Origin of the sequence: Bacillus sp. JJ1122, from assembly GCF_036964885.1 — a bacterium.
Taxonomy (GTDB): Bacteria; Bacillota; Bacilli; order Bacillales; family Cytobacillaceae; genus Mesobacillus.
The window spans coordinates 1-56,961 of record NZ_JBALQL010000043.1; the positions used below are offsets into that span (position 1 = coordinate 1).

Annotated in this window: 63 protein-coding genes and 2 riboswitches; of the genes, 20 read left to right on the forward strand and 43 right to left on the reverse strand. The window is 40.1% G+C overall.

Going from position 1 to position 56,961, the window contains the following annotated elements; all coding sequences use genetic code 11:
* Positions 1-23: 23 nt before the first annotated feature.
* Positions 24-1,139, reverse strand: a complete 1,116-nt coding sequence (locus V7201_RS21120; RefSeq protein WP_335378725.1) for a DUF4179 domain-containing protein — start codon at positions 1,137-1,139, stop codon at positions 24-26.
* Positions 1,129-1,707: an RNA polymerase sigma factor gene (locus V7201_RS21125; protein ID WP_335378726.1), complete on the reverse strand. Its 579-nt coding sequence runs from the start codon at positions 1,705-1,707 to the stop codon at positions 1,129-1,131. Before V7201_RS21125 ends, V7201_RS21120 begins: the two co-directional genes overlap by 11 nt.
* A 318-nt stretch (positions 1,708-2,025) precedes the next feature.
* Between V7201_RS21125 and V7201_RS21130 the strand changes: the two genes are divergently transcribed.
* Positions 2,026-2,301: a hypothetical protein gene (locus V7201_RS21130; RefSeq protein WP_335378727.1), complete on the forward strand. Its 276-nt coding sequence runs from the start codon at positions 2,026-2,028 to the stop codon at positions 2,299-2,301.
* A gap of 254 nt (positions 2,302-2,555) precedes the next feature.
* Here the strand turns inward: V7201_RS21130 and V7201_RS21135 are convergent, their stop codons facing one another.
* The 7 genes from V7201_RS21135 to V7201_RS21165 form a co-directional block, all read right to left on the reverse strand.
* Positions 2,556-3,647, reverse strand: coding sequence for an ABC transporter permease (locus V7201_RS21135; RefSeq protein WP_335378728.1), 1,092 nt, complete (start codon positions 3,645-3,647; stop codon positions 2,556-2,558).
* Positions 3,644-4,570: an ABC transporter ATP-binding protein gene (locus V7201_RS21140; RefSeq protein WP_335378729.1), complete on the reverse strand. Its 927-nt coding sequence runs from the start codon at positions 4,568-4,570 to the stop codon at positions 3,644-3,646. The genes V7201_RS21135 and V7201_RS21140 overlap by 4 nt, the downstream gene beginning before the upstream one ends.
* A gap of 89 nt (positions 4,571-4,659) precedes the next feature.
* Entirely contained in the window at positions 4,660-5,085 is a 426-nt protein-coding gene (locus V7201_RS21145; RefSeq protein ID WP_335378730.1) for a DUF6526 family protein, read from the reverse strand.
* 95 nt (positions 5,086-5,180) lie between these two features.
* The gene (locus tag V7201_RS21150; RefSeq protein WP_335378731.1) at positions 5,181-5,549 is read right to left on the reverse strand and encodes a PH domain-containing protein; all 369 of its coding nucleotides are present in this window, start codon (positions 5,547-5,549) and stop codon (positions 5,181-5,183) included.
* A gap of 405 nt (positions 5,550-5,954) precedes the next feature.
* Positions 5,955-6,974 (reverse strand): STAS domain-containing protein, encoded by a 1,020-nt coding sequence (locus V7201_RS21155; RefSeq protein WP_335378732.1) that lies wholly within the window; start codon positions 6,972-6,974, stop codon positions 5,955-5,957.
* A 280-nt stretch (positions 6,975-7,254) separates the two neighbouring features.
* Positions 7,255-7,947: a DUF421 domain-containing protein gene (locus V7201_RS21160; RefSeq protein ID WP_335378733.1), complete on the reverse strand. Its 693-nt coding sequence runs from the start codon at positions 7,945-7,947 to the stop codon at positions 7,255-7,257.
* 107 nt (positions 7,948-8,054) lie between these two features.
* The gene (locus V7201_RS21165) at positions 8,055-8,333 is read right to left on the reverse strand and encodes a hypothetical protein (protein WP_335378734.1); all 279 of its coding nucleotides are present in this window, start codon (positions 8,331-8,333) and stop codon (positions 8,055-8,057) included.
* An 826-nt stretch (positions 8,334-9,159) separates the two neighbouring features.
* Here V7201_RS21165 and V7201_RS21170 point away from each other — a divergent pair.
* A complete protein-coding gene (locus tag V7201_RS21170; RefSeq protein ID WP_335378735.1) occupies positions 9,160-9,672 on the forward strand; it encodes a hypothetical protein in 513 nt (170 codons plus the stop codon).
* 283 nt (positions 9,673-9,955) lie between these two features.
* On the opposite strand, the gene V7201_RS21175 is transcribed toward V7201_RS21170, so the two are convergent.
* From V7201_RS21175 to spxA, 4 genes are all read right to left on the reverse strand, one after another.
* Positions 9,956-10,294, reverse strand: coding sequence for an IDEAL domain-containing protein (locus V7201_RS21175; protein ID WP_335378736.1), 339 nt, complete (start codon positions 10,292-10,294; stop codon positions 9,956-9,958).
* Positions 10,295-10,378: 84 nt separating this feature from the next.
* A complete protein-coding gene (locus tag V7201_RS21180; protein ID WP_335378737.1) occupies positions 10,379-10,792 on the reverse strand; it encodes an RrF2 family transcriptional regulator in 414 nt (137 codons plus the stop codon).
* Positions 10,793-10,896: 104 nt separating this feature from the next.
* On the reverse strand, positions 10,897-11,031 hold the full coding sequence (locus V7201_RS21185) for a BA3454 family stress response protein (protein ID WP_335378738.1): 135 nt from the start codon (positions 11,029-11,031) through the stop codon (positions 10,897-10,899).
* A gap of 30 nt (positions 11,032-11,061) precedes the next feature.
* Positions 11,062-11,457, reverse strand: coding sequence for a transcriptional regulator SpxA (spxA, locus tag V7201_RS21190; protein WP_335378739.1), 396 nt, complete (start codon positions 11,455-11,457; stop codon positions 11,062-11,064).
* A 616-nt stretch (positions 11,458-12,073) separates the two neighbouring features.
* On the opposite strand from spxA, the gene V7201_RS21195 reads away from it, so the two are divergent.
* Positions 12,074-12,403 (forward strand): PadR family transcriptional regulator, encoded by a 330-nt coding sequence (locus V7201_RS21195; protein WP_335378740.1) that lies wholly within the window; start codon positions 12,074-12,076, stop codon positions 12,401-12,403.
* Complete coding sequence (locus tag V7201_RS21200) at positions 12,400-13,539, forward strand: DUF2812 domain-containing protein (RefSeq protein WP_335378741.1); 1,140 nt, start codon at positions 12,400-12,402, stop codon at positions 13,537-13,539. Before V7201_RS21195 ends, V7201_RS21200 begins: the two co-directional genes overlap by 4 nt.
* A gap of 116 nt (positions 13,540-13,655) precedes the next feature.
* Here V7201_RS21200 and V7201_RS21205 read toward each other — a convergent pair whose 3' ends face one another.
* The 4 genes from V7201_RS21205 to V7201_RS21220 all read right to left on the reverse strand — a co-directional run bounded on the left by V7201_RS21205 (position 13,656) and on the right by V7201_RS21220 (position 19,583).
* Positions 13,656-15,233, reverse strand: coding sequence for a SagB family peptide dehydrogenase (locus tag V7201_RS21205; protein ID WP_335378742.1), 1,578 nt, complete (start codon positions 15,231-15,233; stop codon positions 13,656-13,658).
* Between the two features lie 21 nt (positions 15,234-15,254).
* Positions 15,255-17,201 (reverse strand): TOMM precursor leader peptide-binding protein, encoded by a 1,947-nt coding sequence (locus V7201_RS21210; RefSeq protein WP_335378743.1) that lies wholly within the window; start codon positions 17,199-17,201, stop codon positions 15,255-15,257.
* Positions 17,198-19,114 carry a putative thiazole-containing bacteriocin maturation protein gene (locus V7201_RS21215; RefSeq protein ID WP_335378744.1) on the reverse strand — a complete coding sequence of 639 codons (1,917 nt, stop codon included), beginning with the start codon at positions 19,112-19,114 and terminating at the stop codon, positions 17,198-17,200. The genes V7201_RS21210 and V7201_RS21215 overlap by 4 nt, the downstream gene beginning before the upstream one ends.
* Before the next feature lie 166 nt (positions 19,115-19,280).
* Positions 19,281-19,583, reverse strand: coding sequence for a heterocycloanthracin/sonorensin family bacteriocin (locus V7201_RS21220; protein WP_438825091.1), 303 nt, complete (start codon positions 19,581-19,583; stop codon positions 19,281-19,283).
* Between the two features lie 414 nt (positions 19,584-19,997).
* Between V7201_RS21220 and V7201_RS21225 the strand changes: the two genes are divergently transcribed.
* Positions 19,998-20,789, forward strand: a complete 792-nt coding sequence (locus tag V7201_RS21225) for a TIGR00266 family protein (protein WP_335378745.1) — start codon at positions 19,998-20,000, stop codon at positions 20,787-20,789.
* Positions 20,790-20,850: 61 nt separating this feature from the next.
* Here the strand turns inward: V7201_RS21225 and V7201_RS21230 are convergent, their stop codons facing one another.
* The 4 genes from V7201_RS21230 to V7201_RS21245 form a co-directional block, all read right to left on the reverse strand.
* A complete protein-coding gene (locus V7201_RS21230; protein WP_335378746.1) occupies positions 20,851-21,453 on the reverse strand; it encodes a YdeI/OmpD-associated family protein in 603 nt (200 codons plus the stop codon).
* A gap of 71 nt (positions 21,454-21,524) precedes the next feature.
* Positions 21,525-22,064, reverse strand: coding sequence for a DUF4865 family protein (locus V7201_RS21235; protein ID WP_335378747.1), 540 nt, complete (start codon positions 22,062-22,064; stop codon positions 21,525-21,527).
* Positions 22,065-22,142: 78 nt separating this feature from the next.
* Entirely contained in the window at positions 22,143-22,895 is a 753-nt protein-coding gene (locus V7201_RS21240) for an MBL fold metallo-hydrolase (RefSeq protein WP_335378748.1), read from the reverse strand.
* A gap of 256 nt (positions 22,896-23,151) precedes the next feature.
* On the reverse strand, positions 23,152-23,976 hold the full coding sequence (locus V7201_RS21245) for an STAS domain-containing protein (RefSeq protein ID WP_335378749.1): 825 nt from the start codon (positions 23,974-23,976) through the stop codon (positions 23,152-23,154).
* A 265-nt stretch (positions 23,977-24,241) separates the two neighbouring features.
* Between V7201_RS21245 and V7201_RS21250 the strand changes: the two genes are divergently transcribed.
* From V7201_RS21250 to V7201_RS21265, 4 genes are all read left to right on the forward strand, one after another.
* Entirely contained in the window at positions 24,242-25,138 is an 897-nt protein-coding gene (locus tag V7201_RS21250; protein ID WP_335378750.1) for a permease, read from the forward strand.
* On the forward strand, positions 25,135-25,980 hold the full coding sequence (locus tag V7201_RS21255) for a TIGR03943 family putative permease subunit (RefSeq protein ID WP_335378751.1): 846 nt from the start codon (positions 25,135-25,137) through the stop codon (positions 25,978-25,980). Before V7201_RS21250 ends, V7201_RS21255 begins: the two co-directional genes overlap by 4 nt.
* Positions 25,981-26,101: 121 nt before the next feature.
* Positions 26,102-26,308, forward strand: a complete 207-nt coding sequence (locus tag V7201_RS21260) for a helix-turn-helix transcriptional regulator (protein ID WP_335378752.1) — start codon at positions 26,102-26,104, stop codon at positions 26,306-26,308.
* Complete coding sequence (locus V7201_RS21265) at positions 26,305-26,733, forward strand: hypothetical protein (RefSeq protein ID WP_335378753.1); 429 nt, start codon at positions 26,305-26,307, stop codon at positions 26,731-26,733. The genes V7201_RS21260 and V7201_RS21265 overlap by 4 nt, the downstream gene beginning before the upstream one ends.
* Positions 26,734-26,804: 71 nt before the next feature.
* Here V7201_RS21265 and V7201_RS21270 read toward each other — a convergent pair whose 3' ends face one another.
* Genes V7201_RS21270 through V7201_RS21280 form a run of 3 tightly spaced genes read right to left on the reverse strand, consistent with a single transcriptional unit; the run spans position 26,805 to position 28,494 of the window.
* Positions 26,805-27,299, reverse strand: coding sequence for a DMT family transporter (locus V7201_RS21270; protein WP_335378754.1), 495 nt, complete (start codon positions 27,297-27,299; stop codon positions 26,805-26,807).
* Positions 27,300-27,319: 20 nt separating this feature from the next.
* Positions 27,320-28,018: a Crp/Fnr family transcriptional regulator gene (locus tag V7201_RS21275; protein WP_335378755.1), complete on the reverse strand. Its 699-nt coding sequence runs from the start codon at positions 28,016-28,018 to the stop codon at positions 27,320-27,322.
* A gap of 50 nt (positions 28,019-28,068) precedes the next feature.
* A complete protein-coding gene (locus tag V7201_RS21280; RefSeq protein ID WP_335378756.1) occupies positions 28,069-28,494 on the reverse strand; it encodes a DMT family transporter in 426 nt (141 codons plus the stop codon).
* Between the two features lie 233 nt (positions 28,495-28,727).
* Between V7201_RS21280 and V7201_RS21285 the strand changes: the two genes are divergently transcribed.
* Complete coding sequence (locus tag V7201_RS21285) at positions 28,728-29,666, forward strand: endonuclease I family protein (RefSeq protein ID WP_335378757.1); 939 nt, start codon at positions 28,728-28,730, stop codon at positions 29,664-29,666.
* A 481-nt stretch (positions 29,667-30,147) separates the two neighbouring features.
* On the opposite strand, the gene V7201_RS21290 is transcribed toward V7201_RS21285, so the two are convergent.
* Positions 30,148-31,410: an MFS transporter gene (locus V7201_RS21290; RefSeq protein ID WP_335378758.1), complete on the reverse strand. Its 1,263-nt coding sequence runs from the start codon at positions 31,408-31,410 to the stop codon at positions 30,148-30,150.
* Between the two features lie 339 nt (positions 31,411-31,749).
* Here V7201_RS21290 and V7201_RS21295 point away from each other — a divergent pair, with 339 nt between their 5' ends.
* Positions 31,750-32,235, forward strand: a complete 486-nt coding sequence (locus V7201_RS21295; protein WP_335378759.1) for a hypothetical protein — start codon at positions 31,750-31,752, stop codon at positions 32,233-32,235.
* 79 nt (positions 32,236-32,314) lie between these two features.
* Here the strand turns inward: V7201_RS21295 and V7201_RS21300 are convergent, their stop codons facing one another.
* Together V7201_RS21300 and V7201_RS21305 are read right to left on the reverse strand one after the other, a co-directional pair.
* The gene (locus V7201_RS21300) at positions 32,315-33,088 is read right to left on the reverse strand and encodes a TerC family protein (protein ID WP_335378760.1); all 774 of its coding nucleotides are present in this window, start codon (positions 33,086-33,088) and stop codon (positions 32,315-32,317) included.
* Positions 33,089-33,447: 359 nt separating this feature from the next.
* On the reverse strand, positions 33,448-34,590 hold the full coding sequence (locus V7201_RS21305) for a M20 metallopeptidase family protein (protein WP_335378761.1): 1,143 nt from the start codon (positions 34,588-34,590) through the stop codon (positions 33,448-33,450).
* Positions 34,591-34,944: 354 nt separating this feature from the next.
* Between V7201_RS21305 and V7201_RS21310 the strand changes: the two genes are divergently transcribed.
* Positions 34,945-35,151 carry a DUF5316 family protein gene (locus tag V7201_RS21310; protein WP_335378762.1) on the forward strand — a complete coding sequence of 69 codons (207 nt, stop codon included), beginning with the start codon at positions 34,945-34,947 and terminating at the stop codon, positions 35,149-35,151.
* 152 nt (positions 35,152-35,303) lie between these two features.
* On the opposite strand, the gene V7201_RS21315 is transcribed toward V7201_RS21310, so the two are convergent.
* The 10 genes from V7201_RS21315 to V7201_RS21360 form a co-directional block, all read right to left on the reverse strand.
* Positions 35,304-36,335 (reverse strand): ribonucleotide-diphosphate reductase subunit beta, encoded by a 1,032-nt coding sequence (locus tag V7201_RS21315; protein WP_335378763.1) that lies wholly within the window; start codon positions 36,333-36,335, stop codon positions 35,304-35,306.
* 17 nt (positions 36,336-36,352) lie between these two features.
* Complete coding sequence (locus tag V7201_RS21320) at positions 36,353-38,584, reverse strand: ribonucleoside-diphosphate reductase subunit alpha (RefSeq protein WP_335378764.1); 2,232 nt, start codon at positions 38,582-38,584, stop codon at positions 36,353-36,355.
* On the reverse strand, positions 38,585-39,067 hold the full coding sequence (locus tag V7201_RS21325; protein WP_335378765.1) for an acyl-CoA thioesterase: 483 nt from the start codon (positions 39,065-39,067) through the stop codon (positions 38,585-38,587). It abuts the gene before it with no gap.
* Between the two features lie 164 nt (positions 39,068-39,231).
* Positions 39,232-39,416: riboswitch (cobalamin riboswitch) on the reverse strand.
* Between the two features lie 259 nt (positions 39,417-39,675).
* Positions 39,676-40,365 (reverse strand): nucleoside phosphorylase, encoded by a 690-nt coding sequence (locus V7201_RS21330; RefSeq protein ID WP_335378795.1) that lies wholly within the window; start codon positions 40,363-40,365, stop codon positions 39,676-39,678.
* 31 nt (positions 40,366-40,396) lie between these two features.
* Positions 40,397-41,059, reverse strand: a complete 663-nt coding sequence (locus tag V7201_RS21335; RefSeq protein WP_335378796.1) for a sulfite oxidase-like oxidoreductase — start codon at positions 41,057-41,059, stop codon at positions 40,397-40,399.
* A gap of 16 nt (positions 41,060-41,075) precedes the next feature.
* On the reverse strand, positions 41,076-41,993 hold the full coding sequence (locus tag V7201_RS21340) for an ABC transporter permease (RefSeq protein WP_335378766.1): 918 nt from the start codon (positions 41,991-41,993) through the stop codon (positions 41,076-41,078).
* On the reverse strand, positions 41,980-43,056 hold the full coding sequence (locus V7201_RS21345; protein WP_335378767.1) for an ABC transporter permease: 1,077 nt from the start codon (positions 43,054-43,056) through the stop codon (positions 41,980-41,982). The genes V7201_RS21340 and V7201_RS21345 overlap by 14 nt, the downstream gene beginning before the upstream one ends.
* Positions 43,022-44,560: an ABC transporter ATP-binding protein gene (locus V7201_RS21350; RefSeq protein ID WP_335378768.1), complete on the reverse strand. Its 1,539-nt coding sequence runs from the start codon at positions 44,558-44,560 to the stop codon at positions 43,022-43,024. Before V7201_RS21350 ends, V7201_RS21345 begins: the two co-directional genes overlap by 35 nt.
* A 128-nt stretch (positions 44,561-44,688) precedes the next feature.
* Positions 44,689-45,708, reverse strand: coding sequence for a BMP family protein (locus V7201_RS21355; protein ID WP_335378769.1), 1,020 nt, complete (start codon positions 45,706-45,708; stop codon positions 44,689-44,691).
* 194 nt (positions 45,709-45,902) lie between these two features.
* Positions 45,903-46,012: riboswitch (SAM riboswitch) on the reverse strand.
* 170 nt (positions 46,013-46,182) lie between these two features.
* On the reverse strand, positions 46,183-47,001 hold the full coding sequence (locus V7201_RS21360; RefSeq protein ID WP_335378770.1) for an MBL fold metallo-hydrolase: 819 nt from the start codon (positions 46,999-47,001) through the stop codon (positions 46,183-46,185).
* Positions 47,002-47,260: 259 nt separating this feature from the next.
* Between V7201_RS21360 and V7201_RS21365 the strand changes: the two genes are divergently transcribed.
* Positions 47,261-48,136 (forward strand): patatin-like phospholipase family protein, encoded by an 876-nt coding sequence (locus V7201_RS21365; RefSeq protein WP_335378771.1) that lies wholly within the window; start codon positions 47,261-47,263, stop codon positions 48,134-48,136.
* Positions 48,137-48,576: 440 nt separating this feature from the next.
* Here the strand turns inward: V7201_RS21365 and V7201_RS21370 are convergent, their stop codons facing one another.
* Positions 48,577-49,032: a CBO0543 family protein gene (locus V7201_RS21370; RefSeq protein ID WP_335378772.1), complete on the reverse strand. Its 456-nt coding sequence runs from the start codon at positions 49,030-49,032 to the stop codon at positions 48,577-48,579.
* Between the two features lie 230 nt (positions 49,033-49,262).
* Here V7201_RS21370 and V7201_RS21375 point away from each other — a divergent pair, with 230 nt between their 5' ends.
* The 6 genes from V7201_RS21375 (at position 49,263) to V7201_RS21400 (ending at position 52,331) form a co-directional block, all read left to right on the forward strand.
* Positions 49,263-49,751, forward strand: coding sequence for a CBO0543 family protein (locus tag V7201_RS21375; protein ID WP_335378773.1), 489 nt, complete (start codon positions 49,263-49,265; stop codon positions 49,749-49,751).
* A gap of 263 nt (positions 49,752-50,014) precedes the next feature.
* Positions 50,015-50,260: a spore gernimation protein GerQ gene (locus V7201_RS21380; RefSeq protein WP_335378774.1), complete on the forward strand. Its 246-nt coding sequence runs from the start codon at positions 50,015-50,017 to the stop codon at positions 50,258-50,260.
* A gap of 16 nt (positions 50,261-50,276) precedes the next feature.
* Positions 50,277-50,645, forward strand: a complete 369-nt coding sequence (locus tag V7201_RS21385; RefSeq protein WP_335378775.1) for a spore coat protein — start codon at positions 50,277-50,279, stop codon at positions 50,643-50,645.
* Positions 50,646-50,663: 18 nt separating this feature from the next.
* Positions 50,664-51,800, forward strand: coding sequence for a zinc-dependent alcohol dehydrogenase (locus tag V7201_RS21390; protein ID WP_335378776.1), 1,137 nt, complete (start codon positions 50,664-50,666; stop codon positions 51,798-51,800).
* An 18-nt stretch (positions 51,801-51,818) separates the two neighbouring features.
* On the forward strand, positions 51,819-52,013 hold the full coding sequence (locus V7201_RS21395) for a hypothetical protein (protein WP_335378777.1): 195 nt from the start codon (positions 51,819-51,821) through the stop codon (positions 52,011-52,013).
* A gap of 18 nt (positions 52,014-52,031) precedes the next feature.
* Positions 52,032-52,331, forward strand: a complete 300-nt coding sequence (locus tag V7201_RS21400; RefSeq protein ID WP_335378778.1) for a spore coat protein — start codon at positions 52,032-52,034, stop codon at positions 52,329-52,331.
* A 123-nt stretch (positions 52,332-52,454) separates the two neighbouring features.
* Here V7201_RS21400 and V7201_RS21405 read toward each other — a convergent pair whose 3' ends face one another.
* From V7201_RS21405 to V7201_RS21420, 4 genes are all read right to left on the reverse strand, one after another.
* Complete coding sequence (locus V7201_RS21405) at positions 52,455-53,549, reverse strand: L-dopachrome tautomerase-related protein (protein WP_335378779.1); 1,095 nt, start codon at positions 53,547-53,549, stop codon at positions 52,455-52,457.
* A 332-nt stretch (positions 53,550-53,881) separates the two neighbouring features.
* Positions 53,882-54,172 (reverse strand): hypothetical protein, encoded by a 291-nt coding sequence (locus tag V7201_RS21410; RefSeq protein ID WP_335378780.1) that lies wholly within the window; start codon positions 54,170-54,172, stop codon positions 53,882-53,884.
* Between the two features lie 137 nt (positions 54,173-54,309).
* The gene (locus tag V7201_RS21415; RefSeq protein WP_335378781.1) at positions 54,310-55,092 is read right to left on the reverse strand and encodes an alpha/beta fold hydrolase; all 783 of its coding nucleotides are present in this window, start codon (positions 55,090-55,092) and stop codon (positions 54,310-54,312) included.
* A 146-nt stretch (positions 55,093-55,238) separates the two neighbouring features.
* Positions 55,239-55,709 (reverse strand): peptide-methionine (S)-S-oxide reductase, encoded by a 471-nt coding sequence (locus tag V7201_RS21420; protein ID WP_335378782.1) that lies wholly within the window; start codon positions 55,707-55,709, stop codon positions 55,239-55,241.
* A gap of 400 nt (positions 55,710-56,109) precedes the next feature.
* Between V7201_RS21420 and V7201_RS21425 the strand changes: the two genes are divergently transcribed.
* The gene (locus tag V7201_RS21425; protein WP_335378783.1) at positions 56,110-56,448 is read left to right on the forward strand and encodes a L,D-transpeptidase; all 339 of its coding nucleotides are present in this window, start codon (positions 56,110-56,112) and stop codon (positions 56,446-56,448) included.
* A gap of 105 nt (positions 56,449-56,553) precedes the next feature.
* Here V7201_RS21425 and V7201_RS21430 read toward each other — a convergent pair whose 3' ends face one another.
* Positions 56,554-56,790, reverse strand: a complete 237-nt coding sequence (locus V7201_RS21430) for a hypothetical protein (protein WP_335378784.1) — start codon at positions 56,788-56,790, stop codon at positions 56,554-56,556.
* Positions 56,791-56,961: the final 171 nt, after the last annotated feature.

A 56,961-nucleotide genomic window follows, 5' to 3' on the forward strand; every position in this document is an offset into this window, starting at 1 on the left:
AAAGATACGTCCCCGTGCTATTATTATTTAAAACGCTTTTCTCCATCTTCAACAACAAATTCTTTTTTATCCTTTGTCCGAACGACAATCTTATAAGGATCCTCTTTAACAATTGGCCAAATTTCATCTGACTTGATAAATTCCTCTGCCATTGAATACAGGTCGCTGGCGTGTTCGGCTGCCCCTTCTTCCGTGCTCTTCATCTTCATAGTGATGAAGATTCTCATCAATCCTTCTTTGCTCTGATACCCGACACCTGACACTTTGTATTTTTTATACGTTTTAAATTCATGAGCGATGCCTGATACTGCGTTACTCCAGCGTGCGTATTGCTCTCGTTTGGCCAGATTATACTTCCTGATCTTCACCTCAACATAATCCTTACCGCCTGCTGCGAGAGCATCCTCTACAGCCTTTTTGATTTCATCCACTTTTTCTTGCTTTTCAGTGCTAGGGATCTCAAGCTCTACAGATTTACTATCCCAGCCAATACTATTCTGAAAATCGAACGGCTTTAAGGCAGCTTGCACGATGGCGAACACTTCTTCACTTTCCTTTTCGATTTCGGCTTGCTCCTGCTTCCATTCTACAGAAGGTTCATTATGTTTTCTTACCTTAATATAATAATCCTCGATTCTCGTCCCTTTGAACTCCTCGTTCTGGACAATGGAAAGACCGATTTTTTTCACTCCAGCTTCCATATCCTTGACCTGCTTTTCGGATGCATCCAATGTAACGAGGATTCCTTCTTTTTTGCCCCCGACATGCTGGTTCACTTGCTTAACAGGATATCCTTCTTTTTTCAAAGCTTGTGTTAAGCGCTCCGTCAGGTTTTGCTCTTGGCTGTTAAAGATCGAGCTTAACGGAGGAATCTTCGCAACCATCTTAGCCATCGTTGGGGATACAAACCCTGAACCAACAAATAGCATGAAGCTGGCAGCAACAGCAGCCGTTGCCACCCCTGCCTTTTTCCAACCGGTCCACTGCTTTTTCAAGGCCTTATTAAAATCTACAAGCTCACTGCCAACCTTCTCCATTCTGTTTTCATCAAATTCTCCAGCCGCAAATCGCTCAGGCAAATTCTTTGTAAACTTCTCCAGTGAAACCGGGACCTTCAGTTCATCCTTTTCATATCCCATAAGATTTCTCCTCCATTTGAAAGTGGGTCTGCTTTTTCATGAGTTCTCCAAGCTTTTTCCTGCCGCGGGACAACCTTGTTTTTACCGTATTGCTGTTTTCATTGAGGATCATGCTGATTTCCTTTACTGATAAGTTTTCAAAGTAATACAGCAGCAACGGGACTCTTTGTTCATCCTTTAAATAGGTAATCAGCTGAAGCATTTCTTGCCTTGTTTCTTTTTCAACGGCCTTTTCCTGAGCGGACTCGGACATCATCTTGGAAACCGCCTCTGGATTATTTTCTAGATCCGTAAACTGGTTTCGCTTTTGCTTCCGATATACGTCGATTGAACGGGTATAGACAAGCCGGTAAAACCATGCTTTAAAATGGCGGATTTCCACATCTCGCATAATACTGAGATAGCAGTCCTCCAGGGCAATCTGGACAGCATCCTCAGCCAGCTCCCTCGAACCAAGGATGAGATAAGCCGTCTTATAAGCAGAAGATAGCAGCTGTTCGACCAGGGTGCTGAACGCATCCCCATCCCCTGCCCTTATTTGATTTAATAATTTCTGTTCCTCACTCAACTGGGCAACCTCCATTTATTTTTCTCACTAGTATGTCGATCAGACAGTGCATAATGGTTTCATTTTTAGCAAAAAAAAAATATGTAACGTTTTATTGCTAGAAGCAGAGGGACGTACCCTTCGCTTCCTTTAACAGTAGGATTTTGTATCATAATATTAAAGGATCCTATGAAAGCCTTTAAAAATAAATGGAAGCATAAGATACGTCCCCTTGATTAGCAATGGAATAAATTCATACTTGGGGGCTAGATGCCCAAGCAAAATAGGCTATTTAAGCATATCCTTTAATGATTTTAAATAATAGAGGAGGAAATTGCTTTGACACATCATTATCATCGTGTACGTCCTGGCTTCGGCGTTGGAAGACCTGGATTTGGCATAGGCAGACCTGGATTTGGTTTCGGTGGATTTGGTGGATCTGGACTTGGCTTAGGCTTAGGTTTCTTAGGAGGACTTGCAACTGGTGCATTATTGGCTCCAGGTCCTGGATTCGGATATTATCCGCCATACCCGGCTTATCCGCCTTACCCGTATCCATATCCATATCCATACTCACAATATCCAAATTATAATGTTCCATACTCTCCTTACTAAATGGAGAAAAAATAGAAATAAGGAGCGCCATCTTTTTGGCACTCCTTTTTTTCATTTACTGATTTCGTAACCATTGTTGCTTTAGAGTAGTGACTGGAACTTAAGGATTCTCGCTTTCCGCGAGTAAGACTGATAAAAAATCTAAAGTACCTGCTTTTTCATCATTAAGTTGTTCTCGGACCTCTTCTCATAACAACTCGTTGCACTTTTTTCATTCATTTATTAAAACAAAGTCCTTAAGGTAATCGCAAAGCCTACTCCCACTTAAAAACATAACTAGCCAGCAAAAACCCGCCCACTAGCCAACAACCTAATAAAAGAGTTTCGGTCCCTAATTGTAGGAAAGGTGTTCCAAGGTTCATCGTTTCCCTCAAAGCAGAACTCAAATGCGCAATCGGCAGGATCTTTACAATCGGCTGAATGATATCTGGCATATTACTGATCGGGAAGAACACGCCTCCGAGGAACAGCATCGGAAACGTAATGAATCCAGCAATCGGCCCTGCACTTTCGGGGTTTTTCGCAATTCCGGCAATAATGAACCCAAGTGACATAAACGCAAGGGTGCCAAGTACAATGAAAAAAATCAGGGCAAGCCATGAACCTGCGACCTCTATGCTAAAGACGAAATGGGCAATGAGCACGACCAGCATAGCTTGGGTTCCATTAAGGAGTAAGCGCGCCGTGATTTGAGCAGCAATGAAGGTAGAGGCTTTTAGTCTCGTTCCCTGCATTCTTCGCAAAATTCCTCTTTCACGCCAGGCAGAAATCTGGCCTGCGACTCCATTCATATTGTTGCTCATGATCATCATGGCGACGATTCCTGGTACGAGGAAGTCAACATAACGTATATTCATGGCTTCAATGCCCACCTTTTCAACGGTTACTAACGGCTTGTAGTCCACAAGGTCTTTACTGTATTGATCAATGATTCCGTTCACAACCGTTAGGCCAAGCTCTGAGGTTGCAAGGTTTTTCTCATTATAATAAACGGGAAGAGAAAAGGCTTGTTTCTCATTCTTCACGTTTGCTTCATAACCTTTTGGGATGTCAACGAGAAGCTGGATGTCTCCATTTTTCACCGCTTGTTTTCCGCTTTTGACTTTTTGATATTTTTTTATTTTTAGACCTTCATGCTTATTAAACAATTCTACTAAATCCTTCGAGGCTTCCGTTTGGTCAGAATCGACCATCCCTACTTTTAACGATAGATTGTTGCCTTTTCCGGCAAAGGATCCGAGCGCCAGCATTAAGATAATCGGGAAGAGTAACGTAAAGAATAAGACCTGTTTATTTCGAGCAAAAATCCGTAATTGCGCGATCGTTAATTGCCAATATGCTCTCATGATTCCCGGATGCTCCTTCCTGTCATATGAATGAACACATCCTCTAATGTTGCGAAGCGTGTTTGTAAATCCTCAATCTTGAACTGATGTTCCGCAGAAGCCTGGATTAAGGACGTTAAAGCAGTCTGCAGATCATCCGTATATAACTGGACGAAAGTATCCTTTATGGACACCTCTTTCACACCTTCCATTTTCAAAAACCACTCCTGCTCAGGTGGATTGCTCAAATGGAATTCTACTGTGCTAGTAGATTGGAGTTTTTTCACTAGATTGTCCGGCGTGTCAAGAGCAATCAGTTCTCCTTGATCCATGATTCCGATGCGGTCACAGAGAACATGGGCTTCATCCATATAATGCGTGGAGAGAATGATTGTTTTTCCTCGCTCCTTTAAACGTAAGACGATGTCCCAGAGGGTTCTTCTTGCCTGGGGATCAAGGCCAGTCGTTGGTTCATCGAGGAACACAATGTCTGGATCATGGATCAGTGCTAGCGCAATGGCGAGACGCTGCTTTTGCCCTCCAGACAGTCCCTTGATGCGATCGTTCCGTTTTTCAGTCAGGAGCATATCACCGATTAGTTCATCAATGTTCACATGGCTTGGATAAAAACTTCCGTACAACTTCAGGATCTCTTCTACTTTTAATAGCTCGAATAAGGAGGTGGACTGCAGCTGTACCCCAATGACCTCTTTGACTTTGTTCACTTCTTTTTTCACATCAAAGCCAGCAAGAGTTGCCGTTCCTTCATCCGGCTTTCTCAGACTAACTAACATTTCAATGGTAGTCGTTTTCCCAGCTCCATTCGGACCAAGCAGACCGAAAATTTCTCCTTTTCCCACCTGAAACGATACTCCATTAACCGCAGTGAAGGAGCCATATCGCTTTTTTAATCCTTTTACATCTACTATTATGTCATTAAGCATGACAAGCCTCCTTATAAGGGAATGATCTTGAATTTTGAAAAAACTCATCCAAAAAAAGAAACAGCCATTAGGAAGCTGTTTCCTTTCTATTATACGCGATGGTGATCGGCTCTCCAATGCTGAATTGCCTTTTTAATCTCACCTGGTGGAAGATTCTCTGACTTCACGCGCTCAACCAGCTCCAGGTATTCTTCATCTCCTGCAAATCTTAGTGCTATCACTTGCTGCAAAGAAAGCTCGGAGTCTAATTGATTCCCAGTTAATCGATAATAACGAAAATTTTCCTCATTACGGATGATTCGATCCTGTAGCTGAAGTGCATACCCTCTAAGCCTTACCGTTATTAATACAAGCATCAGCGCAAACCCTAACACAATCACACTCAACAGCCACTGACTGCCAAGATGCTGAAAGAAAAACACAAGCGATAAAATAAGTGTAATAAGTCCAAGTAAAATGATCCCAAAATGAAATATCGGGTCCATTTTTCTATGGTTTTGATAATTTTGCTCCATATTAACAACCTCCCAGGGACGTATCTAGTGCTTCTCTTCTCACTTCACATTTTGTCAGCTCTCATCAACACACCGTTCATACCGGACCTACAAGCTTAAACAGCACCTGCATTTTTCACTTTTGATTTAATTAATGTTGAAAGGTCATTTACTTTATGAGAATTCGAAAAATTTTCAAAAACAATATAATCATCATCATAATGCATCATTAACTTTTTGATAAATGGAATAGTTCCATAGACAATTCCGTCACTATCATTAAAGTTTAAAATTTTTTCATATTGAAACTCCCATTTCATGCCTTTTCCAAACATTGCATCTGCACAAAACAAAAGCTTCTCGTCTGTCGCTGCCAAAATGCCCGACCTGCTGATATAGCTCAAATCTATTTGACAGTACAAGGAAGATAGCACATTCTCCGTCTCGGTTAAATAGGTCTTTGCAGTTTCTAAATCAGCTTTCATAAATTACTTCCCCCTGTCAGCTAACAGTCTTCATTCACAACCGCTTATCTTTATTGCCAGTTGCAAACCCGTTCGAAAACATTGTTACAACCATCAATTTTAGTCCACTGAACGATTTCATCTCCTCCCCCTTACTTATTCATTACATATGCAACAAAAACCTTTAATTTCCCAATTAAAAACAGCTTTATAAAGCATATGGGATCAAATTGATTTACATTCTTAACAAGTTCTTTCCTTGCATTTATCCTTGAACACAACTCCAGGGTCCAGTTGCAAGGAGAAGATTGCAAATCATCTTTAACTCCTTATGCCCCTTCCCATTTCGCCTCCCGTATGAAACAAAAGAACCGTCCCCATGTTCACAAAAAAACTGAACAGGAAGATTCCTGTTCAGCCTCATGATTATTTCTTTTTAACTAATTCATACCCATTCTGCTGGATGGCGTATTCTACACCTTGCTGAAGACTGGAGAAGGATTGAATTCCTTCTATTTTTACGGTTGAACTTAATATTTGGATGCTCAGTTCAGCTGACACGCCGACAATAAAGCATTGGCCACCGATCAGGCGAATCGACTGGATCAATTTTTGGATGCCGTGAATGGTATATGAATCGACATGCTTAATACCCGTTAAGTCGATTAATAGGTATTTAGCTTTCAGTCTGCTAAGTTCAACTAAAGCCTTTTCAATTAAATTGCTGAGCCGCTCTTCATTGTACTTGCCAATCAAAGGGATGACAAGAATATCCTTAAGAACCGGGATGATTGGGGAGGAGAGTTCTTGGATCAAAGAGGAAAGCTCTTCCGTACGTGTTTCCACCTTTTTCTCCAATTCCATAATGCTTTCCTGCTCTTTTTTTCTCGCTAATTCATGGATGTTTTGCGAAATGGTCACATCAGATGGGAAGATCTCTATTTCATCATAATCATGGCCTTCAAGTTGGCTATGCACCATCTTATACCACATGTTTTGCTTGAAAAGACCGCTGAATATGCCTGCCCAATGACTTGGAAGCAACACTCCAGCTTTATTTTTATCGGCAAGCTTGAAAATGCGATGTTCCCAGCTATTGCGTATTCGCACGACAGCCCTTTTTTCCTCATAAGAATACTCATGAATCTCAGAGATTCCCCAGCCAGCGCTTCTGTATATATCACTATACTCATTCAACAGCTGAACCACATCGGTTCTTCCTTCATAATAAGAGCTTACAAGTAGTCCCATGCGAAAACCTGTCACTTCATATACGGTCTTCGACACATCATTTCCAGAAATTTCTTCAATCGTATTTAAAAACAGCTCGATTGCTGAATCCCAGAAAAGCAGTGCAGGGGCCCCATCAAATGTAAGTTCACCCTCCTGGTCATTCCATACGAACTCATTTTTGTTCACTCTAATCTGATAGTTTGAATTCCCCATTTTTCTCTCCCTTGATAAACTGAATTAATTCTATAATATCTTAAAACAAAGTAATATACCAATTCACTACCCTTTTATAACAAACTCTTACTAGTAGTTGAGACCGAGAATCGAAACTTTAATAACATAAAACCACATTATTTAACCATTTACTCTAAGTCATGCTCCTTTACTATTCGCCTCCGGAATGTAGCACAAGAACCGTCCCACCGTTTACATTGGGGAAATGCCAAAAAGGCTGAAGCGGTATTTAGAGGGTTCAGCCTTTTTTGTATTAAAATTATTGTGCCTTCCGCTCATATTTAATCACAAAAACCGGTTCATTTTGCATCCATTCTGCAAACAGCACATCTTCATAATGATGGATCTTCTGCTTTTCTAACTCCTTCTTCAGCCACTGTTCATCAAACCCGGCTTCTTTTAAATTTTCGCTCACTACTTCTCCGTCGACGATCAAATTAATCGGTAAACTCGGGGCATCTGCTTTGATTTTCATATCACTATTTTTCGGTGTGTCGTAATCCGCCTTAGGGAGGACACTGATCATCCCATTGGTTTCAATGATCGCATATTCTACTTCTCTCAGGGAGAAATACCCTTGCTGCCTGACTAAGCTTTGAAGCTGATTGATATCCAGCTTTGCTTTTTTCAAAGCGTCGTATTTAATTTGGCCTTTATGAACGACAATATTGGGCTCACCTTCTAATAATTTTCGTGTACCGATGAACTTTTGCGTTACCATTTCGGTTACATAAACAAGTGCCGCCCATATAGCAACGGAAAATGCAATTTCTCCGAGTCTTACTTCATGGTCATAGATGGCGTTCCCCAGCAGCTCACCCAGGATGACAGCTGAGATAAAATCGAAAGGGGTTATTTGAGAAAACTGCGTTTTTCCTTGCAGCTTTGTGGCGATAAATAAAAATACAAATCCACATGTAAGCTCTACTGCAATCGATAGATAATGATTCATCACTCCCACTCCTTTTTACCATTATGGAAAAATCCGTGGAATTTGAACCCTAATTTTTAAAAAAGTGATCGGTTTTAGGCAATGTCCAATAAATCCAATTTCTTCTATTATCTTTTCCCTTTCCATACGCCTAGTTGAAAAATGATAGCTGTATAGGTAATGAATATCGATAAGCTTACGATGATGTTCTGATGTTTTTTCCAAAGATCAAGAATCGTTTTTTGAAGGAGGTCCTTAGAATAAAGATAGTAGATGTAGACCAATACCAATGATATGAATATTAAGAAGGTAAAGCGGAGCATGTGCAGGAAGCTGATGCCTCTATGAGAATGTCTTTTTCGCTTATATCCAGTGGAACTTTGGTTAGAAAACTTTGTTTCTGCCATCGACATCACTCCTCTGATCCGATTCAAATTCTACCTTTTTATTATTCTTTGCCTTTGGAGCAATCTCCTTTGAATTCCCAAGAAAAAACAGTCCTAGCAAAGATATACGGGTTCTATTTTGAGGTGTAAATTGAAATGACAGTTTAATTAACACACGAAAAAGCATGGTAATTCGATTATTTATCTTAAACAAAGGCAGATAAGATTGAACTTCTCCCCCGTTTCCCTTTCCCTTTCCCTTATTGGTGTATTTCTTGTCCCTCAATTGAATTTCTGTTATTCCACTAATAAAAAATAACTTTAGGTAAATACTGTACATATAAAATAAGAAGGGGAATAACATGAAAACATTGTGTCTTTTTCTAATATTAGCAATTTTTTCTATGATTTCCTTATTTATTTTGACGAAGAAAATGAACGTCACTAACGTCTTTGGCTGTTATTTTTTATCCAATATTCTTATTACCAATACAGGAATAATCATTAACTTAAATTTAAAATTAACGAAGCAAGATCCCTCAAGTCAATTAATTTTTTGGACACAAAAACTTCCTGAGATGTCTCTCAAGCCAGCCTTACTTTTATGGTTAATTTATATTTTGTTCTCTAAACGTTCAATTTTCAGTAAACTTATTCATCTTTTCATATTCTTAACAGCACTTATTTCTATAGAGTTATATTTCGTTCAAATTGGTTATTTGGAATGGGTAAATTGGAATGTGTTTTATGGATATTTGAGATACAGTCTAATTATTATATTATTAGCTATTTACTCCTTTTATTTAGAAAAACTTATTAATAGAAGCAATGAGGTGAATACGACAAGATGATTTTACCTCTACCTATACATTTTGATGCAAATGAAATTTTCATTATTATTTCCACACTATTATCTTGGGCCATCATGTTTATATTACCTAGACACTTATCTGCTGTTACTATTACTATTATTTGGACATTTAATGTCTTTCTTGCTTTGTCGGCAGATATTACCATTGGTGTAAAACCAAATGACTTTTACTTTACGATCGATCATAAAACACATGAATTATTTGATGAATTATTGCACTTTGTAACTTATCCTACTCTGACTTACTTTGTCGTAAACTTCTATCAACATAATAAACCCAAGGGTTTAAAGCTTCTATTTTATATTATTTTTTGGGCAGGGATAGCAATCGCTCTAGAATGGATTTCTGTGAAATTTCATGTTTTTACATATATGGGTTGGAAATTGTATTTATCCTTTTTCGTCTATTTGGTTGTATTTACCGCTAACATTTGGCTTACGAACTTTACTGAAAAGAGACACCCTTATAAACCCAATTCAACTAATTGATTTAATTAAATCAACATTATGATTGCCGAAGTAATATTCTATAGAACTAGGCTATGCCTTTTTTGCCATGGAAGTTTATCATAATATTCATTATTTCTTTGCGATTCTATTCGTAATTTTAGTATGCTGAATGGCAAAACATTGATATACAAAAAAATAGGGTGCGAAAATCTTTGAGATTTCGCACCCTTTTAGCGTTGGATTTTGCCGTTTTTAACTCTTAAAAAGAACCCATTAAACAGAACCAGTCTTTTCAAATCAAACAAGTTCCTCCATTCTTTTATCAATGTGACTTTACGCTCCTAACAAGCTCCCTCATGGCATTCAGCTTGGCAGACAGCTCCAAAAACCAATCTTCATCTCCAGTAGCTAGCGCCAAATCTATTAGATTAAGAATTTGTTCTTTATTTCTCACATTTGAATTAGGCAATATTTTAACCATATTATTCATTATTGGAATGGTTTTGCCAACTAATTCTTGATGATCACTTGTGGTTACGGTTACCTTCGTCATTTCTTCAAGAAGATCAAATGATTCAACATAACCGATGATTAATTCCCCATCGCGTGATTGGGCCTTTATCCAGTCGCCGATTTTTAAAATGGAATTATTATTGGACATATTTTTCACCTCATTAAAAAATTCCTGCTTAACTGTAATTTTTTTTATTACATTTCCATCATGAAGAGATCTGTACTCTTCTAATTACTCTTCTTTATTGATCAGGTCGACCACTTCTTTTAAGGAATAGTTCTTTAAAAATTCCCCCAAATGTTCTTCAGCACCAAGGAAAATGGCAAATAGGACTCTTTGCATATTGGCTCCAACGACACACCGCTCATTTGATTCAGGACATTTTGGCTGCAATGCGCCTTCAGAAGTTAATTTATATATATCCCAAAGGTTCACATCGCTGAGATCGATCGCAAAAAGAAATCCTCCGCCCGTACCTTCTTTCGATTTAATAAATCCGTGCTTCTTCAACAAACTCAGCACTTTACGAATACGTACCGGATGAACGCCTGCACTCTCTGAAATCGCATCGCTTGTGGACATTCGATCCGGCTGCAGTGCAAGAAAAGTTAAACTGTGAATGGCAAGAGTAAAGTCACTGTTCATAGCCTTGGCTCCCAACATGAGGATCAATTGCAAATCCCCTTATTTACTGTAATATTATATGTTACAGATTATTTTGTCAAAGCTGCTGTTTCTATTGAATCACGCTACGTCCTCCACTGTTTCTCCACTTGCTCCTCGGCTAGACGTTTAATTTGGTCCCATTCCATTTCCCTTTTTACGATCACATTGGTTTGATAATTCTTACCTTTATAATGTACTGTAAGGAATACCTCCCTCATCTTGACCATCCTCCTTCCTTTTTTTAAAGATTAATTAGCCTTGCTTTCCCACTCGATGACAGGAAAAGTCCGAAGACTGCGTGGCAGAAAACGGCGAATTTCTTCATCGTTGTAACCAACCTGCAATCTTTTGTGGTCCTGGATAATTGGACGGCGCAGCATAGTCGGATTTTCAATGATTAATTCATATAATTTTTTAAGCGGGAGTGAATCAATATCCACATTTAATTGCTGATACGTTTTTGAGTTCGTTGAAATAATCTCCTCAGTGCCATCCTCAGTAAGCCGAAGAATCGATTTAATCTCCTCCTCTGTAAGGGGCTCCGAAATAATATTTCTTTCAACATATTCAATTTGATGTTCCTCAAGCCACGCCCTCGCTTTCCGGCAAGAAGTACAGCTCGGTGTGATATATAAAGTGACCATATATAAACAACTCCTTAATAAGGGTTATAAACTGTAATAATAAAAATTACATTTTAGATAAGACTGTATCGTAAGCTTTCATTACTTATTCAATACTGTAATATTAATCTTTACAGTTCAAGAAGTCAATATGATTTTATGCATGCGCTTCAATCTAATGAAGAATATTGTAACCACATCTAAAATAACTGAATTTCCATTAGATCTTCTTAAAAATGTTACCTCCTCACCTGTTCTCCTATTTATTCTTAAGTTTTTGGTTCTATTTAAGCTAAAATATCGGTTTTTTCGAACTAAAAAGCTTATGAATACTAGAGAAACCTCCTTTATCACCACTAAGAGTGGATTTATTACCAGTAAGATTCAGTTTATTACCAGTAAGATCAATTTTATTACTAGTAGCGGCATTCCAATGCAAGCAAAGGGACGTACCTTATGCTTCTTTTTTTAAAAAGTGCTTCCTTAGCTCCTTAATTACAATCTCGCTCCACTTATCAGTCAGGAAGCAAGAGAACCGTCCCCAAGTACCAATGAAAAGTTTTGCTTGTTTCCTATGTCACACCGTGATATAGTCATGATATGACATATTAACAAAAAGTGGAAATGAGCTGCTTACATGGATATTGAAAAAGTCTTGAAGAAATACATCCCGATGACAGAAACAGCATTTTATATCCTATTGTCTTTAGCGAAACCTCGCCATGGATATGGAATCGTTAAATACGTTGAGGAAATATCATATTCACGATTACAACTGGGATCTGGAACAGTATATGGAACATTAACAAAAATGCAAAAAGATGGTGTAATCACAGTATTTGCTGATGAAGAACGGAAAACTGTGTACGAGACGACTGAAATTGGCAGGAAATTAATCGCGGCTGAAATCAGCAGACTTAAAGAGCTTTACAAGAATGCCCTATTGCATGAGGAGGATTTTAAATGATCAAAGTCTTGAGACCGTTTTGGAGCTTTGATGTAGCAGACACTGAGAAGTGGCTTTTGGGTATGTCTGAAAAAGGGTATCAACTGGTGAAATTTAATCGCTGGACTCATACCTTTCACTTTCAAAAAAGCGCATCAAAAACAACAACGTATCGAATTGTATTTGATAAAGTGAAGAATCTATCCCTTTCCAGATCCTTATCAAATGAAGAGTGGGTCAAAGTTTCACAGTCTGGGAACTGGCATATATTCTCCAATGACAGGCCGTTTGATTTATTAAAGACTTCTCCAGTTCGTGACGGAGTAATTCAGCATAACAAGAAAATCATGTATCTTTTAAGTGCTATATTACTTTATTTCACCATAACAGCCATTATGAATATTACATTAATAAGTTTCCAAGGGGATCAAGTTGAAGTTGTCGAAAGCCCCTGGTGGCTGTTAACTTACTCTGTGTTAGTAATTGCAATCGCTCTTTCCTTTATCGGAGTGTATGCCATTATCAAAATCATAAAATCTAATAAAGGATTACAACACGAAAAAAACAAGAGTGATGTATTTAGTAATCGGCCCGAAAAAAGTCTGACTAGAAAACAGGAAAGACAATGGAAACAATCGGGCAAGATCATTGTGAAACGAAAATTCGGATGGATGTATAGTCCCGATAAACTTGAAGAATGGCTTGAAGCAATGGAAGAACTAGGTTATAACCTTTACCGCATAAGCAAACTAGGCACAACCTTCTATTTTATCGTTTCCAGCCCTCGTAAAGTTAGTTATTGTGCAGATTATCAAAATCTTGCTGACGAAAACTATTATCATATTCATAAAGATTCAGGATGGCATTGTATGTTTAGATCGCTTTCCTCCATTCAGAAATGGACGATCTGGGCTAAAGAATTCTCAGAAGGCGAAGAAAAACCACAAATTTATAGTGACAGACCTCAAGCGTTGAAACATGCCAAGCGCGTAGCATTGACATATAGTGCACTGTTTCTTCCAATCATAATTTTATACTTTTTCCTGGTGGGAATATTCATCTCCGACATACTCAACAACCGACTATTAAATTTAAATTTACTTAATAGTTTTATGTACATGCTGACCATTCTGGCATTTGGATCGTTTACAGTTTGATCCTGGTTGTATTATTATCGATTGAAGAAATAGAAACACGGGGACGGTTCTCACGTTCCAAAAAGAAACACAAGAACTGTCCCCACGTTCCAAAAAAAGAAGCACAAGAAGCGTCCCTATGCTTCCAAACTCCCTTTCAACCACTGCCGAGGCCGGTAAAAACCAATCGGTATTTGTATTAAGGTAGTTTGCCCACTTGAATCCATTTTGTATAAATCATCGCTTTTATTCGTATCAAAACCAAGAAGCGGATGCCCTCCCATTCCGAGTGCTGACGCAGTGATTAGTAATCGCTGTACGAGCATACCTGCTTCCATTTGCATAATTCGGTAGCCCCTGTAACCGAATGTATCTTTGAAATAATCCTTGTTTCCTGCTACATGCAGGCAAAGCGGTACTTGAAGTAAATTGACATTATCCATTGACAGACCTGATTGTAAAAAAAGCCGATGATCTCCCTGGCTAATTTCTCTCATAGAATGTGAAGTATGGTCATATAAATAAGCTCCGTTCGGTACTTCCTCTGCATTATATAAGCAGCCATATAGTGAAACATGAGGTCCATTTCTATAAATTACATCATCTAGATCATTACGGTACAAAAATGATTGAGTTGCTTCTTTCAAGAGAGCAGCCAGCTGCTGCTGGCTAACCTTCCCCATCATAAAATCCATTTCTGGTGAATAACGATTTTTGCATGTCTCCGCGAAATCGTACGTCAATAAATCTATGTCAGGCAGATGTATTTCTTTTTCCACGCTCCTTAAGCCAGGTTGTTCATGGAGTTTCTGAAAATCGCAGCTTGAGTGGATTTTCGATGCTTCGTTCATTTCTATTAACATAGGGTACTCTCTAATCCTGCCAGACCGTTCATAGTGTTCTAGAAAAATAATGGGCAGTTCCTTGCATAATTCTTCAGCGGTGATTTCTCGTTGAAATCCCCTTCCGTTATAAGCCCAATTGGTCGTAGCAACCGACAGTGGGATAACTGAATACACACTCTCCTCTTCTTCAGAAAGTCCAATAAGATGGTTTATTGCTGAATCAAGAAACTGGAAGTATACTCCTGACTCAAATCCAAACCGTTTGGCTGTTTCTAATAACTGGCCCATAAGTACGCCAGCATCCAGCCCCTGCAATCGATAGGAAAAGTTATTGTATTTAAAAAAGTTCTTCCAAAATCTTGTTGATACGAATGCTGTGCCAAAACAGTTCGCGATCTCACATCGATTACCGAGAGCACTTTCTAGATATGAATCAACATTTCCTTCCCGGAGTAATACCAGCTGGTGGTGGGCTGCATTATAATGGTACACACCATCCGGCAAACCCTCTACCTTTAAATACATATACAATTCGTTTGGATATAGCGCACCGCCCGAAGCTGCAAACCTCCGATAAGACTGCATTGGGTATGATTCGTTCTCAAGTGCATCCTCTGGATATACAGACTGGCTCACCTGGGTCATGCCATATACGTACCAGAGGAAATGACCGATTCTGTCCAGGTCCGGTTCTGCAGGCGCTGGAATCTCGGCAAGTGTCAGTGGTACTTCCGCAGATAATGGAATAACAGGCAAACCACGGTAGAGCTTATAAGCAAGAGGCGCATCTTCCCAATCCACTTCCCAATTTGGCTGATTGGCTCGATTAATATCAAATTGCAGATTATGCAAAAATTCTTCCAGACTCATCCTCCTAACCTCCTAGTATCTTTAAGGAAACGGATGCGGATGGTGATTAAGCTGCTCAAATGTCAATGGCTGATCGGCATACCCTAGTTCCATTGGGACTTTAAGAACCCGATCCAATCCTGTCAGGCGGGTAAGATGATGACCAAACGTCATTGGGAGCATCCCAGGAATTAACACTTTGACGCAGTGCAGTCCATTCCGTAACAATTCCGGTGCTGTTTGATCAACGACAATCACATCGAGATTCAGGCTGCGAAATACATGGAGGATATCCTTTAAGTCTTCTGTCAGGTCTGAGTTCTCTGACTTCCACTTGAATTCCTCTTTAAAACTTCGCATTGGTCGTTGGTCATCTAGCAAAAACTTGAAGCGCTCTTCTGCCTGTGGAAGCGCGTACAGCATGCCGTGGTCATCCATCTGTCTCACAAGTGAAGCATCGTTGAGCATTTTTTCATATTTCTCCTTATTCTCCTCAAATTTCTCATCAAGGCTCAGCATCATGCCAGCAAGCTCTTGTATCGCGCTTTTAGCCGCTCTTACAGGGTCTAGATGTGCTCCTGCAGCAAGGATTACATTCAGTCCTTTCTCCTTCCTGTTTTTCGCCATCGCCCAGACACTTGGAATTCCATGCTCCATAGTGGAGTTATACAAATACAAATCATACCCTGCGACTGCCCTCATCCTTTCGATCATTAATTCCAATTCCTGATCATCAGCAGAATGTGGGTCAAGACGCGGCAATTTCAACTGCGCATACCAGGTCAACAGGAATGAATCTCGTTCGACTACTTCCATGATTCCATAAAAAATTGCCTCCTCCCTGCTGCCGCCCAGTGCGCAGCCATTGGAGGTTTCATAAACAAAACCGGCTGATCCGCAGCCCAAACTGTAATAGGAAAGGAGCTCAGGTACGAGAATCGGCCGTTCTTCGATTAACGAGTAACCCCAAACCCAATCAATCGGTCGGTCAGGATCAAACTTCTGGAAAGGGAATCCAGGCAATTCATACTGTTCATCAGTGTGTACTCCAACCTTCAATGGGTTTAGTGCGTGTTCCTCGAGATACCGGTAACTTTCATGAACCACCGTCCGTTTACCGCGCGGCTGTAGACCGCAGTGACGTTCCAGTCCTTCCAGAATGGCCGTCAATTCGCTCTCTGCATAGACTTGAGTCCGTCCGGCAGTCCCTTCGTCGCCTGAGAACATTGGCAGATTGACACTCGCATCGGCAAATGGCGTCACCAGGTCATACATCTTGCTGTTGAAAAGACCCATCCGATTATCGAGATAATCTTTTACAAGGACTTGCTTCAGTTCATCCAGCGGTGTACAGCGAAAACTGTCAGCATGGATTTTCGGGCTAGGCTGAAGTGAAACACAAGCCAATTCTGGTGAATCATCCGGTACCTGGCTGCAGACCGGGCATAACGAGTCGGGGACAAAGGAATGCCAGGAGCTGTTCAACGTTTTTAATTCGGTTAAAAACACTCTTCCTTCAGTACGTGCCTCTTTACCTTCTAAAATCTTGCTTGCTTCGGCAACGATTATGTGCGTCATCTTTAATAAACCGGTGTTTGAAGCCCACGGATCTCTTGTAATTCCTCCGTTCTCAGCTAGCTTTTGCTGCACCTCGAGCATTTCATTCCGTTCCTGCCCACCGAGAAGACGCCTCAAATCCGCACATTGAGAGCATCCCGGTGTGTTAGGTCGAACGAGAGGACCAACTATTCCTTCTCCAAACGCAACGAAACCTCTCAGCCACGATATGGATGTCTGTTTCATCACTTCTTCTGCCATTTGATGATCGGCTGGTTTCCAGGTATCATGCAATACCAGAACTAAATCAGTATTTAATGGGATTCTTTTTTCAAAATCAATCTGTCGGAAAACGGGATAGCTTGCTGATAAGTCTTCACATACCCGGTCTGCCAGCCATCCCTCTCCTACAATTACCACGAAGGAACTCATTTTAATTCCTCCTCTCGCAGCAGAACACCGAACACCCCTTCTAATTCCTGTTTAAAAACGGGTTCAAGGTCTAATTCGTATACCACCAGCTGCTTTTGATTTCTTTTTAAGACTTCGATCGCTTCCTTCAAATTCTCAGGCTGTATTGTTTCTCCACAAGCAGGAATGGCGATCCTCTGCACTTCCCTTTCATCAAAAAACACGGATGCCTCCTCTAAGGCAATTGAAGAGAAAGCATCAAAATCGTTCTGAGCTTTGAAGAGCGCATGCTGCAGAGATTTCCTCAGCGCCATTGTAATGTTCAAATCAGCATTTCCATACCATCCATCTCTAGTGCCAACATAAACGACAGGGAAACCATTCAATTCTTCTGCTAATCCGATCATTGGCTCTTCTTGCATCGTGGAAAGTGCCTTTAAATAAAACCCGCACCTTTCATCCTCAATCGTATCCAGCTGCGCAAGTAAAATTGTATTAGTTTGATTCTGCTGTTGTTTTCTTAGCTGCTCAGCCAAACACTTTTGCAGCCCACGGCCAACACTCTCGGCAAACGTTTCTCCCGCTCCGATTGCGACAAATTCATCACTATGATGAGGAACAATCATTCTTCCCAGTCTTGAAGCATAGTCCTCTATTCCGGTTAGGGCAGCCTCTCTCCGTGCTTCTTCATGGGTAAAACCGCTGCAGAGCACCTCATCCAACAATTCTGCCGGCCCCTCTGACAGCGCATCGACTGGCTGAACACGGCACTGCGCTAATGGCAGCTGCTTTGAATCCCCTTCCTCCCAAATATGAAAAAGCCCAGTTTCTTTTGATGTCAGCAGGCTGAAGAAATACAGCAGTTTTTCTGGCTCCACTCTTTCTGAGCGGAGTTCAACCCGCATTTCAAGACTTTCTACTTTTTCAGCTGTGATATTTCCTGTCTCTAGTGGATGTGGTAAAAACGAATGCCAGCTTCCTTCAAGAGTCTCTAAATCTAGCATAAAGATTCTATTTCTCTGGTTTGGCTTTGTAACTCCTGTTGCCTCTTTAAAAAATTCAAAGACTATCATATTCGCAAGCATCGCTCCAGATATTGCTGATCCAACAGGAATCTGCCGTTCTTCCAATACCGAAGAGTGCAAGCGCCTCCATGCAGAATCCCATCCAGCCTCGGAATCAGGATGAATGATTGGGCCAGCTATCCCAACCATTTCGTTGCAAACTGCAGGAAGAAACAATTTCTTATCTGTCCTGCAAATCGCATGGAGGAGGTCCAGCTCCCCTAAATTCCCCTTTTGCGTGACATATAAAACCGAATCGAATGGCTTTATAGTTTCCCGCCACCCATCTTCATTCATGATAACCTCCTGCAACTCCACCTCAGGGTCCGTTTTACGGGCATGGGCAACGAGTTCCATCAGCCGGCCTCTGTTCGTCGGTACCTCATCGGTAATGAGTACATGCAGCTTCGCTGATCCTGTTTCAATCAGTGAAGAAACCAATGAGGTCAAAAACGGACCGGATCCCACTGCCAGAACATTCTTCTTGCGAAAGGCTTCAAACCTCGAAGCACCTGAATCTGATAAACTGTCGACAAACTCAATTTGGGACGCAAATTTTTTCACCACTTGTTCAGGCAGTTGGTGCGGAAGGTCCATGCTCACATCTCGCACAAAGCCATTCCGATACAATACCTCAGCAATCTCAAGTACCCGGTCTTTATAAGGCCCAGGCAAACCGTTTGTCAAATACTCAAGTGAATACTCCCCATTGAACATCGGCAGCAGCTTCTCGACCCATTGATCGATTCCATTTCCTTCGATTCGGAAAGAACATTGATTGTTCCGAAAATAAACGCCGCTATTTGGTTCAGGGAGATAAAACGTGTCCCTCTTCACTTTTAATCGCATAGAAGGGTCCAATTTTTCCATGCCGCTCCTCCTTTGCCCCTGCTAATCTCATCTGTTTTATGACTGTCATTAACATCGTATGTATCTCAATTTGTCCGATATGTCATTGGCTACCAAGAAAAAATAGCCCCTGCGTTGATTGCCTGCAGGGGCTCTTCACTTTAGAATTTATCGTTCAACCATCCGCTTAACGATGGCAGCGTCCGCAACCGCCACATCCGCCACAACGCATGCATCCTCCGCATCGGCCACAGCCGCCGCAACGGAAGCATCCTCCACAACGGAAACAGCCACCACAGCCAAAGCAGCTAAAGAATGGGAAACCGAAACCTAAGCCAAAGCATCCTCCACATCCTCCAAAACCACCTAAGCCGAGGAAAATCCGCTCGTCACCAGCATTATATTGATTTTGATCCCAAGTAATTGGCTGAGTCGCCTGGAAATCACCAACATTCAGCCTTTGAAGTTCACTGTGAAAATCATTCATCATCTACATTACCTCCCAAACAATTTACCAATGGCTCTAGAGACTAGAAACAAAAAAGTCGAGCTTACTACAAACAATTCTGTATACAAGGTAAATACATTAATAATTGAGAACACTCCCCAACAATTTATGTACTATGGGTGGGTATTGCCACTGATACAAAAGCCTATTTTCGTAAGAACATGGGTGAACATGGGGACGGTTCTCGTGTTCCAAATACATCCGAACATTCGCTGAGGTTCACCCGTCGCTTGCTTTTCCTTGTTTGCACATTTCCTCATCAATTAAATAGAAATTGATTTTATCAGTGACTAGTTAAAATATTTTACTAGTAATAATCGAATCAAAAATAGTCACATACCAGCCAAAGATGTAAAATAAAATTGTATTCGAACATATTTTAGGAGGCTAAAGCCTATGAAAAACCATGAAATTGATTACAAGATTTATGGGGATGACATGCAGTTCGTGGAAATCGAGCTGGACCCAAATGAAACGGTAGTGTCTGAAGCGGGAAGTCTGATGATGATGGATGATCAGATCCAAATGGAAACCATCTTTGGTGATGGCTCAGGCGGCAACGGTGGCATGATGGGAAAATTATTCGGTGCCGGTAAGCGGATGCTGACAGGAGAAAGCTTGTTCATGACGACCTTTACCAACACTGGGCATGGCAAGAGACATGTCAGCTTTGCATCGCCATACCCGGGCAAAATTGTTCCTATGGATTTAAATCAGCTTGGCGGAAAAGTCATTTGCCAGAAGGATGCGTTTCTGGCTGCGGCAAAAGGTGTCACAGTCGGCATCGAGTTTCAAAGGAAGATTGGTGCAGGATTTTTCGGCGGCGAAGGCTTCATTATGCAGAAGCTCGAAGGAGATGGAATGGCTTTTGTTCACGCCGGCGGAACGATACATAAAAAAGAACTTTTACCAGGTCAAGTTCTCAAGGTCGATACAGGCTGTCTTGTCGCGATGACGAGCAATGTCGATTACAACATCGAAATGGTCAAAGGAATCAAAACAGCGTTATTTGGCGGGGAAGGTCTATTTTTTGCAACCCTAAGAGGACCAGGAACAGTATGGATCCAGTCCCTTCCATTCAGCCGCCTGGCAAGCCGCGTATTTGCAGCAGCTCCTCAAGCAGGAGGCCAAAACAGAGGAGAAGGAAGTGTCCTCGGCGGAGTATTCAGAATGCTAGATGGAGATTGATCGTAACCATGGGGACGGTTCTGATGTTTCAAAATGGAACATCAGAACCGTCCTTGTTTTTTTACTGATCATTCAATCCTTTTCCACTGAGAATTTGCTCTATATACTTCTCAACCCTTGAAGTTCGTGTTTTGGATTGTTTGGGTTGAGAAAAATAAAGAAGGTATGCTCGTTGCCGTCCTGGCGTCAATGCTTCAAAAGCAGTTTTCAAGGCAGCGGTTTCATCGAATTTGATTTGAAGTTCCTCAGGAACTATGTATTCCGTAGTTTTTTTAAAATCCACTTCCAAACCGGCTTTTTCTACTTCAATGGCTTCATAAATATAGGCTTTCAAAACGGTTTCTATTTCAGTTATTTCTTGAACATTCGTAAACCGAATCTGCCGCGCCGCCTGCACATTCTCCGTCTGCTGGATTAAAATATTATTCGCATCCTTTAACAAGGCTCCTTTATGAAACAAAAGCGCACAATAATCTTTAAATCCATGGATCAAAACGATATTTTTATTCTCAAACGTGTAGCAGGGATGCATCCACTTAAATTCTTCGGTCAGCTCACAGCCACAGTCGAGAACGATTTTTCTCAACGTTTCATATTCTTCCTTCCATTTATCAGCCTTACTTAAAAATTCATCAACCTTAGGATTCAATCTATTATTTGTCATCAAGGAACCCCCATGAACATGGGGACGGTTCCGGTGTTCCAAAAGGAATATCAGAACCGTCCCTGCGTTTTTTATTGAGATACATACAAAATTTGATAAATCGCTCCATTTAATTCTTTTACTTGTTCAACATCATTTATAAAGTAGAACGCTTCGTACTTCCATTTGTCTGGGTTGTAAATCACGATATATTCAGTATCTGCGATTGCTGGAATACTCTCTTCTATTTTATCTTTTAAATTATTTAAGCTTTCCTGCGGTTTTATTTCTCCTTTGATTTGAAAAAGATATGTATTCTCCTTGATTCTAGAGGTAGTTGTATCAATGAGCGGGACACCAATATTTACGTTTTGCCATCCAAAGGAGTTGAGTATATTGTCGTAGTAACCGTTAAATAAAAACTTGTTTAGTCCATTGCTGCCTTTCCAAAGATAGAATGGGCAATAACTATTTTGCAAATTGTGATTGATTCCCTTTTCGGTTATTAGATAGAGCTTGAATTTCAGGTCTTCAAATCCGTCTGTTTTATGACCATTATTTCTTACCCGTTCTCTGATTATTTCCATATCATAATCACTAGGCAACGTAATCTTATATTGAGTGGCGATCATTTATTTATTCCTCCTGATTACTGAAGTGTTGAAAAAGCTTGAATGGATGATTGCTCATACACCAATTACTTAACCATTTTAAAAACTGAGCTTCTCCCCATCATCAGGAACAATGACATTCGTTAATTCATTTGCCTCAACTGACTCCTTTAATGTGCTCCGTTTCAATAAACAATGGTTCCATGTCTCCATATGGACAACTACAATGACGGAATCTGATGCAAGGCTGCTGACTTTCTCTATGTCATTAAAGCCCATTGTGATTGGATCTCCTGTCAGGAATTGAGCTTCCCCGCCATTTAAAACGATCACTTTAGGTTTTGTGGTCTTTATAGCATCCTCTACCTCATCGCACCACACAGTATCACCGGCAATATACAGTGTCTCTTCAGCTTCAGTCGCTAAAACAAATCCCGATACTTGGCCCATCGCCTCTGCCAGTTCACCAGTACCATGTCGGCCACCGGTTCTTGAAAGCTTGATCCCGCTCCATTCCATTTCCGTTTCCACCTTCATTACATTGGTAAAACCAAAATCGAGAAGCTTCAAATCATCTTCCGGCTGGCAAAAGACTGCCATTTCCTTTGGCAGGGCTTGTATAGCAGCATCATCCAGATGGTCTCTATGTAAATGTGTGACAATGAGTGCATCGACATCTTGAATGACTTCTTCAACTGTAACAGGAAGATTAACCAAAGGGTTACGATCTTCATTAGCAGCATTGGAAACTGGATCAAGGCTTCCCTTTTGGCTAAACATAGGGTCTACCAGAAAAGTAAGGTTATTAAATTTGATTTTCAAAGTAGCATGTCTGATTAGCTGGATCTCCATCTTTATTTCACTCCTTTTTTTTATGGTTATTTAAAAGTTTTCTCCAAATGAACAGAGTGCCAATCCAATAGTAGTTCAATACCACAAGATTAAGCAGTATTTTCCCGATGATCAGTCACTGGAGGAAGGAATAGGTAATCTCCTTTTTCATTTTAAAAGAAATCAGATAAATTTATAAGATTAAGCTTTCGACAATTCGTGTAAATGCAAAAAACGGCAGTTCTCAAACTGCCGCTGTTCCATCGGTTATTTTCATTTATGCATGGGCAAGGATTGCCTGCTGCACTGTTCCATACGTATTTAATTTGGAAAAATCGATACCCGCATTGATCACATTAATAGCCAAATCTGGACGAATGCCTGTCAGCATCGTTTCGATTCCAATCAAGCCCAGCACCTTATTTACATTGAAGATCCTTGAAGCCACTTCCGCATCAATATTCGCGATTCCAGAAAAATCAATGATCAGATGCCTGATTTTTAGTTCGCTGATCCTTGGAATAACATGGCTCATGATATGGTCACTGCGTTCAAAGTCGAATTCCCCAATTAACGGGAGGATGGCCATTCCATTTTGCAGAGGAACGACAGGTGAAGATAGTTCGGTAATGATTTTTTGGTTCTTTCTATTCATGTCATGGGCTAATCTTTCACGATCCAACATTGATTCCGTAATACTCAAATCTAGTAAAAAGCTAATCCGGCTATTGACATAAACAACTTCCTCCGTAGAAAGCCCTTCGTTCATTGATACTTTGGTCAGCATATTAATTAATTGAAGGCGAGTCTCTGCATATGGTTTTAATATATTTGCGATTTCTTCATAGCTGAATTGATAATCTCTTTGATTTGCCTGCTGCTGTTTATGCCAAGCGATGAAATTTTCGGCTACTTCTTCGTTTGATAAATTCAACGTGTTCCCCAGGAACGCTAAAAATTCAATATTCGTCTTGACGGACTGCTCGATGATTTCTTCAGGCAGCTTCATTTCTAGCTTTCCTAAATTATAAGCAACAATTTCTTTACTGATTGCTTCAGCATTCTCAGTCAAATATTGTGAAAATCTCTCGATTGGATGCACTGTTTCCAGCTCCTATGTCTAAAATAATCTATACGCTTTCATTCTTTTATAGATTATAACATGACTATGTCGTTTTTTAGCAAATCTTTATCATTTAAAAATTATCAATACATTCAGCAATCGAGTACATTTATCTATTAATTCCGGCAAACAAACATAGTATGCCCGTATGAAATTGGTTCACTTTATCATGAATATTTCACAGTAATTGTGCTCCGTTCATGTGTTATACTATGATTTTGATCCAAAATTTCGGAGGGACATTATGCTTTCTCAATCATTTCTGCAGTTGAATACTATTTTCATTAGTATATTAATAGAAGCCATTCCATTTGTGCTAATTGGTGTTCTGATTGCTGGTGTCATTCAGATTTTTGTCACGGAAGAAATGCTGGCAAAAGTTTTACCTAAGAACCGGTTTCTTGCTGTAATCTATGCGACCTTACTAGGTGCCTTGTTCCCTGCCTGTGAATGCGGGATTGTTCCAATCGTCCGAAGGCTTCTCCAAAAGGGTGTTCCTTTGCACGCTGGTATTGCATTTATGCTGACAGGACCAGTTATTAATCCTATCGTTCTTTTTTCAACTTATGTTGCATTCGGAAATAACTGGGAGATGATGTTGTACCGCGGTGGGCTTGCAATTATCATATCGTTCATCGTTGGGATCATTCTTTCCTATCAGTACAAGGATAATCAGCTATTGGATAAGCTGGCTGTTAACCAACATCATCACATCAGTCATGAGAAACAAACAATATGGGGGAAATTGATGGATACCCTTCGTCATGCTGTTGAGGAGTTTTTCTCAGTTGGAAAATATCTGATTGTGGGTGCATTTGTTGCAGCTGCGATGCAAACCTTTATTAAGACATCTACTTTATTGCAAATCGGCCAGAATGAGGCATCTTCTTCACTAGTAATGATGGGCTTGGCGTTCGTTCTTTCCCTTTGTTCTGAAGCAGACGCATTTATCGCCTCATCGTTTTCGAGCACTTTTTCTACCGGCTCATTAGTGGCTTTCCTGGTGTTTGGGCCAATGGTGGATATTAAAAATACACTGATGATGCTTGCCGTGTTCAAGAAACGTTTCGTCGGACAATTAATTTTTTATATCGCCATTTTAGTACTGGCAGGATCCATGCTAATTGGGGTGATGGTATGATTCGGACTCTCATTTTGATGCTGTTTACGTATTTCTTTTTCCATTTGCATGCATCTGGGAATCTCACAAAATATATAAATATGAAATATTCTTATTTATCCTATACGGCTATGTGGATTCTTGGCGTGTTGACGGTGGTACAGGCTTATTATTATTTAAAGGGGTCTGATTCAACAGCCTGCTCATCAGAGGGCTGTTGTGACCATGATCATGACCATGAAGACAATATGTCTTGGTATAATCGGATTTTTATTTACGCTATTTTCATCTTTCCTTTGATTTCAGGTTTCTTTTTTCCGATTGCAACTTTGGATTCAAACATTGTCAAATCCAAAGGTTTTTCATTTAAAGCATTGGAAACGAATGATCAATATGCCCAGACTCAGTATTTAAAACCCGATACTAGTGTTTATTATGGGAAAGAGGGATACGATGAGCTCATGAACCAAGAGCTCAAGAATTATATAGACAAAGATAATATAGCCTTGAAAGAAAAAGATTTTCTAAAGGGAATGGAAACCATCTATCAGTTCCCCGGGGAGTTCACGGATAAAACAATCGAATTTGATGGCTTCGCCTTTAAGGGAGAATCAATCAGTAAAAAGCAAATCTTCATCCTTCGGTTTGGCGTCATCCACTGTATCGCAGATTCGGGAGCATTCGGCATGCTCGTCGAGTTCCCAGAAGAAACAAAGATCCAGAATGACCAGTGGCTCCATGTAAAAGGAAGATTAACAACAAAGTACTATCAGCCATTCAAAGCCAATATCCCCGTCCTGAAAGTGGAAAAGTGGGATACAATTGACCAACCCGAAGACCCATACACCTATCGCTCCTATTAGAAGCAAGAGCCCCCCTCTTGCTTCTTTTTTTGGTACATGGGGACGGTTCTCATGTTTCACTATGTAATATATATTTTACATAACGGAATATATATGTTACATCGGCATTTGAGGAAATAAAATGAAGAATAACGTCAAAATGGCACGAATCACAGCTAATCTCACACAGCAGGAATTGGCAGACTTAGTTGGTATTACAAGACAAACGATTAGCCTTATTGAAATAGGAAAATATAATCCATCTTTAAAGCTTTGCCTGCAAATCTGCTATGTCGTCAACAAGTCATTGGATGAACTCTTTTGGGTGGGTAAGGGGGATTTCGAATGAAGAAAATAAAAGATGAAAGACTGATTCTGAGTAACCTCGAACACATCAAGGTCACTTACATCATCCAAACGATTGGCATTTTATCTATACTAGGGTACGACTTCTTTCAAGGCGGATTGGAAGGAATGCGTCAGAATCCACTCTGGTTGGTATTTATTTTAACGTCAGTTGTTTATGCGTACTTATCAATGAGGGAAAACGTGGAAAAAGAAAAAGAAGTAAAACAGCCTCGAAAATCATTTTTTGTAAGCATTGCTGTATTGTCGATCATCGTATTGACAGTAGGTTATCTCACTTTCATTTCCCCTGACTCAACTTCAATAGATGGCCTAATAATCGGTACAATCTTATTTATCTGTGGAATTATCCCCGTATATTATATTTATCGATTACGAGAAAAACAAAATCAGGATTTCGAAGATTAACAGTAACAAAAGAGAAAACAAGGGGACGGTTCTCGTGTTCCAATTTGGAACATGAGAACCGTCCCCCTGTATCAAGACGCTGTTGCTTTTTTACTATTTTGATTAAGTTTGGTTGCCTGGTCGACCTTTCTGACTTCACTCCACTTAAACACGATTACTCCACCAATAATGAACAGGACACCTGCTAATTGTTTAATCGTGAACGGTACTTTATCAAGTCCCATCAATCCTAATGAATCCCATAATACCGCGAACCCTAGCTGTGAGGTTAACACAATCGAGATCGCAAATGTGGGGCCCAGGTATCTGATGCCCTGGACAATTCCTGTTATGACGCCGATTCCTAATAAGCCGCTGAACCAGTACCAAGGTTTCATATTTTGCAAATTGAACATTTGCGAGCCTTCAAAGAATAGTCCCAGGATGAAGGAAGCCAGGAATCCCAAGCCTAATACCAATACCGTAGTGGCCCATGAGCCGGCTTTTTCATTGACCTTGCTGTTGAAGATGTTCTGCAGGCCAACAAGCGTCCCTGCGATGATTGCACTTACTAATCCAAGAAGCATACCATTTCCTCCAAATCGTCTTACTCATATAAATTGTCATTAGCAAGGTGCTTGAGCCCTTGAAGATTTTTTATCAGGATGGTTCCCTTGCTGCGCTCAACCAATCCTTGCTCACAAAACTGCTGAATCACCCTATTAAGATGTCTATAGCTTGTTCCAATTAAATTAGCTATATCTGGGAGATGGGATGTGCTTAACTGCCCATTAACCAATAATTCATTTTCATCATAGGCGATCGATACCAGATAGCTTGCTAAACGTGCCTCGACCGGGTACATCAGGTTGAGACGCATCGAATTTGATTTTACATAAAACTTCTTTGTAATAATTTCAAGCAAAAATTGCAAAAACGGAGAATGATCCTTTAAATATTTTCTAATTACGCTCTGACGGACACCGATCATCAACACGGGAGAAACTGCCTCTACTGTATTAATCGTGTCAATCCCCCTAACGTATTCAATATCCCCGATTACCTCCAACGGAGTTTTGAAAGAAAGAATCAGAGTCTTCCCCTCTTCCGAAGTTGTAAAAATCTTCACTTTCCCCTTAACTAGTACAAAAAGGTACTGTGTAGCTTCTCCTTGCGAAAAGATCAGCTCACCTTGTTCAAAAGAATATAGTGATAAAAATGGAATGATATCCTCATTAAATATGGCTTCAATCCCGTAGGTTTGCAAATACTCCATCAACCGTCCTGGATCTTTTATTTCATTCATAAAAACTATCCCTCTATTCCTTTTACAATGATCACAACAAATCAAACTGGTTACAATCCGAGAATCACAACACCTGCTATCATCATTGTAATCCCAATTAGCTGAGGCATCTTCATTTTTTGCTTCATGACGCCGAACCATCCGTTCCGGTCAATCAATACCGTCATTCCCAGTTGGGAAATCAACATGGCTGAAACGGTAAGTGTCACTCCGATAAAATGGATTGCAGTGACATTTCCAAATACAACAATGGCTCCAAATGTACCGCCAATTAAATATAAGGGCTTCACTTTCTTTATCCCTTGCCATTTTCGCTCACGTGCAAACATCAGTATGATAAAAGCCACCAGAAATCCTGTGAACTGAGTGATCGTTGCTGTTTGCCATGTTCCAATGTCCTGGCTGATTTTCGAATTCGCTACACCTTGAAGGGTAATAAACGCCCCTCCTAATAATGCAAAAATAATGCCTCTCATTGTCTCTCTCCCTAATACCTGAATGTAATATATCCATTAAATGATAAATACAGGCATGACGGAAAGGACATATGTCCTAAATCTGTTAAAATGTTGATTAAATTATTTCCAACCTTCAGCTGTATTGCTCATCATCTGTTTATATCCATGTGAAAAATAGGCTTGTTTTTGTTTGAAGTTCACCCCTGTGTGGGAGTAAACTATATAAAAATGATACGGATAAGGAGTAAGCTATGTCTAAATTCAAAAAGCAGCATAGCCTAAATAAGCAGTGGAATAGTTCTCATAATCCCATTGATCTTAAGAAGCTTCTAACGATTTTGCGCGAAAACAGGCGGAAAATCAAAAATAACAAGCAGCTTTATTACGATCCGCAGCAGGATGAGGCGGATATAAAGGAGTATTACCGAGGGTCAGAAGCGATGGACCTTTCGGAGCTGGCTCTTTTTTATAAATTCCACACGATTGTTTCAAAAACACACGAAAATCAGATTCCCTACTTCCTGAGTAAGGACTTATATTTATATACATGGGTCGATTTGTATCCAGATGGCTCCGCAAAAAGTATCTATTCAAGCGAAAAAAAAGATCCAGAGACCTTGATTAAAGAGGACCAGGAAACACTCAGAAAAAAGTATGATGAGTTCCGGAAGCGGTCCAGGAAATTCCAGCAGCACGGATTTCAGTCCATTAAAGCTCTTAAGATCTTTGAAGAAACATTCAAGATGAATACCGAGCATATTGTCCCCCAATCATGGTTCGAAGGAACAGAACCAATGAAGGGCGACTTGCACCATCTATTTGTCTGCCACCCGAAATGCAATATCAAACGTTCCAACTTTCCGTATACGGATTTCGATTTTTACACTCCAGAGTCACCGGATGAACAACTAAAAAATAATTGCGGTGTAAGTTCCGGCCTCCTCTTTGAGCCAGAACACGGAAAAGGCACCAGCGCCAGAGCTATGCTTTACTTTTTACTTCGCTATCCAAAAATGATCAAAGAGGAATATAAATTGCAAGTCGATATCGATCTGCTCAAACGATGGGTTCAAGAATTCCCGCCAACCCTGTACGAGAAACACCGCAACCAGGCCATCTACTATATACAGGGAAACCGAAATCCCTTTATCGACTTTCCGAACCTGGCAGAAAAGATGATCTTTCTATGAACATGGGGACGGTTCTCTTGTTCCAAAATGGAACAAGAGAACCGTCCCTCTGTTTTACTCTGCTTTAACAGTCCGGAAGATTAGGTATATCCTTTCTTTTTCAATCTAATTGGTCACTTCCTTATTATTTTTCATATGAATTCATTGCTTACATAGAAATGATCTGCTGATCTAACTGTTTTATAATGATTTTTTTATGTCTGAATAACCATTTTCAATTATATCTACGGTTGAAGAGAATAAATGAACGGTTGCAATAATTTTATTAACGGTTAGCCGAATTTTATTAACGGTTAACCTCGTTTTATCTACGGTTGAAGTTACGAGTGCAAAAAGTCACGATTAAAACACAAAAAGCCAGCCTTGATTCAAAGGCCAGCCGCTAAAAAACCGTAATTAATCTCTTTTATCCACGAACTCGTCCTTCAATCCCACGCAAAACTCTCCCCAGTCACACAACCTTGCCGCTAAAGCAGGAAAATCACAACCGTCCCTCTGTTTCCCTTTGTTTCTCTTCTTTTATCAAACTAACTCCTATCAATCCCATTAATGAAAACAGGACGGGAATGGTAAATCCATAATGATAACCAAGGTTTATAGAATTCGGAGGAAATAAATCAAGCACTTTCCCAAAAATAATGGGCAATAATACCGCGCTGAGGAAGCCTCCCATATTGGCAAAGCCAGATATCACACCGACTTCTTCTATACGAAAGGATTTTCGTACCACAGCGAAGGTTAATGAACTCGCCCCATTTCCGAAACCAATGATAAACAGTAAAATCACTACCATAATATAAGGAGGTTTTACACCAGATAAAAACAACACGATCCAGCTAAAAAAGACAATCAGATGAATAATAAAATAGATCTTTTTTATAGCACCGAGCCGGCTTGAAATCCAACTAATTAAGGGACCTCCAATGATGGCTCCAAAAAGTCCATACATGATCAGCTGGCTTGCCACTGATCGGGATAAGTCAAACACATGAATTCCATATGGTACTCCCCATGATCCGATAAAACCAACATAAGTGCCGACCACACCGAAATGGCAGAGGAACGTCGCCCAAGCCTGTCGGGTCGAAAGCATTCTGCGAAGAATCTTCCAGACACTTTCTCTTTCCTTCATTGAACTTTTCTTTCGTTTTGTATCATCAATAAATATTTGTCTCGGTTTTGATATCAGAACAGTATATAGAAGATAGGATGAAACCACTAAAATGATAGCGATAGTGAGAAACGGTATTCTCCAGCCTGCGTTTGAAATCCACAAGGAAAAAGGAACGGTAGCAGACAATGATCCAAGGCTCGCTACCATCGAAACCACACCAAGCAGTCCAACAAACTCCTTTGCCTTAAACCACTGGCTTAAAATTAACACCAAGTTCACAAAAATCATTGAATCTCCCGTTCCGACGATAAATCGCGAGAAAATCAAAAGATATTCATTAGGAGCAATACTGTAGAGCAGGCTTCCGACCCCAGTAAGAAGCGTGCCGATAATAAGAAAGCGATTGGGACCATACCGGTCAGATAACAAACCAACCGGTATCTGTAATCCGGCATAGGCTAAAAATTGAATGCTGCTCATAAGGCCGATCGTTGCAGCTGAAACTTGAAAATCTTTCATTAATTGATCGGTAATAAGTCCTGGAGCAGTTCTTTGGCTTACCATTAAAAAGTAAGCGAATAAAACGGTACCAAACACTACCCATCTATAGCTACTTTCCTGTTTGTTCATCTCGCTGTACCTCTTCCGTTTATCATTTTTCGGATGTAACACTCCACGGACGGAATGTATCTTTGGGATTTTCCGTCTCCTCTATAGACCTACCTGTTCATTCTTTTCAATCAATAATACCAAATTTTACACCCTTTAAAAAAATCCTGCTACCAATTCTATATGAAAGCACATTTTATTTGCCTATTAATCAAGTGCGCTAAGAGCACAAAAATAATATCCTTTTTCTAAAATGGGCTTATAGCTAACAACAATCCTTAAATTTCCTTCATATAATAAAAGAATAGTTCAATTCCGTGGAAATAAAAGGAAGCTATATTCATGAGGGAGATGATGATCGTGTCCTATAAACTTTATGGAGCGATTGGTTTTGGTGTTGGTGGTTTAATAGCCGGCTTGGCAGGTGACTACATGATCCTTGCTTTCATTTTTTTCGGTATGATTGGCAGCGCTTTCCTAAGCATACCGGTACGTGATCTAAAATTCACCATTCTATCATCCTTATTAGGTGCTATAGGCTTTTTCTTCGGCTTCACGATTCCAATGTTTGTTGTATTAGGCGTTCTTGATTTAGGATTGCTTTTCGTGGGTTTAATCATGGGATTCCTCGGAGGAGGATTGCTTGGTTTTGCTTATAAGAATATGCAAGTTTTCATCCCTGCTGGCATGATTGGCTTTGGAATTTGGGGATTCGTTATCGACATACTTCGTCCATTTTACACGGTGATTCACCCAGCCATTGTCATGATGATTGCAAGTGCCCTAGCTGGAGCAATCCTTGGATATGCAGCAAATACTGCTAAGCGAGCTGAAAATCATAAGTAATTTTAAAAAAGAATGGGACGATAATGTGCATCCATTGCACATCATCGTCCCATTTTATTACTAATGAAGATCAATTTTTTCAGGAAATTTCTTTCTGCAAAGATTTCTTTCCGGGTGCAAACCAGCCCAATAGAGCGATCGCAATCAATACTCCATAGAAAATCAAAGTCCAAACTGTACTATGAGGAAAATCATGATCCAATACACCGATATCCTCGTGTGCAAGAGTAATGACCGCAAGTTTCACACCAACCCAGGCCACAATAGCGTATGCTGTTGTCTCCAACGCAGGACGTTTCTCAAGCAGCTGCACAAACCAGGTTGCAGCAAATTTTATCAAGATAAGTCCCGCGATTCCTCCCAGAACAACAACGATAAACTGGCCGCCATCCATGCCTCCAAAGTCTTTAAGCGGTGAATCTGGAAGTCCTAGCGCAAGAGCGACGGCAGCGAGAATCGAATCAATCGCAAAAGCCAGGTCTGCTAGAGCAATCTTCCCAACTGTTGGCCAAAAGCTTTTTCCGGCGGCTTTCTCTTCATCATCCTTATGAACATTCTCATTTTCTTTACCAAAACGGGCTTTAATGACATGCTTTAAACCTAGATAAAGAAGATAAGCTGCTCCTATCGCTTGTATCTGCCAAACATTCGCAATGAAAGAAATGGCAAAAAGCGCAGCAAAACGAAAAACAAATGCCATAATAATTCCGTATGTGATTGCTCGTTTTTTCTGATCTTCAGGTAAATGCTTAGCGATTACAGCAAGTACAAGAGCATTGTCTGCTGATAACAACCCCTCTAATCCAATTAAAATGAGCAATGCCCATGCATACTCTAGCCAAATTGAGTCCATCTGCCTCTCACCTTTCTTAACTAAAAAGTCCCTAAAAAGTTCACTATTAATAGAATGACCAAATAAACTACAAGAAATCCCGGTGATCGTTGCTTAGGTAATTTTAAAAGCTACTTTTATTTTCTTAATAATGAAGAGTTTCACGATAAAAACGTTTACTTTGGTTATATCCATTTACCTGTAACTGGTTCATGTTAAACTTTATGTTCCCTTACTATCTTTTAAAACCAATATGATCCTATGCAGAACTCATTTGTTAAACAAGGAATGGAATCATCAATAGAAAGAAAGCACCATCCAACAAAGGACGGTGCAAAAGTTTCAAATTCACGTTATTTTTTTCACTTTAATAAGAATATTTATGCTTTAATAATCTCAATAAATAACTTAATCGCAATCGGCAAAGCCTCTTCATCGATATCAAACTTAGGATGATGATGTGAGTATTGACTCTTTTCTCCGCCCATCCCTACAAATACGAAGGCCCCCGGTTTGTGCAGCAAATAATGCGAAAAATCCTCTGCCCCCATTACTGGCGGGACTGATTCAAAATATTCATTTCCAAAGGCACTTTTAATGACCTCTTCTACAAAGCTGCTTTCTTTTACATCGTTCACGAGCGGAGGTGTTCCCAAAATAAACTCAACCTTCCCCTCTGCTCCAAAAGCAGTACAAATTCCTTCAGTCAGCTTTTGGATCTGAGTTCGCATGGTCTCTACTGCTTCAACTGTCAGTCCACGGACGGTTCCGTGTAGCGACGCAGTGCCAGGAATAATATTATAAGTGGAACCGGCCTCCATTTTCCCGATTGTTACGACACCTGGTGTAATTGGATTCAACTTTCGGCTAACAATGCCATGCAATGCCTGCATAACATGTGAAGCGACATAAATAGGATCGACGGTTTCATGCGGAGAAGCGCCGTGTCCCCCATAGCCTTCAATTGTAATTTCAAAGTCATCACAGGAAGCCATCATCGGACCAGGTGCCAACCCTAGATTTCCTTTTTTCATGCCTTGCCATAGGTGAAGGCCATAAATGGAATCCACGCCTTCCAGAACACCTTCTTTAATCAATTGATCTGCTCCGCTTGGTGTTATCTCCTCAGAGGATTGAAAAATGAGAACAATGTTATGATTCACTTCTTCTCTATTATTTACAATCCATTCCGCTACTGCGAGCAACACTGCAGTATGCCCATCATGCCCGCATGTATGTGCAACACAAGGATTCTTAGAGATATATGGCTTGTCCCCTTCTTCCTGCATTGGAAGTGCATCGATATCTGCACGCAATGCGATCGTTTTTTCTCCTATCCTTCCTTTTATAAAGCCAACAACACTTGGCGGCTGAAAATTTAGGATTTCTATGTTTAATGCTTCGAGTCTGTTGCGGATATATTTACTCGTTTCATATTCTTGTCCAGACAGCTCCGGATATTGATGAAGAAAGCGGCGGTCTTCTACAGCCTGCTTATATAAATTTTCACTGAACGTTGTCATCCCATTGCAACCCCCTTAAATTGAAAACCAGCTAGATTATTAGTTTATTTATCTAAATAGCAACATAATAATTATACAGATTTATCTATAAAAATAGATAGTATACTTTTTTAAAAAGGCTAAGTTAAATCACACTGTGGACATTCAAATAAAACAAACATTCGTTCTCTAAAAGTAAAAAGGGACGCTAGTGAAATTACTACGATTAAGTAGAATGATAATTGATATCTGTCTTTTCTTAGCAGATGTCACCTACTATAGCCCAAGATTATCAGAGCAAAATCTGTAAAATTTTACGAAACAAATATATGTTCAAAAAGTAAATAAATTATTGAACTTAGAGGGGGAACGTAAATGTTGAAGTTATTTTTTATTGTTGGTGTCATGGGCATTATTATTTCCGGTATTTTTATTGGGGCTTGGACGGATGGACAACAACATAGAGCTAATTTCCATTCAGAAACAGGAGACCATAGGAATTTCAGAACAAAAATAGCAATGATTTCTGGTTTTGTTGGATTAATTTCTCTTGGGATTGCTGTAGTAATATACTTTTTATAAACAAAAAATGGACCTTAAAAAAGGTCTTTTTTTCTTACGAAAATCAAAACCATTATTTAACAAAGCCTTAAAAATAGTAAATCCTTATATGTAAAAGGGAGAGTTCACCAAATATCTAGGCAACTCTCCCTTTGATCTACGTTATGATTTCCCTAAAGCTCATCAAACCCATTTGCATCCGACGTTTTCGTATATTGTCTTGATTTTTGCTCGAAGAAGTCTGTTTTACCGAGGTCAACTTCCTGGTAAGCGATGATCCATCTCAGCGGATTGGAGCGATGCCCTTCGAATGGTGCCTGGAAGCCTAATTGTTCGGCCCTTTTATTGGCCATGAATTTGATATACGCTTCAAGGTCTGGCATGAGAAGGCCATCGATTTTGTTGCCGATGATGTGACTTGCCCATTCGATTTCCAATTCGGCAGCTTTATAAAAGGCAGCAGTTCCGAAGTCTTTTAGCTGTTGGGTATCGTATTCAGGATTCTCTGTTAAAATCTCCTTGAAAATCTTTTCAAACAATCCCACATGAAGCTGTTCGTCACGATTGATATAATTGATCATTGTGCTGGTTCCTACCATTTTTTGATTGCGTGCAAGGTTATAGAAGAAGGCAAATCCTGAATAAAAGAAGAGTCCTTCCAAGATCACATCATACACGATGGATCGTAATAGATTAACAACAGTTGGTTCTTCAGCAAATCCTTTATAGCCGTCAGTGATAAAATCATTTCTTTCACGTAAGATCGGCTCTGTTCTCCAGTAATCAAACACTTCTTCCTGCTTTGATTTCGGAACAATGCTTGATAATACATAACTATATGAATGATTATGAACGACCTCCTGCTGCGCCAAAATGATCATCAGTGCATTCAGGCTTGAATCGGTTAAGTAATCAGCCACCTTCCCTGCGTAGTCCGTTTGGATACTGTCCAGCAAAGCTAATAGCCCTATCGTTTTTAAGAAAGCATCCTTTTCGTCTTCTGTTAGAGCTGGAAACTGTTTGATATCCTTGGACATATTGATCTCAAATGGTGTCCAGAAGTTCCCTAGCATTCTTTTATATTTTGGGTAGGCCCACGGAAAGCGGACATCATCCCAGTTCAGGATATTTGAGCTTCGGCCATTGATAATTCCTGTCGCTGCGTTCGGAGCTTCGACATCAATAATAGATCGTTTTTTTATCATGTTTACTTTCCTCCTAATCAACTATGGCAGCTTTCGCATTCATTCATTTCATTACCTGAAGTAGAGCGTAAATAATAGGTCGTTTTCAGTCCCGATTTCCAGGCATCCATATGAAGATCCAGAAGGGCCTTTGCTTTAATATCATTCCTCACATACAAATTAAAGGAAATGGATTGGTCAATATGACGCTGGCGTTTGGCATTCTGCCTGATGCTCCAGTGCTGGTCAATATTGTAGGCAGATTTGTAAAACCAAGTCGTTTTTGGTGAAAGATCCGGTGCTGTGACTGGTATTTTATAATCCTTTTTCTCCTCGGAATATTCGATTCTGAAGACTGGATCAATGCTTGCCGTTGAACCTGCAAGAATTGATGTTGAAGAGTTCGGAGCCACAGCCATTAAATACCCATTCCGAATACCATCTTTTTTTACCTCTGCCATCAGCTCTCGCCACTTTTGAGAGCTATATTCCCTCTTTTCAAAATATCTTCCATTACACCAGTCTGACCCCTCGAAGTATGGGTAGCTTCCTTTTTCCCTGGCTAGTTCATGGCTTGCCTTGATGGTGAAGTAAGCAATTTCTTCATATAAGGAATCACAATACGAAACCGCCTCTTCACTTTCCCATTTGATCCCTTTTAAAGCGAGCAAATGATGCCATCCAAATGTGCCTAGTCCGATGCCGCGATAATTCTTATTGGTCACTTGAGCTTGTAAAACAGGAATCTCGTTGATCTCGATTACATTGTCGAGCATCCTTATCTGAATTTTAATCAGCCTTTCCAGCACATCATCCATTACGGTTTTCGCCAGTGAGATGGATGATAAATTACAAACGACGAAATCACCTGGCTTTTTATAAATAATGATCTTTCCATCCTCGACCTTTTCCTCTTCAAGAATAGTAGGGCTCATATTTTGGGCAATCTCCGTACAAAGATTGCTGCAATAAATCATCCCTTTATGTTGATTGGCATTCATTCGGTTAACTGCATCTCGATAAAACATGTAAGGTGTGCCACTTTCAAGCTGCGACACCATAATCGACTTGAAGATTTCGATTGCAGGCACCACTTCGCGAGATAATTCCGGCTGATACACACATTCCCAATATTTTTCTCGAAAAGATCCCGCGCCCTTTTCTTCATCGTAATAATCCTCCAGCGAATATCCCATTACTCGCCTTACTTCATGCGGATCAAACAAATACCAGTCTCCCCGCTTCTCCACTAGCTCCATGAATAAATCAGGAATACAAACACCAGTGAATAAGTCATGCGTTCGTTGCCGCTCATCGCCATTGTTTAATTTCGCGTCAAGGAATGGGAAAATATCTTTATGCCAAACATCTAGATATACAGCGATCGCTCCCTGTCTTTGCCCTAATTGGTCAACAGAGACTGCCGTATTATTCAGTTGCTTCATCCACGGAATCACACCTGAACTGATTCCTTTAAAACCCTTGATGTCACTGCCCCTGCTTCTGATTTTCCCAAGGTAAATCCCGATTCCTCCGCCATTTTTACTCAGGGTCGATACATCGGTATTCGAATCATAAATGCTCCTTAAATCATCCTCGACCGTATCGATGAAGCAGCTCGACAATTGCCCATAGCTTTTCCCTGCGTTCGAAAGCGTAGGGGTCGCGACTGTCATATAGAGATTGGAAAGAGCCCAATATGCTTCCTCAATCAGCTCAATGCGTTTCTCTTTTTGCTCATTTGCCAATAATGTCATTGCGATGATCATGAAGCGTTCCTGAGGCAATTCAAGAAACTCACCTTTATGGGACCTGGCCAAGTACCTTTCCGCCATTGTCAAAAGGCCTATGTAAGTAAATAACCGGTCATTCTCAGGGTTAATCAGCTTTTCCAGATGGTCAATTTCATCCTTTGAGTACCATTCAAGCAGCCTATTTTCATAGATTCCCATCCCAATCAGGGTGCTGATCAGCTCATAAAAAGATCCGTAACCTCGGTCTGGTGAGGTATCTCTTGATACAGAACTGAGACGATAAAGTCTTTTCATGTAAAAATGTGCAGCTGCATACGTCCATCCAGGTTCAAGGCTGCTGATTTTTTCAACTGCTGTCAGGATGAACAAGTTTTCCAGCTGATCAATTGTCATCTCTTTTACTTCCAGCACTTTGTGCAGCTTTTCCTTAAAGTCTGTAAAATTCAATTCAGGATACATCTGTTGAATTTCCATAAGGAATTGATTTGTATTTTCGATTTCAGCTATTACCCTCATTTACTTCCCCTCCTCGCTTAAGTCCCTCACTTTTAGACGTCGCTGCCTTCTCTCCACAGCCCTTTTATTTAATGTCCTTTCTTCTTCTGTTTGCGGTACCACTCCAGGGACCTGTACCGGTACTCCATTGGCATCCTTTGCCACCATTGTTAAAATCGAAGTGGTCGTTACCGTTTTTGTGGCGGTCTCAAGATTTTCACTTTCCACTTTTACAAAAACCTCCATCGATGTCCGGCCTGTCGAGATGACAAAGGCTTCAAGTGTTAAAATATCTCCGACATTCGCTGAGGATAAAAAATTCACTGAATCAATTGAGGCTGTCACAACTACCTTCCTGCTATGCTTCATTGCAGCAATCGCCGCAATTTCATCGACATAAGCGAGGACTGTCCCACCAAAAATGGTACCCATATGGTTCGTATCCGGCGGTAAAACTAGGTGCGTTTGAATCGTTCTTGAAACGTCCGATGATATTGCTTCCATTTTCCTGCTCCTTTTCAATTGAATCACTGCTCCAGGAGAAAAAATGGGAATAAAAAAAACCCATCACGAAGGATGGGTTTTGTAAACGTTGATCACTAATAGACAAATAGATATGGAGAGTCTGCTAGTTGATCCTCGTTTTACCTTCCCAATTCCCGAAGAAGATAACACGTATAAACATGGCAGGTCTCCTGACTTGTGCTTCATCCTACTTTAAGTCCTTCCCATCTATTTTTTAGACAGTGGTCATCACTTATTTCGTCAGCACTTACAGTTGCGGGAACAGTTCTGGACTTTAACCAGATTCCCTATTAAGCCTTTTTCAGGCACCATATTTACCGGTATATTCAATATGTAGTGTTTTTTTTACGAAATAACACAATATATCGTGTTATCTATTACTAGATCATATAGGAGATTGAGGATAAATACAACGAAAAAGTTTGAAATTCTGATATTTTTTTCGTGCCATACATTACTTTATTTGCACTTTAAATTATTTTATTTGCTCAATAAATTTCTATATTAGCCTCTTAAACTAATTCCTGGCATCATAGATTCTTTTTTAAAACATCCCCCTTTAAAGAAAAGGGGGATGTTTTGAAGATCTATAAACTTGTGATAGCCTCCAAAGCAATTTCAGCTTCAGCTTCCACTGCTTTCACTACTTGTTCTGTATGTGGGTTGTATTCTTCTCTTAGCTCTGCATCAGCATAGCCGTCTATGGCCAAAATCGATCCACTCTTAACCCCTTTTAAAGCAGAGATGACAAACAGAGCTGAATTTTCCATTTCAACTGCAAGGACCCCTGCTTTTTTATAGAACTTGTGCGGGAATTCAATTACACCGGAATAAAAAGCGTCAAGAGTCAAAGTGATTCCTTCACTTACCTGTGCTGTCTTACCGGAATTCGCAGCGGCTTGCGACAAGGCTTCAACAATCGCCCTGTCCGCAACAGCAGGGAATCCAGGTGGTACGATTTGCTTCGTCAGCCCATCGCAGCTGACAGATGCCGTACTAATGACTAGACTGCCATGAGGTATACCCTTTTGATAAGAACCTGCTGTGCCAACCCGGATGATGTACTTTGCTCCGCCCATGATCAGCTCTTCGAAGCACACTGCAGCACCTGGTGCGCCGACACCGTGACTTACAACTGCTACTTCCAGGCCATTCCATTTGCCTTTGAAACTATTATATTCGCGGTTTTCAGCTAATTGTGTCACTTCTGTCAGATTAGATGCAATTTTCTTAGCACGAGTGGGATCCCCACAGACGATGACTCTATCAGGCAGCATTTCTGCTTCAATTTTTAAATTTGGGAGCTGTTTAATCAAAGTCTTTTCTCTCCCATTCGTCCTCTGGTATAGGTAGGTCCTCTCCTGAAAAGCGTTGTTCATTAAACGGGTCACCGTTGATATGGAAGCCATTCTGCTCCCAGAAGCCAGGCTTGTTTTCATCAATGAATTCGATTCCTACGATCCATTTAACGCTCTTCCAGAAATATAAGTGTGGTACAACAAGCCTTAATGGCCATCCATGCTTATCAGTCAGCGGTTTTCCCTCGAAAGAGTGAGCGAGAAGGACATCATCACGGTCCAGGTCACTAAGCTGAAGGTTTGCGGTGTAATCGTGGTCAGCATGCAGCATGACAAACTGGCTTTTGGGCTGAATCCCCAGCTCCTTCAGAAAATCACTGAACTTTACGCCTGTAAAAGTATTATCAAAGCGAGACCAGCGGGTCACACAATGGATATCGGCTGTAACTGAAACTTGTGGCATGTTCATAATTTGATCATAAGAAACCACAACTTCTTTTTCCACTGCTCCAAATACTTTAAGATTCCATGTCTTCAAATCGTATTCCGGAACCTCCCCTTCGTGCAGGATAGGGAAGCGCTCTGTCAATACCTGCCCTGGAGGCAGTCTTTTTGCCAGCGCCGGATCGACTGCCGGTACCCTTGTTTTTTTGATCCGTTCTGCTTTGTTCAAATTCATCGCCATCCCCCTATCTCGTACTTTGCTGTCCTGAAAGCTGTGATTCTGCACCTTTGTCCTTTAAAAAGAACATCGCAAAAATGGTGATCACATATGGAAGCATCGCGGTCAGCTGCGTAGGCATAGAGAAGCCCTGCAGCCTGATGCTCAATGCATCTGTTAATCCGAATAAAAGACTGGAACCAAGGATTCCGATGGGATGCGACTGGCCAAGCATCATCGCGACGAGTGCAATAAAGCCGCGGCCGGCTGTCATCCCTTCCGTGAACATCGTCACCTGCCCAAGTGAAAGCTGGGTTCCCGCTAATCCGCAAAGAACTCCGCACATCAGGATTGCTCCATACTGAATTGCCGTTACCTTTAACCCCATGCTCATTGAAGCCGAGCGATTCTTGCCGACTGCAAGAAGACGGAAGCCCGCAACCGTTTTATACAAGAAAATGTAAAGCAAGATCGCCGCTAAAAACGCAATGTAAACGAGCGGCGAGTGCCCTGAAATTAGTTTCCCGATGACTGGAATGTTTTCGATTAATGGAATGTCCCATTTGGGTAGCCCCTCCATGTTCTTATCGTAAAAAGCACCTTTTACATCAAATAGTGCCCTCAGTAAAAATGATGTTAAACCGAGCAACAGGAAATTGACCGCGATCCCTGCTACGATCGAGTTTGCCTGAAATTTGATCGTCACGATGCCAAAAAGCAGTGAAACGAGGACAGATCCGGCAATTCCGCACAGAACGGCAACCAGCACACTGCCGCTGAAATGATTTCCTGCTATTGCAGAAAACGCTCCAGCAAGAATGAGCCCTTCTAGCCCTACGTTGAAAATGCCCACCCTGGCGCATAGTGCACCTCCAAGTGCCGCAAGTAAAATCGGACTTACCATCCGGATGGCGGATACAAACAGCGAATAATCAAACAGATCCATTGGCTGCACCTGCTTTCTTTCTAATATTCCACCAGTTAAAAGCGAACTTGGCTGAAATGAATAGGATTAATACACCCTGAATGACACTGACAATCTCCAAAGGAACTTCTGTATTACGCTCCATACCCATCGCTCCTGTTTGCAAAGCCGCAAGAAGGATAGCAGCAGCTGCTGTACCAAGCGGGTTCGAGTTTGCAAGCAGGGCCGCCATCAATCCTGTCCATGCATATCCCGGAACCGTTAAAGCTCCTTCAACATAGCGGTATTGTGAGCCGAGGACCTCTGCAGTCCCAGCCAGGCCGGCGATCCCGCCGCTGAAGAACATGCTGAAAAAGAGTACCTTTGTTTTGTTGATTCCACCATATTCAGCGAAGAAAGGGTTATGGCCGAGCATACGCACCTCATACCCCGCGGAAGTGTATTTAAGGATAAAATATAGGATGCCTGCGCAAACAATCGCCAGTATAAAACCAAAGTGAAGGCTCATGCCAGGAAACAGCTTTGGAAGCCATGCCGACTGGTCAATCATTGGTGTCTGTGCAAGAGCGGCTGAGCCGGTTTTATCCTGGAATGGTCCTGCTACAAGATAGCCGGCAAACAGAACAGCCACATAGTTCAATAGCAGCGTCGAAATCAGCAGCTGCACCTTGAACTTCGCTTCCATCCACGCTGCGAGCAGTGCCCACATCCCGCCTGCCAAAACTCCAGCAAGTAAGGCCAAGACAATTTTTACAATACCGGGAGCAGGTAAATACAGTGCGGTCAAAGCCGCCGCAATTGCGCCTAACACCATCTGTCCCTCGGCCCCCATGTTGAAGACGCCAGCACGGAAGGCGAGTGCAAGACCGACGCCTATCAAGATAATCGGAGTCGCACGTGCGAAGGTCGCCGTCACAAAATAAAAACTCCCGAACGCGCCATTCCACATTACTTTATAGGTATCCAGTACTGATTCACCAATCATACTGATTGCCATCGCACCGGTGAGGATCCCAATCAATACGGCAATCAGCGGCTGTGCTAATCCTCTAAACGACTGTTGCAGTTTTCTCTGAAGCTTCATTCTCTTTTCCCCCTGCCATAAGCACGCTCAGCTTTTCTTCTGTTGCATCCTTCCGGTCAAGCACACTCACAATCTTGCCCTCATACATGACTGCTATCCGGTCAGATAATGCTAAAATCTCTGATAATTCGGAGGAGACAAGGAGGATGCCATCCCCTTTATTTCGCTTGGCTAAAATCGCTTCATGGATATATTCCATGGCACCGATATCCACACCGCGCGTCGGCTCGGCAGCAATCAGGAAGTCTGTATCAAAACCGAGCTCTCGGGCAACGATTAACTTCTGCAAATTCCCTCCCGATAGATTCCCTGCTTTTTCATCCATCGACGAAGTCTTGATTTCAAACCGAGAAATCCATTCACTGACATAGCTGCGGAATGCCTTTTTGTTTAAAATAGAACGCTTCTTGAACTTTTTTTGCTTGTAATAACCCATTAGGCCAGTGTCTACAATCGTGGCTTCCTTTGCGGCCCCCCACAAATATCGGTCCTCGGGGATGTGCGAGAGCCCCGCATCACGTCTAAAGGCAACCGTTTTGCCTGTTACATCCCTTCCATCTAATAGAATCAATCCCTGATCAACTTTTCTTAATCCGGAAATCGCCTGGATAAACTCGGACTGTCCATTGCCAGAAACTCCGGCAATTCCAAGTACTTCTCCTCTATGTAAGGTGAGGGTGACATTGTCAAGCACTGGTTTTGAATCATTTTTCCCGATGGTTAACCCTTTCACTTCAAGGAGAGCATCCCCTTCTACCTTTGATCGGTCGGCAAGTTTCTTGAGTTCCCTTCCTACCATCAGCTGTGCCAGCTCATCTACGGTGGTTTCCGTTTTTTGCACCTGCCCTGCTACCCGTCCATTCCTAAGAACGGTAATCTTATCCGCAACAGTCATGACTTCGCGGAGCTTATGGGTAATCAGGATGATGCTTTTTCCCTGGCTCGCAAGGAAACGAATGGTAGTTAGAAGTTCTTCCACCTCTAAAGGAGTCAGAACGGCGGTAGGCTCATCGAGAATGATGATGTCGGCCCCCTGATAAAGAACCTTTAATATTTCGATCCTTTGCTGTTCGCCTACTGAGCATTCTTCCGCTTTACGTGATGGAGTTACGGCAATTCTATGTTTTTCCGCCAGCTGCCGGACTGACTCAGCCGCTCTATTCCTGTTAAAAAACCCAAGGCTACCCGGCTCGCGTCCGATGACGATATTCTCTGCAACCGTGAAATCAGGGTAGAGCATAAAATGCTGATGTACCATCCCGATACCATGCGCCATTCCGTCCTGAGGCCCGTTAATCTTTATATTTCTACCATCGAGTAGAATTTCTCCACTCGTCGGCTGCTCGAGACCAAACAGCATGCGCATCAAAGTGGTTTTACCAGCCCCATTTTCTCCAACAATCGCCAGCACTTCGCCCTTCTTCAGCCTGATGGATACTCCGTCGTTGGCAAGGAAATCACCATATTTCTTGGTCATCTGTTTCATTTCTAAGCGGTAGGTCATTGCCTTCCCTCCCCGGTACAAATGGAAACCGACTACAAACGCAGCCGGTTTCATGTTTAGTTTTAGTGAAGCATGGGGACGCTTCTCCTGCTTCCTGTTTTGGAAGCCGGAAAACCGTCCATCTGCTTTTAGTTGTTTAATGGATTTTTAATTTCTCTTTTACCTGAAATGATTTCTTCGTGAAGAGCTTTGACCTTTTCGATTACTTCTTGGCCGATAAAGGCATTCAAAGGTGTTTTGCTTTCATGTGTTACATAAGTCAGGCCAACACCCTTATCCTTCAGTCCATATTCAACAGTTCCAGCCTTAAAGGATCCCTCTGCGAAAGCTTTTACCGTTTCAAAAGCTGCTGCGTCAGTTCCCTTCAGCTGAGAAAGCACGACATGCTCTGGATCGACGTCTGTTCGGTCAACGTCCTGACCTGCAGTGTAGAAGCCTTTTTCTTTCGCTGCTTCAAACACACCAAGGTCTCCGACAGCAGCTGCACCAGCAATGAAGTCTGCTCCTCTTGAAGCCTGAAGGAATGCAAGCTCCTTCGCTTTCGCCGGGTCCGTAAAGCTTCCGACATAGTTCACCAGGAATTCTGCATGAGGATTTGTTTCCTTTAATCCTTCTTCAAAAGCTACTGTCCATTTTTTCAATAGCGGGATGTCCATTGCTGCAACCATTCCGACTTTATCCGTTTTCGTTGAAAGACCAGCCGCTGCACCAAGCAGGTATGCTGCCTCATACTCACGGAAGTTGACGCTTTGTACGTTTGGCAGGTCAACCACTGTATCGATAATCGCAAACTTGCGGTCCGGGTTCTCAGCCGCCACCTTCTTCAACGCATCCTCTGATTCGAAGGATGAAGTAATGATCAAGTCATAGTTTTCTGCAACCGCAACACGAAGGTTTTCCTCAATTGCAGAGTGGTCAGTTGATTCAATTGTTTTTACTTCGATCCCAAATTCTTTAGCTGCTTTTTTCGCGCCTTCATCCATTTGCTGGAAGAAAGGGTTGACTCCGATTTTTTCAGGTAAAACAAGAGCGATTCTCTTTTTATTCTCTTTGCCTTCCGAATCACCTTTCCCAGATGACTCCTCCGCTCCACATCCTGTTACGAGTAAAACCGATAATAATGCAAACAACGCCAAAAACTTTTTCATGATGTACCCCCTAGATTATTGTTCGTCAATTACAAATATATTGTTACTAGATTACTTGATTATAATTATAAAAACAACTAAAAACGTACAATAATTTAAATTAATTAGTTATCGTTCGTCTTTTTGTTAGTTTCTCTCTCAAATAAAAAACCTCTTCCACATAAAAAAGGAAGAGGTAAAAAATTCAGCACTCTTCCTCATCTACCAGAACAAAATTGTTCTGCAGGATTTGGCACCATTCTATTTTAAAAATAGCGGTTGCCGGGCGTCATAGGGCCAGTCCCTCTGCCTCTCTTGATAAGGAATTTATATGTAATTATTTTTCAACTTTAGTAACATACAGATATAATAAACTTAAAATTCATTATAAACAAATATTTTCAAATAGCAAGATAAATAATATAAAAACTGTGTTACCCTCTTTTAAAACAATACGTCACTTTTAAAAGAATTAGATATAAATTTATTGATTGATTAATCGTATTCCTTTTCCTTCAATATCGATGTGACAATATGAAGTGAATTCCACTCCCCACCCGACAACTTATAAATTGGGTATTTTTTCGGAAAGAGCTTTTCGCAGATTACCTCTGCTTGATTTCCTTCTTTGTGTAAGATTAATACTTGCTGCTGTATGGACAATAAATAATCAAGTTTCCGTATTAGGGCTTCTCTGCCATTTTCAACAAACCCTGCATGATTACAAAAAACATCCTGGAAATCATACATCATTACCTTTTCTAATGATTGAATAATTTGCGGGATACTTTCCTCTGCTAATGCGACTTTTGTTTTCTCGCTTACAAATAAATCCCCTGTAAACAATTGACCTGTTTCCCGGTTTAAAAACGCTTTATGATCATGGGCATGTCCAGGGGTATCGATCACATCCCAGCCCGCATTTCTGGATGAGAATGTTTTGGGCATTGCTTGAGCATGAAATGGCTTTCTTCTTCCCCAAAACAGCTGACGGTATATTGGATAATCCGCCTTCTGTCCACAATACTCAATTGATTTTTCATCTAAAAAAATGGGAAGATTCCTGGTTTTCTCAATATAGGCCGCGCAGCCTGTATGGTCTTCATGAAAATGGGTGATCATGACTTGATCAAAATCCGCTACATCAATAAATGATTCAAAAAATGTATGTAAGGATTGTGCGCCCGTATCAATTAAAACTCCATCAACTAAATAACTGTATACATTTAAGGAAACACTTTGGAATCTAACTTGTCCATTTACATAGGAAACACCATTTTTCTCGCCTAAAGTTGATTTTTTCTTTAAAAGCATTCCCTTCACTCCCCTTCTAATACACCAAAATATACCATACTTAATCTGATTCTTGTTAGAAATTTATTGGTGTTGAATTTCCATGAAATTTTTATGCATGATTAAAATAGCGGCCCATTATATCTTGTTGAGTTTTTGTTTTCCCAGCTTCTTCTTGAGCATTCTTCTCCCTTTGGTCATCCATGTGTGATAGACTATTCTTTATTCAATCTATTCGTATACAAATAATGGAGATTTTGTTTTTTTGGGGGGATTGAGCATGTATAAAAGTGGTCTAGTTCTAGAAGGCGGTGGCATGCGCGGAGTCTATACTGCCGGTGTTTTGGATTATTTTTTGGAAAAAGAATTATTCTTTCCGTATATTATAGGCGTGTCGGCTGGTGCGTGCCAGGGATCGTCCTACGTATCGAGGCAGCATGGACGTAATCGACAGGTTACCATCGATTATGTGAGACATCCCGAATACATTTCCTACCGTAACCTGTTCCTGAAAAAGGAATTGTTCGGAATGGATTTTATTTTTGACAGGCTTCCTAATGAGCTTGTTCCCTTTGACTTTACCACCTTTAATAGCTCAACAGACAAGTTCCTCATTGGAACAACGGATTGCATGACAGGAGAACCAGTTTACTTTGACAAGAATGACTATCAGGAGGATGTTCTCAAGCTGATCAGAGCCTCCAGCACCCTTCCTTTTATGGCTCCAGCAATTGAATTCCAAGGGAGGACGCTGATGGACGGTGGGATTGCTGACCCGATTCCTATCAGGAAAGCACTAAGTGATAAAGTTGAAAAAAATGTGATTGTCTTAACCAAACCAAAAGGATACAGGAAAAAGAAGTCCTCCTTCTCATGGGTGCCAAGATATGCTTTTAAGCACTATCCTGGTTTGGTTTCAGCTTTAACCACCCGGTATCAACTTTACAACGAGACTCTCGACTTTATCGAGGAGCTAGAAGAAAAGGAAGAGCTTCTGGTCATAAGGCCATCAATTAGCATGAATATCGGCAGGGCAGAACGCAATCCAGTCAAACTCACTCATCTGTACGAGCTCGGCTATAATGATGCTATTAATGGTTATGAACGAATCGCGGAGTGGCTGAAAAATAATGATCGATTAATTCATACCCTATAATACTAAAAGAAGCAGCAATTTATTGTGGCGAGTTCTGTTACCACTCACAAATTTAATATATGTCCGGCAAATAGACCATCGAAATGTAATTAAATTTGTTGGTCTATTTTTTTATGTAGAGGCGAGAAGATTTTGCCAAAAATCTTATTTTTTGTTATAGAATTTTCATATCATTTTGCATACTAATAGATACTTATATAAGCATGCAAATTACGGTACATTTTAACCCGCAACATTGCTAAAAATTATTAGAAGGATTTTGTTTTTGTAATATGGTCATCTTAAATTTAAGCAACCCTATAGTTTAAGTACATTTGTTCACAAACTTTAGTTTATTACGGAATGCTGCCCCTTTAGCTCAATAAGAAATTCAACAAAAAAGGTGGCTAATTCTTCCTGGATCAACGCACCCGTTAGTTCAAGTAGAAATTGCTTCTTTATTACTGAGTTTCTCTTCTATCAGCCGTGTATTCTAATACGAAATAAAGGATGTACATTGAAATAAAGTAAACCACTGCCGAATAGATTATATTCCATTCACCATAATGTAAAACTCTAATATAAATTGCATACAATTCAAGTAATACAAGAATGCATGTCCATCCCAAGATATATATAAATTTCTTAATTGCATTAGATTTTTGGGGAAAATAATTGAAAATAATTAGCAGTACAGCAATTTCACCAAGGGCTACAGATAGGTATAACCATTCTATTTGTTCTTTATCGAAATACCAGTAAAGTTTATACTTTAAATCAAGATATAAATCAGTTACAAAATTCATTAACAATCCAAACTGTATTGTAGCTAGTAACTCGTGCCTAGTTCTTTTTCTGGGCATTTTTAGGGCAATTAAAAGAACTAATATAACTGTCGCGATAAATAGCTTAACCAAGGGGAACACCTCGTTTTTAAAAAAACAACTATTTCAACCTTATTATTCTTTTTTATTCGATGAATTACTCTTCTTAAACTACCCTTCTCCGGTAGTTGAACAAAAAAAGCCTTACTTCTTTCCTGAAGTAAAGCCCCAGTTTGTTAAAGTGTTGTTACTTAACTAATCTTCGAATTTCCTAAGTATAACCACCTTCATTAGAGATAACCTATCTTAAGGAGGTGCTAGATATGGGTCGAAAATTTGAAATAAACCTTATAAAATTGCTTTACTTTTTTGGTATTAGTTCCTTTATTTACATAATTAAAAAACCACTTGCCAAGGACTGGCTCCTTGTCTTCTTTATAAAAAGTTATTATGCATCATTGGTCGATAAACTGGTTGTAAATAAAGGTTTTGTTAAATACCCCACCAGATTTCCAAAACAAGTTAAAACAAGTGTGGTGTTTGATTACATTTTATTTCCAATTACATGTGTCCTTTATAATCAACAGACCAAGGATTCTGGCATCCTTCAGTGCCTTTTAAAAGTTCTGTATTTCAGTGTGCCAATGACTATTACTGAGCTATGGCTAGAAAAAAATACACAGCTTGTTAAATATAAAAAGGGGTGGAATTGTAAAACCACTTTTTATTCACTTTCTTTTTCCTTTTTATTGGTCAGATTTTCAATGACTGTTATAAGACATCTCTTCAATAATAAATACGATCTTTCTTAGATTGAGGTTCTTAATCAACAATAAGAGTAAAAAGGAGGAAGTCTTCTTCCTTTCATATTATAAGTTCAACCAGATATTGCTGGTTGAACATTTTTTTGATACTAGAAAAAAGACCCCCGCAGCAATCATCCTCAGCCATCTCAATAAGTGAATTTCCCCATTTAAGATTATTAACCAATTTTAAAAAAACATTAAAGAATGTTTCCCTTCTATTTTGGAACAATACAATTGATTGTATTAAAGAATAAGGAGGTTAATTAGATATGGATAAGCAAATATTAGCCGATCATGAATCATTGGATTTGCATGAAGTCATAAATTTCAAAACCCTCTGCTTAGCGAAATCAAAACTAATGCAAGGTCTGGCATTTGATCAAGATTTGAGAGCATTAATGCAAAAAGATGTTGAACAATCTATGCAAGCCCTTAAAGAATTACAGGCAATTTATCAACGTGCACCTTTTGAAACTCCTGTTCCTCAAAACCGGCCAACACCAATAATAAATTGAAAAGGAGGCAAATTCATTGAATAATGACTATTTAGACCCTATAAACTCGCTACACGTACCAGAGCTAGCAGATACCACGTTTGCGATGGATTTACTCCTTCGTGCCAAAGAAGGTGTCCGCAATATTGCTGTCGCATTAACGGAGACCGCATCACCTGATCTTAGAGCCCTCTTACGAAAACAGTTAATGCAAGGGATTTCAATGCACCAAGAAATTACAGAACTAATGATTAATAAAAAATGGTTCCATCCATACGAACTAAGTGAACAGTATAAACTAGATCAACTCTCTGCTAACAATACATTGATGATTGGAAAAATGAATCTGTTTCCTGTTGAGACCAATAGAAAAGGTATGTTTGACCGGACACCTGATGATCACTAACACTGGAGGCTGTAACCAATGAAGGCAGTAACGTATCAAGGTATTAAAAATGTTGTAGTCAAAGACGTTCCAGATCCAAAAATTGAAAAACCAGATGATATGATTATTAAAGTAACAAGTACAGCTATATGTGGGTCTGATTTACATTTAATTCATGGCATGATTCCTAACCTGCAAGAAAACTATGTTATTGGCCATGAACCAATGGGAATCGTCGAAGAAGTTGGTCCAGGTGTGACTAAGGTGAAAAAGGGAGATCGAGTCATTATCCCTTTTAATATAGCATGCGGTGAATGCATTTATTGTAAAAACCATTTAGAAAGCCAATGTGATAATTCGAATGATAATGGTGATATGGGTGCCTATTTCGGATACTCAGGTACGACTGGGGGCTATCCAGGCGGGCAAGCTGAATATTTACGTGTTCCCTTTGCAAATTTCACTCACTTTAAGATTCCTGAAACCTGTGAAGAACCAGATGAAAAATTAGCCGTTATCGCTGACGCGATGACTACTGGTTTTTGGAGTGTTGACAATGCAGGCGTAAAGGCCGGAGATACAGTTATTGTATTAGGCTGTGGACCGGTTGGTCTTTTTGCTCAAAAATTCTGTTGGCTAAAAGGTGCAAAACGTGTCATTGCTGTAGACTATGTCAATTATCGCCTTCAGCACGCCAAACGTACCAACAAAGTAGAAATTGTTAACTTTGAAGACCATGAGAATGTAGGAAGTTACTTGAAGGAAATCACCAAAGGCGGGGCTGATGTAGTCATTGATGCAGTTGGAATGGACGGTAAAATGACTGATTTAGAGTTCCTTACGAGTGGAATGAAGCTTCAAGGGGGAGCATTAAGCGCGTTTATAATGGCTTCACAAGCAGTGCGTAAAGGCGGGACAATTCAAGTTACGGGCGTTTACGGCGGCAGATATAATGGTTTCCCTCTTGGAGATATCATGCAGCGAAATATCAATATCCGCTCCGGTCAAGCCCCTGTCATCCACTATATGCCCTACATGTTTGAATTGGTAACGACCGGTAAGATCGACCCAGGCGATGTAGTAAGTCATGTCCTTCCTCTTAGTGAAGCAAAACATGGCTATGAGATTTTTGACACAAAAATGGATGAATGTATAAAAGTCGTGTTGAAACCTTAAGGAAGGAGGTATGAAAAAATGAACCACGCCTTGCATGAAGTTCTTGAGGTCCAGGAGATAGCTGCCTTTAAGACCAATTGTCTGACTAAGTCCAAAACGATGAAAGCGTTAGTTACAGATCAGCGATTAAAAGATATTTTGCAGCAAGACATTGATTTATCTACGATACAATTACAAGAATATGCTTCTATCCTTTCCAACGCTAAGCAGTAAATTAGGAGGTGAATGAACATGAATCCAATCATTGAAACTTTCACTGGCATGGATGCACTATCTGATCAAGTGGTTGCAATGGATTTATTGATTGCAGCTAAGAGTGGAGTTAGAAATTATGCCATGGCTGTTACAGAATCAGGAACGCCCGAAATTAAAGAAATGCTCACTCGCCATTTAACGGAAGCTCTTGATATGCATGAACAAATTTCCTTGTATATGGTAGAAAAAGGATGGTATCATGCTTGGGATACAAACGAACAAATCAATTTAGATTTGAATAATATTGATACAGCATTGAACTTACCCACTTTATAAAATAAAATAGGAGCAGTTTAGGATTACCAGCCTAAACTGTTCCAACCTAAAATGATTTAAATATATAATCTCCCTCCTTTTGTGACCACAATTTTCTTTCCATTACAAATTCGAATTTTTTTATCAAAAGGCCAGAGCAGGAAATTCACCAATTTTTATACGAAGTAAACTATAAGGTTTTTGTCGCAGGTCGATTCCATAATGAAATCTAGGCTGCCGATGTAATTGGTTCACAATGACATATAAATATTGATCCGGACCAATCGAAAAAGTATCAGGCCATAAAATTCTCGGGTCATGTGCGATGGTTTCCATTGTGCCATTTGGCAATATCTTTCGAATACTGTTGTTTTCATAGTCTCCAGCATAAATGGTTCCTTTTGCATCAGTGATCATTCCATCAGACGCACCTTTTTCTCCCCAGTACTCCACATGATAAGATAAATCCATGTCCGGTATATTTCTGTCTCTCAGGGCTTCTGTTGGGATCGAGAACAGATGACGGCTTGTTAGTGGACAAAAAAATAATACCTTTCCATCGGGAGAAATCGCAATACCGTCAGATGCCAATCTAAATGGAGATGTTCCGCCATCTTTATCTCGATTCATCAACACTTTCCCTTCTACTTTCGGTATAAAATAGGAATCGGGTGAAGTTGAATTTGCTCCATTTAACCGTCTAAACGCGTTTCCATTTTCTAAGTCCACGACGATAATAGCTCCTGGTCCTTTGGAAGAAGAATCCGTTATATAGGCATAACCTGCTTTTCCAACACGGAAATCAAATCGGACATCATTCAGGTAAGTTGTTGGCAGGACTACATCCTCTGTAAAGGTATATACTCTTCTAATTGTATTTGTTTTTAAATCAACAGCGACTAATTTTGCCCCACCTTTAATTGGTTCTGAAAAATTTGGTGCAGCTGTATCTAATACCCAAAGCGTTCCCCTTCCATCCGCAACTACACTTTGGACACTAATGAAAGTCATTCTGATATTCTCAGGGTTATCCAAATTGGTTTGTAAGTTAGGATAAGGCTGCAATTCATCCTCAACCAATTCGGCAACCGTAAATTTAACATCGTCTCCCCATTTCGGAAAACAAATGAAAATACGACCAGTTTCCGAAACACTAACACCTGTAGGCATAGCTCCATAAAATGTATGAACTAGTTCAAACTTACCGAAATATTTTTCAATAGGCAGCATAGGTTTCATGTTATCCTCCTCAACCATTTAAAACGGGATACCACCTTTATATGATTTATATTTTTTCTAGTGCATGTTTCTTAATAAGTTTTCTATACGAAAAAACGATTAAATTGATTGTTTCGATTGTTTTCAAAAATTATTTTAAAGGTCTGCAAATGAAGGAGAATTCAATTAGCAGTTAGCGAAGTTCAATATTCCTGAATCCACGTTAGGCTTTCATAATTTTGTGAAGAAATGTACTTAAACTAACCTCCCCCGTTTGTTCAATAAAAAAGAATTCAAAAAAAAAGGTGATTAATCCTTCCAGGACCAACGCACCCGATAAATGAACAATAAGCTTATTGAGTATCTAGTTTTACTTCCTCATGAGCCAAAGCTTGGTCCCAATTAGCGTAAATTTCATATACGAAATAACCCTTTTCATCCGTTTCAGATGTAGTACCTTCAACTTTTAATTCTCTTTTCTTTTGACTGTTACTCCGAATATTACCCTTTACTCCTTGAGGAGGGTTAATAAAATCCAAGTTTGTTTTAGAGTCCAGTTCAGTATTTAATAACACTATTTTTGGTGTTATATCTAAGTCAGCTTCAACCCCAGGCGAGGTTCCATCACCATTATCATAAGTCATAACCTATCTATCCTAATATACACTACTCTAAAGCAGCGGTATTTCTAAACACGCCGTTAGATCAAAATTTAATATAAAAGCAGCCAGAATAGCAGCTTGATATTTTACGTCTTACTTATTCTAGTTGAATAGAGCCTTCATCCAATAAATTGTTTTAATAGCTGGTTAAACTTGTCACGTTCTTCCCAAAATAGACCATGACCGCTGTAATGAAACGGGACCAGTTGTGAATTTTTTATTCTTTGATTTAATTCTCGAGCTTGTGCAAATGGAATAACTTTGTCGTGAACACCATGAACGATTAAAGTAGGGACAAATATTTTTTGCAGATCTGCATAAAGAGTCTCATCTCTTAGTGTAATGATGATGGCTGCCGTTGACCAACCTGCTGCTTCTAAGCCCAATTGAAAAAACCATTCAGAAAATGGGCTTGTTATATATTGAAAGAAAAAGGTTTCTGTCACTTCTCGCATCATCTTTGGACGGTCATTTAACGCCATCGCAAGAAACTTAGTCGCAGTTTTTGCAGTAAAACCTGTAGGAGCTGCAGCATCAATTAATACAAGTTTGTTTACTCCATAACCATTATGACGCGACATATACCGAATCGCGATGGCTCCGCCTGTAGAGTGACCTACAAGTGTGAAATTGTCTAATTGAAGGATATCAACTATTGCTCGAATATCATCCGCCAATCGATCAAAATTGTATCCGCTTTTTGGCTTATCAGATTTTCCGAATCCTCTCCAGTCAATCCCTATACAGCGGTAGCCCATAGAGGGAAGAACATCGAATTGATACTCAAACTGCTTATGGCTTAACGGCCAACCATGTAAAAACACTATTGTCTTACTGCCTAAGGGATTTATATCTTCTACATACAATTTTACCCCTGATTCTACAGATACATAATATCCCACTCCGACTCCCCCTAAAAATGGCTTCCTAACAGATTATTCATTTGGGGAGTTTAGGTGAATACCTATTGATTACTTCCATGTCACGTTGGCAGAAAATTAAAAAAGCCGACTAAAGTTCGGCTTTTGAATTTTCTCCTGTTTCTCCCTTACTTATATTTACTTAATATTTCTTCTGGAATATGACAATAATCATTTGGACATTTAGCTAACCTATCTTGATGTTCCTCTGCACTTCTCACATAGTTTGTGAGAGGCAATATTTCAACAACTATAAGGTCATAATCATTTCTCTCGCTAATAAACGCCTTCGCCTCTATTAAGTGTTCAGGCTTTTCACTATAGACTCCTGTTCTGTATTTCTTACCAACATCCTGTCCTTGTTTATTCAAACTGTACGGATCAATAATTTCAAAAAAATATCCCATTAACTCCTCAATCGTTACAACCTTTGGATCAAAGCCTGTTTTTACACATTCGGCGTAGCCATCATAATCACCATCAAGTGTTTGACTTGTTCCATTAGCTCTTCCCGCTTCTGTAAACTTAACACCAGGTAATGTTTTTATAAAAGCTTGTACTCCCCATAAACATCCACCTGCAAAATATACTATTTCCATATTGACTCTCCTCTTTGTTTAACACCCAAAAATTATAGTCTAGGTAAATTAAAAAACTACAGTTACTATGATTCGGCTCATTAAAAGTACTGTTTATACATCTTCAGATTACTAGTAGTATTCAATAAAAAGAGCACTAATCCCTTCTAAGATCAATGCTCTTAACAAACCTTGTATAACTATACTGCCCCGTTAGCACAATAAGAGCCTCAACAAAAAAGTGAATTAATCCTTTTTGTTTATGCACCTGTTGGTTAACAAGCACTTTCTTGCTATTGCATGTAATCCAAACATACTGACTGTTCATTAACTTCTCATATAATGATGTTCAAACTATCCCTGCTAAATAACAAAGGCTTGAGATTCATCATACATTATTTAAAAAATGGAGTTGATCTTCGTGGCGAGATGGATTGACGTATCAACATTAAAACACCGATTAAGATTGTATGACGGAAACAGACTAATAAAATCCTATCCGATAGCTACTGGCAAAATATTAACTTCGACACCATTTGGCACTTACACCATAATAAATAAGCAGCCAAATCCTCCCAGGCATGTTTTTGGGGTTTTATGGATGGGATTATCAAGACCTCATTATGGAATACATGGTACAAACAATCCATCATCCATAGGCAAAAGCGTTTCTCACGGTTGTATCAGAATGTTTAATCATGATGTTTTAGAATTATCATCTCGAGTCCCAATTGGTACTAGGGTCATCATTCACAAATAACACTATCCGTCAGTACACTGCATGGTTTCTGTCTTACGACAACAGCCAGTTAAACCAACCTGCCCCGTTAGTTGAGGAACATAGTTTAGCAATCTTAGTAAAAGCTTAGAAAATTGTTATAACTTCAACTTCATTCCAAATGTCCTTCAAGTGTTCCCAGTTAATTTTTCCATTGTTCAAAAGTTCTTCAGGCGTTTTAAAGTACTCAAATTCTTTATTATTCTCGCCTAGCCCATAGCCCTCTTCTACATTAAGGGTTCCGTATATTTTCCCTTTATATTTAAACTCGACTTCGTGACCTATTTTGATATCTCTTACTAATTCGTCATATGAATAATGCATTAATTTAACTCCTAATCTTAAAAATCTTGTTCGGTTCTTCAACTAACCTGCCCCGTTCGTTGAAGAATTCAGGTTGGCTGGCTGGGTAAAATCAAATATCACTGTTTTCAAAATCAAGTTTGTAATCGGCGGGAATAAGATTTATGACTTTTAAAGGTGTGTTAAACAAAC

Excerpts from the sequence above, each read along its gene's own strand:
- V7201_RS21365 (WP_335378771.1), top strand. The coding sequence starts at position 47,261 with ATGTATAAAAGTGGTCTAGTTCTAGAAGGCGGTGGCATGCGCGGAGTC.
- V7201_RS21320 (WP_335378764.1), bottom strand. The coding sequence starts at position 38,584 with ATGAGGGTAATAGCTGAAATCGAAAATACAAATCAATTCCTTATGGAA.
- V7201_RS21390 (WP_335378776.1), top strand. The coding sequence starts at position 50,664 with ATGAAGGCAGTAACGTATCAAGGTATTAAAAATGTTGTAGTCAAAGAC.
- V7201_RS21230 (WP_335378746.1), bottom strand. The coding sequence starts at position 21,453 with ATGACAAATAATAGATTGAATCCTAAGGTTGATGAATTTTTAAGTAAG.
- V7201_RS21395 (WP_335378777.1), top strand. The coding sequence starts at position 51,819 with ATGAACCACGCCTTGCATGAAGTTCTTGAGGTCCAGGAGATAGCTGCC.
- V7201_RS21410 (WP_335378780.1), bottom strand. The coding sequence starts at position 54,172 with ATGACTTATGATAATGGTGATGGAACCTCGCCTGGGGTTGAAGCTGAC.
- V7201_RS21210 (WP_335378743.1), bottom strand. The coding sequence starts at position 17,201 with ATGAGTTCCTTCGTGGTAATTGTAGGAGAGGGATGGCTGGCAGACCGG.
- V7201_RS21170 (WP_335378735.1), top strand. The coding sequence starts at position 9,160 with ATGATTTTACCTCTACCTATACATTTTGATGCAAATGAAATTTTCATT.
- V7201_RS21165 (WP_335378734.1), bottom strand. The coding sequence starts at position 8,333 with ATGGCAGAAACAAAGTTTTCTAACCAAAGTTCCACTGGATATAAGCGA.
- V7201_RS21380 (WP_335378774.1), top strand. The coding sequence starts at position 50,015 with ATGGATAAGCAAATATTAGCCGATCATGAATCATTGGATTTGCATGAA.
- V7201_RS21195 (WP_335378740.1), top strand. The coding sequence starts at position 12,074 with ATGGATATTGAAAAAGTCTTGAAGAAATACATCCCGATGACAGAAACA.
- V7201_RS21405 (WP_335378779.1), bottom strand. The coding sequence starts at position 53,549 with ATGAAACCTATGCTGCCTATTGAAAAATATTTCGGTAAGTTTGAACTA.
- V7201_RS21315 (WP_335378763.1), bottom strand. The coding sequence starts at position 36,335 with ATGATAAAAAAACGATCTATTATTGATGTCGAAGCTCCGAACGCAGCG.
- V7201_RS21330 (WP_335378795.1), bottom strand. The coding sequence starts at position 40,365 with ATGCTGCCTGATAGAGTCATCGTCTGTGGGGATCCCACTCGTGCTAAG.
- V7201_RS21325 (WP_335378765.1), bottom strand. The coding sequence starts at position 39,067 with ATGGAAGCAATATCATCGGACGTTTCAAGAACGATTCAAACGCACCTA.
- V7201_RS21400 (WP_335378778.1), top strand. The coding sequence starts at position 52,032 with ATGAATCCAATCATTGAAACTTTCACTGGCATGGATGCACTATCTGAT.
- V7201_RS21265 (WP_335378753.1), top strand. The coding sequence starts at position 26,305 with ATGAAGAAAATAAAAGATGAAAGACTGATTCTGAGTAACCTCGAACAC.
- V7201_RS21360 (WP_335378770.1), bottom strand. The coding sequence starts at position 47,001 with ATGCTTTTAAAGAAAAAATCAACTTTAGGCGAGAAAAATGGTGTTTCC.
- V7201_RS21135 (WP_335378728.1), bottom strand. The coding sequence starts at position 3,647 with ATGAGAGCATATTGGCAATTAACGATCGCGCAATTACGGATTTTTGCT.
- V7201_RS21225 (WP_335378745.1), top strand. The coding sequence starts at position 19,998 with ATGAAAAACCATGAAATTGATTACAAGATTTATGGGGATGACATGCAG.
- V7201_RS21340 (WP_335378766.1), bottom strand. The coding sequence starts at position 41,993 with ATGGATCTGTTTGATTATTCGCTGTTTGTATCCGCCATCCGGATGGTA.
- spxA (WP_335378739.1), bottom strand. The coding sequence starts at position 11,457 with ATGGTCACTTTATATATCACACCGAGCTGTACTTCTTGCCGGAAAGCG.
- V7201_RS21275 (WP_335378755.1), bottom strand. The coding sequence starts at position 28,018 with ATGAATGAAATAAAAGATCCAGGACGGTTGATGGAGTATTTGCAAACC.
- V7201_RS21145 (WP_335378730.1), bottom strand. The coding sequence starts at position 5,085 with ATGGAGCAAAATTATCAAAACCATAGAAAAATGGACCCGATATTTCAT.
- V7201_RS21270 (WP_335378754.1), bottom strand. The coding sequence starts at position 27,299 with ATGCTTCTTGGATTAGTAAGTGCAATCATCGCAGGGACGCTTGTTGGC.
- V7201_RS21200 (WP_335378741.1), top strand. The coding sequence starts at position 12,400 with ATGATCAAAGTCTTGAGACCGTTTTGGAGCTTTGATGTAGCAGACACT.
- V7201_RS21120 (WP_335378725.1), bottom strand. The coding sequence starts at position 1,139 with ATGGGATATGAAAAGGATGAACTGAAGGTCCCGGTTTCACTGGAGAAG.
- V7201_RS21300 (WP_335378760.1), bottom strand. The coding sequence starts at position 33,088 with ATGGACTCAATTTGGCTAGAGTATGCATGGGCATTGCTCATTTTAATT.
- V7201_RS21250 (WP_335378750.1), top strand. The coding sequence starts at position 24,242 with ATGCTTTCTCAATCATTTCTGCAGTTGAATACTATTTTCATTAGTATA.
- V7201_RS21285 (WP_335378757.1), top strand. The coding sequence starts at position 28,728 with ATGTCTAAATTCAAAAAGCAGCATAGCCTAAATAAGCAGTGGAATAGT.
- V7201_RS21420 (WP_335378782.1), bottom strand. The coding sequence starts at position 55,709 with ATGGAAATAGTATATTTTGCAGGTGGATGTTTATGGGGAGTACAAGCT.
- V7201_RS21345 (WP_335378767.1), bottom strand. The coding sequence starts at position 43,056 with ATGAAGCTTCAGAGAAAACTGCAACAGTCGTTTAGAGGATTAGCACAG.
- V7201_RS21350 (WP_335378768.1), bottom strand. The coding sequence starts at position 44,560 with ATGACCTACCGCTTAGAAATGAAACAGATGACCAAGAAATATGGTGAT.
- V7201_RS21205 (WP_335378742.1), bottom strand. The coding sequence starts at position 15,233 with ATGAGTCTGGAAGAATTTTTGCATAATCTGCAATTTGATATTAATCGA.
- V7201_RS21175 (WP_335378736.1), bottom strand. The coding sequence starts at position 10,294 with ATGTCCAATAATAATTCCATTTTAAAAATCGGCGACTGGATAAAGGCC.
- V7201_RS21355 (WP_335378769.1), bottom strand. The coding sequence starts at position 45,708 with ATGAAAAAGTTTTTGGCGTTGTTTGCATTATTATCGGTTTTACTCGTA.
- V7201_RS21305 (WP_335378761.1), bottom strand. The coding sequence starts at position 34,590 with ATGACAACGTTCAGTGAAAATTTATATAAGCAGGCTGTAGAAGACCGC.
- V7201_RS21155 (WP_335378732.1), bottom strand. The coding sequence starts at position 6,974 with ATGGGGAATTCAAACTATCAGATTAGAGTGAACAAAAATGAGTTCGTA.
- V7201_RS21375 (WP_335378773.1), top strand. The coding sequence starts at position 49,263 with ATGGGTCGAAAATTTGAAATAAACCTTATAAAATTGCTTTACTTTTTT.
- V7201_RS21290 (WP_335378758.1), bottom strand. The coding sequence starts at position 31,410 with ATGAACAAACAGGAAAGTAGCTATAGATGGGTAGTGTTTGGTACCGTT.
- V7201_RS21430 (WP_335378784.1), bottom strand. The coding sequence starts at position 56,790 with ATGCATTATTCATATGACGAATTAGTAAGAGATATCAAAATAGGTCAC.
- V7201_RS21220 (WP_438825091.1), bottom strand. The coding sequence starts at position 19,583 with ATGATGAATGATTTTCACAGTGAACTTCAAAGGCTGAATGTTGGTGAT.
- V7201_RS21235 (WP_335378747.1), bottom strand. The coding sequence starts at position 22,064 with ATGATCGCCACTCAATATAAGATTACGTTGCCTAGTGATTATGATATG.
- V7201_RS21260 (WP_335378752.1), top strand. The coding sequence starts at position 26,102 with ATGAAGAATAACGTCAAAATGGCACGAATCACAGCTAATCTCACACAG.
- V7201_RS21215 (WP_335378744.1), bottom strand. The coding sequence starts at position 19,114 with ATGGAAAAATTGGACCCTTCTATGCGATTAAAAGTGAAGAGGGACACG.
- V7201_RS21310 (WP_335378762.1), top strand. The coding sequence starts at position 34,945 with ATGTTGAAGTTATTTTTTATTGTTGGTGTCATGGGCATTATTATTTCC.
- V7201_RS21150 (WP_335378731.1), bottom strand. The coding sequence starts at position 5,549 with ATGAAAGCTGATTTAGAAACTGCAAAGACCTATTTAACCGAGACGGAG.
- V7201_RS21255 (WP_335378751.1), top strand. The coding sequence starts at position 25,135 with ATGATTCGGACTCTCATTTTGATGCTGTTTACGTATTTCTTTTTCCAT.
- V7201_RS21140 (WP_335378729.1), bottom strand. The coding sequence starts at position 4,570 with ATGCTTAATGACATAATAGTAGATGTAAAAGGATTAAAAAAGCGATAT.
- V7201_RS21240 (WP_335378748.1), bottom strand. The coding sequence starts at position 22,895 with ATGGAGATCCAGCTAATCAGACATGCTACTTTGAAAATCAAATTTAAT.
- V7201_RS21180 (WP_335378737.1), bottom strand. The coding sequence starts at position 10,792 with ATGAACAGTGACTTTACTCTTGCCATTCACAGTTTAACTTTTCTTGCA.
- V7201_RS21280 (WP_335378756.1), bottom strand. The coding sequence starts at position 28,494 with ATGAGAGGCATTATTTTTGCATTATTAGGAGGGGCGTTTATTACCCTT.
- V7201_RS21160 (WP_335378733.1), bottom strand. The coding sequence starts at position 7,947 with ATGAATCATTATCTATCGATTGCAGTAGAGCTTACATGTGGATTTGTA.
- V7201_RS21185 (WP_335378738.1), bottom strand. The coding sequence starts at position 11,031 with ATGAGGGAGGTATTCCTTACAGTACATTATAAAGGTAAGAATTATCAA.